Here is a 56,233-nt window from a genome sequence, read left to right as displayed (position 1 = left end):
TCGTCTGCGTCAGCGGTTTCGCCGCGCTCGAGGGGACCGAGCTCGGCGCGGCGCTGCTGGCCATCGCGCAGGACGTCGGGAAGTCCGGTGTGCAGCTGTTGCTCGACAGCCCGCACGAGGTGGCGGACGTGCGGATCGACGACTGCGAGGTGCCCGCGAACCTCGACGAGGTGGCGAAGTCGTTGCCGGGGTTGATGCTCCGGGACGAGCCGGTGCCGGACTTCTTCACCCTGCACGAGATGCCGAACAAGCACGTGTGGCGGCCGCGGCCGGTCAAGCTGCAGTACCGGGTCGCCGTCGGGGTGGACGAGTACGGGCAGCGGGTAGAGATCGACCTGAAGTCGCAGCACCTGCAGGACGGGATGGGGCCGCACGGTGACGTGGTCGCGCCGGAGGAACGGCGCGCGGAAGGCATCCGTGCGCTGGTCCTCGGCCAGATGCTGCGGCACTCACCGGACGAGCTCCAAGTCGTCCTCATCGACTTCCACGGCAACGGCGTCTTCGCAGGCCTGGACGGCGCACCGCACGTGCGGCACGGCATCGTCGACCTGCTGGAAGACCACGAACAACGCACCAGAACGCTGGCGGAGAGTCGTCAGCGGAACATCTGGGACTACCGCGCGTCGGGACTCGCGTTGCCCGAGCTGCTGGTCTGCGTCGACGGCGTGCACGGGCTCTTGGAGGAACGGCCGGAGTTCAGGGAGGTCCTGCAGACCTTGGCGACGGCAGGACGCACCTACGGCCAGCACCTGCTGCTGTCCGACACGACGCCGAGCGAGCACTCGTCGTACCGGCTGGAGCTCACCGAACTGGGCTGGACGCGGCGCATCGGGAGGTCGGTGGAGAAGCTCGTGCTCCCCACCGACCTCAACGACGTCGTGTGGTCGTTGCCGATCGAGATGGCTAGCTCATGAGCGGCGCAACTTCCGTTGTGCGTCATAGAGGTTGCGCGGGGTCACGTCGGTCGTGCCGTAGAGCTCCAGGCGGGAGTTCAGCTCGCCGGTGAAGTCCGGCCTGTCGATCTGGCCGAAGTCGCGGACCTCGGAGATCGCCACCGTGGCGCTGCAGGGTGCGACCTGGTCGATGCGGACGTTGCCGGCGCGCTGGTTGGTGACGGTGACGTTCCAGTGCGCGAAACGGGCGCCGTACAACGGGCCCGCGTTCGCGCTGCCGCCGTGCGCGCCGACGTTGTTGATGGTGATCTCGGTGCGGACGTTGGCGAACGGCAGGCCGCGGTGGGTGTCGAAGACGTCGTGGTCCATGCGGCCGCGGGTCCAGACGTTGCCGCACGACAGGCCTTCGACGTTCAGGCCGTGGTTGCCCGCGCCCGCCTGCGAGGGTTCGGACGGCGCCTCGATCACGAAACCGTCGGTCAGGTTGTCGTGGGACTGCTCGCGCACCGCGTACGCGTGGTGGTGGCCCCGGCCGGACACACGCGTGTTCAGCAGCGAAATTCCCTTGGAGGACACCAGGAGGAAGCCGTTGTCGACGTCCTGGACGTGCACGTCGTCGGCCCAGCAGTCCCACGCGCACTGGAACGCGACACCGTTGTACCCCTTGTCCAGCAGGTGTTTCGGGGTCGGCACCTTGAACATCTCGATCTTGATGCCCTCGACGCCCGCACCCGTGACGACCGGCGCCATCGTGGTCAGGCGGGCCTTCCACTCCGGACGGATCTCCAGCGGCAACGGCTGCGCGAGCTTCACCCTGTTGCCGCGCACCCACTCCACCCGCACCGGCCACAGGAACGGGAAGTACGACAGGAGCTTGTCCTTGTCGTCCCACCTGTACGTGGCGGTACCGGGAACGTCGCCGCACATGTGCCTGGGCAGCGAGTAGTTCGAGTCGTCGAGGCGCAGCAGCACGCGCTGGCCCGCCCGCAGCGAACGTCCGTTCTCGACGTTCACGACGAACGAACCCCTTGCGGCCGCACCGGTCACGGCCGTCAGCGTCGAGCCCTGCTCCAGCTCGTTGCCCGTCCAGCCCTCGAACGGCCACTTGCGCGCCTTGATCGCGTCCACCAGCGGCTGGTAGCGGTCGCGGTGGCAGACCCACACCAGACCGCCGGACCAGCTCCACGCCGAGTTCTCCGAGCCGTAACGGCTGCGGTTGATGCCGACGATCTCCTCCAGCGACCGGGGTGCGTAGAAGGTCGTCTTCGCGCTGCCCGCGCCGCGCAGCACCACGTTGTCGTAGCCGATGCGGATGATGTCGTCGATGCGGTAGCGGCCCGGCGGCACGTACACGGTGCCGCCGCCCAGCCTGCCGACGAACTCGACGGCCCTGTTGATGGCGGCGGAGGCGTCGGCCGAGCCGTCACGCCGGGCGCCGAAGAAGAGGACGTTCGCGAGCACCGGACGGCGGGCGGGCTTCTCGCCCGTGCGGTAGCCGGCGTAGGCGATGTTGGGGATCTGCGGGTGGTTGTACGGGTTGGCAACGAACTCTTGCCACAGCGAGGCGGAGGACTGCGCGGTGGCAGTCCCCGTCATCGCTGGCGTCCCGACCAGTGCAGCCCCTGTAGCCAGCAGGAACAGCCTTCTGTCGATGCTCATTTCGCCGTCTCCAAGGGGTCTTGGCCACGGCGGCGGTGGTCAGATCAAACCAGAGATCAGACGCCCGCGGAACGGGCCGCCTCGGAGATCAGCTCGTCGACCTGGTGCATCATCCGGCGCGCGTCGGTCGGCGTGAACGTGCTCCACGGCGGCTGGCCGTTCGACGCACGGCGTTGCTGCAGGTAGCGACCCTCTTCGGTGTCGAAGAACGCCACCACGCGCTCGGGGCGCCAGCGCTTGCCGTACTTGTCACGGGCGGCGGCGCCGAAGTTCCCGGTGTGCACGAGCCCGGTGAACATCTTCACCAGCGCCTTCGCGTCGTCCTCGCGCAGTCCGATGCCGCGGAACTCGGCCTCCATCGACTTCGGCGAACCGTCGGTCCGCGCGATCGCCTTCTCGATGTCCTCGCTGGGCAGCGTCACCGAGAGACCCGTGCCGGCGGGGTGTGCGGGCAGCACCGACAGCACCGCCGAGGCGAGCCCGGAGCCCGCCCACGGCTGGAACGTCAGCTGGTCGTCCCGCAACGTCGCCAGCGCGCCCCAGTCGCCGTTCGCGACGGCGAGGACGCGCAGGCTGTGCCCGAGCCAGAGGCGGCCGTCCGCCTCCCGCTCGGGCTTCACGAACATGCGCAGGAGCCCGTCCAGTTCGGACGAGAGCGCGCGTGAGTTGCCCAGGCGCCGGTGGTCCAACTGCTGGTAGACGCGGTTCTCGAGCTGCGTGCGCTCGTCGCGCGTCTTACCTGGCGTGGGAACTTTCAGAATGAGCGGCATGGGGCCGACGTTCATGCGTTCCCACAGCACGTCGAACTCCTCGGCGGAGAGAGTGATCGGTTCTCTCTCCGCCGGAGCGCCGAACAGACTCACTCCGACAGGCCACCGATGACCGGTGGCGCGACCATGCGCTCGTCGCCGAACACGTCGTCGGTCTCGACCAGGTAGTCGGCCGCCTTGTGCTCGATGTCCTCTTCGCCTTCGCTCCGCTGGCCGTGCGCGCCGCCACCGGCACCGGCCGCTCCGGCCGCACCGGCCTTGCCCGCGCCGGCTCCAGCGCCCGCGGCACCGCCGCGCATAGCGTCGGGACCGGAGCCCATGCCGGACATGCCACCGGGCATCCCGCCGGGCTTCATCGCGCCGGCCTGCTGGCCGGACGAGCCGAGCGAACCGGACATCGACCCGAACGCCTTGCCTGCTCCAGGTCCGGACCCGAGCTGACCAGCCCGAGTACCGCCGGAACCACCAGGGCCGCCTGCACCCTTGGTGCCGCCGGGGCCACCGGGACCGCCCGTGCCGGGCCGGGTGAACACCGGACCGCCGGGGAGCGGCGTCGGCGTGGGGGTCGGCGTCGGCTGCGGCAGGCTGGTGGGAGGCGGGGTGTAGGTGGGAGGCGGCGTCGTCGTCGGAGGCTGCGTCCACGACGTGTGCGTGGTGTCGGTGGGCGGCGGCGTCCAGCCGGTAGAGACCTGCTGCGACGAGGTCTGCGTCGGCGTGCCGGTCCACGACGGCGTGGTCGTGTTGTGGCCGGTCGGCAGGCCGGCGTCGGACGGCGTGAAGCCGACGCGCGTGTTGCCGGTGCCCGTGTCGCCGGGAGGCGGCGTGTCGATCACGACCTGCGGCGGCGTCGGGAACTCACCGAGCGTCGAGGAGTTCCAGCGGCTGTCCGACTGGTAGTCCTCCATGACCTTGACGGCCTGGGCGGCGGCGTTGTCCGCCGCGGCTTCCTGCCGCTCGTGGTCCTGCTGCTGGCCGATGACGTGCGCCATGCCGAGCGGACCGGTCAGCGCGCCACCGGCGTAGTCGAGGAAGCCGGGCTTCTCGGTCGTGACGGGGACGACCTCGGGCATCTTCTTGCGCGCCTCGGCGATGTACTCGCCCTGCAGGCGCGCGGAGCTCTCCATGGTCGTCGCGCCGGTCTCGGCGAACCCGGCCCACTGGGCCAGCGGCGACAGCGCGCCCTGCGCGGAGTCGGCGGCGTCGGACTCCCAGCCCGCACCCATCTTGGTCAGACCGGTGTGCAGGTCGGCGTCGATCTGGGCGAGCGTCGCGGCGATCTGCTTCCAGCCCTGTTCGACCGGGATGGAGGCGGCGACGCCGGGACCGGAGTTGATCATCTTGTACAGCTCGGGGTGTGCGTACCCCTGGTAGCGGTGGTCAGTCATCGGTCAGTCCCCCTCTCAGCCCTGGTCCCGAAGGCGCGTGCCCCACATGGCGGCGTTGTCGCCCTCGGTCATGCGGTACTGCTCTTCGATCATCCTGAGCTGGTCGATGACGCCGATGAGCTGCTTCTTGTACGCGGCGAGTGCGGCCAGGGCCTTGTCCGACGTCTGGTCGTTGAACGCCTTCGACGTCTCGCTGCTGACCGGGTCGGCGGCCCAGGGCCGGGTGGGCAGGTCGTTGACGGCCTGCGTGATCTTGCTTTCGAACTCGGCCAGGGCCTGCTCGAAGGCCTTCCTCGCCTGGGGAATGGCGGACGGCTCCACCTTCAGCTTGCGCTGCCCGAACTCCGGGGGCGACGAGACGCCTCCACCTCCACCATCCGCGAGAAACACGGCACACCCTCCTCAGTACGGCCCTCAGGGAACGGGCCATGTGTGCATTTGGGACGACTTTAGCTCTGATGCATTACGCGAGTGACCGGTTCCAGGTACAAGGCGAGTAGTTCTACTCGACCCTCACTTGGTCGCCAGCGCGGTGCCGACAGCCCCGGCGAGCGCCTTGGCCTGGGCGCAGGCCGCCTCCGGGGTGTTGCCCTTCTCCCCGAAGACCCCACCCGCGTCCACCAGCAACAACTGGCCGTCGTGGGCGTCGACGTAGATCTCGCAGACCGGGGCACCTCCGGGCGCCTCCCGCTGCGCCAGGTACGCGGGATACCCGGCGACCTGGAGCGGGGTGAGCTTCGACTCACCCGTCGTCTGCTTCAACCTGTCCACGCCGCCGTTGAGAAGCGTGTGAATGCTCGAGACGAACTTGACCGAGGCATAAGTCTGATTGCACCGCTTGCTCCCCTCCCCGTAATCGGGGAGCGGGTTACCCGGTTCGACCTTGCTCAAACCCAGAGCCACCCTCTGTTCGGCGGAGATCAGCGAGCACGGCTCGACGGTCTTCAGATCGACGGCCTTGGGCCTGTTCACCGGGGTCGCGGTACCGGTCGGAGTTCCGGTCGTCGGAGCGGAGCCCGTCTCATCACTCGCGGAGGGCTTGCCCGGCTCGGTCGTTGAGCACCCGGCCAGGACCGCTGCCAGCAAGAACGGGATGGCGAGTCGACGCATGGCGGCCAACGTATCGGATCACCGGGCACGCAGGGTGGCGTACGGCGTGGTCCGCGTCACCCGTTGAGCGCATTGCCGGACACCCCAAGCAAAAGGAAACCTTCTTTACGATACCCCGAAGCGCCGCCGCCCCGATGCGTCGAGGAGCGACATGCTGCGCAACCGACCACTACCGGCCCTGGTCGTGGCGGCGGTGGGTCTGGCTTTGCTCGTGCCAGGCACCTCAGCCAACGCGGGCCCCGTGCCCGGCACGGGAACGGCGCTCACCGTGGCCGCCGCCCCCGGACAGACCTCCACGATCCCCGACTGGCGCATGCAGACCAGCACCACCGCCACGCAGGCCGGCAGCGTGATCTCCGGGACCGGCTACTCGGACGCCGGGTGGCTGACGGTGCCCGCGCGGTCGACGGTGATGGCCGGCCTGATCGCGAACGGCAGGTACGGGGACGTCAACTACTCGGAGAACCTGAAGAAGGCCGACCCCGGCGACTTCAAGGTGCCGTGGTGGTACCGCAAGGTCTTCCAGGCCGACCCGCAGCCGGGCGTGAACACGTTCCTCAAGCTCAACGGCGGCGTGATCTCCCGCGGTGAGGTGTGGCTGAACGGCACGAAGGTCGCCGGCACGGACACCGTCATCGGCGCCTACCCGACGTTCGAGTTCAACGTCACCAGCCTGCTGCGCAAGGGCGACAACGCGCTCGCCATCAAGGCGTCGCCGTCCGATCCCGCCAAGGACCTGGTGATCCACTTCATCGACTGGGCGCAGCTCCCGCCCGACCGCAACCAGGGTCTGTTCCGCGACGTCGACATCGCGCAGAGCGGTGCGGTCTCGGTGCGCGGTCTGCACGTCCTGTCCGACCTGCCGTTGCCGAACCTGAACACCGCCACGGTCACGGTGAAGGCCGACGCGCGCAACAACACCGGCAGCCCGGTCACCACGACCGTCTCCGGCAGCGCGGCGGGCCAGACCTACAGCCAGAACGTCAGCCTGGCCGCGAACGAGACCAAGACCGTCACGTTCACGCTCAACGTCACCGATCCGCAGATCTGGTGGCCGTACCAGATGGGCGCGCAGCCGCTGTACGACGCGACGGCCACGGCGACCGTGAGCGGCGCCAAGTCGGACGAGCAGAGGACGACGTTCGGCATCCGCGAGGTCACCTCGAAGATGATCAGCGGCAACCTGCAGTACCAGATCAACGGCAAGCCGATCCTGATCCGCGGTGGCGGCTGGGCGTCGGACCTCTTCCTGCGCACGAACGTGCAGAAGATCGCCGACGAGATGCTGCTGACGAAGTCCATGGGCCTCAACACGATCCGTCTCGAGGGCAAGCCCGAGAACGACGAGGTCTACGACATGGCCGACCGCATGGGCATCCTGCTGATGACCGGCTGGGAGTGCTGCTCGAAGTGGCAGAACACCGGCGGGTTCACCGCGGAGGACAAGAGGGTCGCCGGTGCGTCCGCCGAGGGCGAGGCCAAGCGGATCCGCAACCACCCCAGCGTGTTCACGTTCCTGATCGGCTCGGACGAGGCCCCGGTGGCCGACGTCGAGAAGATCTACCTGGACGCCCTGAAGCGCGCCGACTGGCAGACGCCGATCGTCACCGCGGCCGCGCGCCGCAGCTCCCCGCAGCTCGGTGACTCGGGCATGAAGATGGACGGCCCGTACTGGTGGGAGCCGCCGGTCTACTGGTACAACAACCAGAAGGGCGGCAGCGCGGGCTTCGCGTCCGAGATCGGCCCCGGCCTCGCCATCCCGGAGATGGACGAGCTGAAGAAGTTCATGGGCCAGGCCGAGATCAACAAGCTGACGGACTACAACGCGACGCAGTACCACCTGTCGCCATCGGCCAACTTCAGCAAGATCGGTTTCTGGGGCACGGCGCTCGACAACCGCTACGGCAAGCCGTCCACCGTCGACGACTTCGTCAAGAAGGCGCAGCTGCAGCAGTACGAGACGAACCGCGCGCAGTTCGAGGCGTTCGGCCGCGACTTCTCCGACACCGGCGCGAACCAGGCGCAGGGCCTCATCTACTGGATGCAGAACGACCCGTGGCCCAAGCTCTTCTGGCACCTCTACAACTACAACCTCGCGACCGCGGGGTCGTACTTCGGCGCCAAGACGGCCAACAAGGCGTTGCACGCGCAGTACTCCTACGACGACAAGTCGCTCGCCGTGGTCAACATGGGCCTGGAGGCCAAGCAGGGCCTGAGCCTGCAGGCGACGGTCTTCAACTCCGACGGCACGCAGAAGGCGAACGAGACGCGCCCGGTTCCGGCCAAGGCCAACGGTTCCGTGCGGGTCGGCACGCTGCCGCAGCCGTCCGGCCTGACGCCCGCGTACTTCGTGCGGCTGCTGCTGAAGGACTCCACGGGCAGGGAGGTCGACCGCAACGTCTACTGGCTGTCCACCAAGGCGGACACGCTGAACTACAACGCCGGCGACTGGTGGTACACGCCGCAGGCCCAGTACACGGACCTGAAGTCGTTGAGTTCGTTGCGGGCCGGTCAGGTGTCGGTGACCTCCACGACCACGCCGGGCACGGGCGGCAGGCAGTCCACGAGCGTGACCGTGAAGAACACCGGTACTTCGGTGGCGTTCTTCATGCGGGCGTCGCTGCGCAAGGGTCAGGGCGGCGCCGAAGTGCTGCCGGTCGACTGGAGCGACAACTACATCACGCTGTTCCCCGGTGAGAGCCAGACGATCCGGGCCGAGTACCGGACGTCCGACCTGGGTGGCGCCCAGCCGGTCGTCCAGCTCTCCGGGCACAACGTGAGCAAGCGCTAGGCGCCGTAGCGGTTCGCGACGACGGCGGGTCGTTCCACGGGACGGCCCGCGTCGAGCGACCACGCCAGCCGCACGTACTGCGCGTGCGTCCAGGCGAGTGGGGTGGCCGAGCCGGTTCCCCGGCCATCCCACACCTGTTCGGGCAGCATGAGCCCGCTGTTGGCCGTCGCGGCGATCTCGCGCAGACGCTTGGCGGCAGTGGCCTTGTCGCCGGCGAGCAGTTCGTACTCACCGCGTTCGCCGCTGAGCAACGGCCAAAGCCTGCCGTAGGTGCGCGTCGGCGTCGGCCAGTTGATGCCCCACGGCCTGCCGTCCGCGGTCTCGCCGTAGCCGTCCTGCGTGAACCGGTGCCAGTAGCCCTGTTCCTTCAACTGCTGGTCGACCACTCGCACGGTGTTGCGGATGGTGGGGTCGTCCGCGCGCTTCACGCCGAGCCGGACGAGTTCGAGGAAGCTCGGGTCGACGACGGCGCGCTGGTCGATGTCCGTGGGGTTGTTGTCGCCGAGGTTGTACTTCGTGCCCTGGTCCGGCTGCCCGTCCTTGGTCAGTCGCAGGTAGTAGGGCTTCGGCGAGTACGGCCCGGTCTTCGTCGCGGTCCAGCCCTCCACCTTGCGCTGCCACTCGTCGGCGGCCTTCAGGTACCGGTCGGCGTTCTCCCCGTTGCGCTGCAGCAGGTCCGCGAAGCACACCAGGCCGGCGACGACCGAGGCGATGGTGGCGGGCGAGTAGCCGTCCTGGTTCTCCCACCGCTCCTGCTCGCTGAACGGCGAGTTCGGGTAGTTCAGCAGGTAGTCCGCCGAGCGGCGCAGTGCGTCCATTGTGGACTTGTCGCCGCGGCTCAGGTGCCAGGCGAGCAGGAGCGGTGCCGCGGTCTGGTCGAGCTGGACCTTGGTCCACACCGGGGTGCCGTCCACCCGTGTGTTCTGCGGCAGGTGGCCGTCCGGCTCCTGCTGTTCGCGCAGCATGAAGTCCAGCGAACGTTCGGCGAACCCGCGGTCGCCGGCGGCGATCATGGCCGTGGACACGTGGTAGAGGTCGCGCGGCCAGACCAGCGCGTACGGACCGAGTTCCGGTGCCAGTTCCCGGTCGAACCCGAAGGCCCACGGGAAGCTCGGCGACGCGATCGACGCGCCGGGGTGGGTCTTGTCCTCGGTCGCCGCCAGCACCATCACCGACATGTCGTAGAGCCGCCGGTCCGCGGACTTCGGGCGCAACAGCGCGTCGAGGTAGGTGTGCCAGCCGCGCGCGTACTCCTTCGCGCTGGCGCGGAATCCCCGGTCCAGCGCGGCCTGGGCGACACCGTCTCCGAAGCCGACCGCGAACGTGCCGTGGGCGCGGCGCACCGGCTCGGTGGGCAGGGTGGTCCTGACCTCACTGGCGCCCTTCATCGGTACGTGCTCGACCGAGAGCCGGACCGGGCGCTGGGCCGTGACCGTCACGTCCGCGAGGACGGCCGCACGCTGCGGGTCCGTGACGTAGGTGATCTCGGCACGCCAGCCGTCACCGCGCAGGTGCTGCCGGAAGGTCAGCGACCTGTCGTCGGCGGGCTCGGTGTGCGCCTGACCGGGCTTTCCGTCGACCAGCAGCCGCGTCTCGCGAGTCGCGGGAGTGCTGAGGTCGGGGAAGAAGATCTCGGACAGCCCCTGGTGGCCGAGGGTGAACCACACCGGGCTGGCAGCGGATCTGGCCGTGCCGAACGCCTGTTTGTCCGCGGGCAGGGGGACCACTTCGGCCGCACGGGCGACCGGGGCTGACATGACCAGCAGGAGGACGACCAGGGCCAATGACTTCATGCCCTGGGGTGTTCCCCGAGCTAGAGATCACCACGCAACAGGCTGTCGATGTTCTCCGGCGGGCCTGGCCGCGCGAAGAACCAGCCCTGGCCCGTGTCACATCCCAGGCGCAGCAACCGGGCGGCCTGAGCAGGCGTCTCCACGCCCTCGGCCGTGACGCCCAGCGAAAGTGCGTGCGCCAGTTGCACCAGCGTCGCGACGATCTGCGCGTCGACCGGGTCTTCCTCGTTCTCGGCCCGCAGCCCCTCCATGAACGAGCCGGCGATCTTCAGCTCGTGCACGGGCAGGTGCTTGAGGTAGGCCAGGTTCGAGTAGCCGGTGCCGAAGTCGTCGATCGCGATGCGCACACCCATGTCGCACAACGCCCGCAACGCTTCCAGCGGCTCGTCGGCGGTGCCCATGATCGCCGACTCGGTGAGCTCCAGCTGCAGGTGGTGCGGTGGCAACGCGCACTCGTCGAGGATCTGCTTGACGTCACGCACCAGCTCGGGGTCGCGGGACTGCCGCACGGCCAGGTTCACCGACACGAACGGCGCCGCGTCACCGAACTCCTCCAGCCAGCGCCGCGCCTCCTCGCAGGCCTTGCGCAGCACCCACCGTCCCAAGGGGACGATCAGGCCGGTCTCCTCGGCCAGCTCGATGAACCGGTCCGGCGCGAGCCGCCCGAACTCCGGGTGCTGCCAGCGCACCAGCGCCTCGACACCGGTGACCGTCGAGTCCTCCAGGCGGACCAGCGGCTGGTACTCGACGTAGAACTCGCCGCGTTCCAAGGCACGCGGCATGGTCGCGGACAGCGTGAACCTGGCGACCTCGCGGGCGTTGCGCTCCGGGTCGTACAACGCCCAGCGCGCCTTGCCGTCCGCCTTCGCCCAGTACAGCGTGATGTCCGCGTCGCGCATCATGTCGGCCGAGGTCGTGCCGGACAGCTGCCGTTCCACGATGCCGATCGACGCCGACACGGACAGCTCGTGGCCCGCGATGCGGATCGGTGCCTCCAGCTCGGTCAGCACCCGGTCCGCGACGTCCACGATGTCCTGCTCGCCGGACGAGCCCTCCACCAGGATCACGAACTCGTCGCCGCCCATGCGCGCGACCAGCTTGCCCTCACCGGACACCGAGTGGTCGAGCCGGCGGCCGACCTCGACCAGCAGCTGGTCGCCCGTGTCGTGGCCCAGCGAGTCGTTGATGACCTTGAAGCCGTCCAGGTCCAGGTAGCAGAGGCCGGCGCGCACGTGCTTGGCCCGGTTGTTGAACACGCGCCCGAGGCGTTCGAGGAACAGCGCGCGGTTCGGCAGCCCGGTGAGCGGATCGTGCAACGCCTGGTAGCGCAACCGGTTCTGCAGCAGGTGCCGGTCGGTGACGTCCTCGATCATCGCGACCTGGTACTGCGGCTCGCCGTGGTCGTCGCGGACCAGCGACAACGTCAGGTGCGTCCACACCTGCTCGCCGTCGGCGCGGTGGAAGCGCTTCTCGGCCCGGTAGTGGTCGCACTCGCCCGCGATGAGCTGGTCGTAGAGCCGCCACACGCTGCCCGCGTCCTCGGGGTGCATGAGGTCGCGCACGTTGTACTGGCGCATCTCCTCGACGCTGAACCCGAGCATGTCCTGCAGGGCCTGGTTGACGTCCAGGATCCGGCCGTCGATGGCGGCGATGCCGATGCCGATCGCGGCCTCGGTGAACATGGCGCGGAACCGGGCCTCCGAGGCCCGCAGCATCGACTCGGCCTGGTCGCGGGCGTCCAGCACGGCCGCCCTGATGGCCTCCTGCTCAGCGAGCGTGCGTTCTCGCAGCGCGCGGGCGTACCCGGCGGCCAGCGCGCCCTGCAGGGCGCTCAGGCGGGACGTCAGCCTGGCGTCGCCGGGGAAGCCGAGCTCGACGAGCAGGTCGTCGCCGAGCAGCTGGACGGTGCGGCCGAGCGTGTCGGTGCCGGTGAAGTGCGCGTCGACCAGACGTGAGCCGATCTCGTGGCCGGGTGCGGTGCGGAACGGGCTCGCGAACAGCGCCTCGACCAGGCGCTCGGTGAGGTCCTGGAGGTGCTGGGCGACCTCGGCCCTGGTCATCGGCACGTAGCTCGATCCGATGACGGCTGTGGCCCAGCCGCGCGCGAACGCCTCGGCACCGGCCAGTACGGCCGGGCTCAAAGGAGAGCGATCCTCGCGCACCCGCTGGTCAACCCGATCGGTCATCTTCTCGGACCTAACGCCACGAACGCGCAGCATACGGCCGGTCGCCGTCCGGAGTCATCTCTAAGCCTTCCGGCCTATCGCGGCGAACCCCGGGAAACTCCTCCCGGACGCCTCCACGTCGGCCGACGACTCGGGACGCCAGGCGGGAACCCGGACGACACCGGGCTCGACCAGCGAGAACCCGCCGAAGAAGCGGCTGATCTCGGTCGGGTCGCGGAACGTCGTCCGCACGACGTCCCGGTTGTAGATCTTGCGGGCCTGCCGGGAGGCTTCCGTCTCCTCGCCCGACTCGTAGCCGGGATGCGAGAGCGCGAGGAAACTGCCGGGCGGCAGGCGGTCGCGATAGCCGCCGATGATGCCCCACGGGTCTTCTTCGTCCGACACGAAGTGCAACAGCGCGATCATCAGCACGGCGATCGGCTCGTCGAAGTCGAACTGCTTGTCCACCTCGTCCGAGGCCAGCACGCCCGCCCAGTCGCGGACGTCGGCCTGCAGCACGCTGACGTGGTCGTTGCCGCCCAGCAACGACCGGCTGTGCGCGACGGCGACCGGGTCGAGGTCCACGTAGACGACCCTGGCCCCGGGGTCGGCGGCCTGCGCGATCTCGTGCACGTTGCCGACGGTCGGGATGCCGGAGCCGAGGTCGAGGAACTGCCGGACGCCGCGGCCGAGCAGGTAGCGGACGGCCCTGCGCAGGAACGCGCGGTGGTTCAGGACCACCCCGCGCAACTCGGGCATGGTCTCCAAGGTCTTCTGGGCGACGGCCCTGTCCACGGCGAAGTTGTGCGCACCGCCGAGCCAGTAGTCGTACACCCGCGCGACGCTGGGCCGCTCCAGGTCGATGTCCCCCGGCGCCCAGTTCGGCCGCTCCACTCGCTCACCCCACCCGCGTTCGGACCGTTCCGACCCATCATGCCCCCGGTCCTTGGCAGAATGCCGACCTCGTGAGGAAAAGTTTGCTGCTGTCGACCGTGCTCGCGTCCATCGGCGTGTTCCTGCTGGTCGGCGGCGCGTTGCTGCTCGTGGACCCCGGCGCGCCCAAGCACGAGGCGATCAAGACCGGCGGTCTCGCGGGCGGTGCGATCATCGCCCTCTACGCGTTGTGGCTGAACGACCGGCGCCGCAAGGTCGAGGAGGCGCGCCAGGAGCTCGAGAGCCAGCGCATCGACCACGACAGGTCCCGCGTGGCCGACGAGCGGTTCGCGCGCGCCGTCGAACTGCTGGGCCACGAGACCGCACAGGTGCGGGTGGGCGCGATGCACGCGCTGGCGGGCCTCGCGAAGTCCAGGACCGAGTACACCCAGACCGTGCTCGACATCCTCTGCGCGTACCTGCGCCAGCCGTACAAGCGGTCGCCGGACGACGAGGACGCCAGTGAGATCGAACTCGAGGTCCGGCTCACCTCGCAGCGGCTCGTCGAGGACCTGCTGCCGCGTCTGGAGGAGAAGGACGCGGCCCGCTACGACCTCAACCTCACCAAGGCCCACCTCGAGTACATGGACCTGTCGTACCGGCAGGTCGGCGACCTGATCATGCGGGTCGCGCGTCTCAACGAGTCCAACGCCTTCCACCACATGGTCGTCCACGGCGACATGTACCTCACCGACGCCGAGGTGTCCGGCCGGTTGTACATGCACCACAACGACTTCCGCCGCAAGGCGTGGTTCAGCAGGGTCAAGGCGCGCGGGCTCGCGGTCTTCACGGAGACGAAGTTCGGCGGGGAGACCAAGTTCTCCGACTCGGAGTGGACCGACGTGAAGGCGGACGGCTGCGCGTTCGCGGCGAAGGCCGATCTTCCCGAAGCGTGGAGGAACTGACGTGAAGTGGCTTTTCGCAGTCATCTCGGCCGCCGTGGTCACCGCGGCGACGGCGGTCCTCCTCTGGGTGGTCAAGGCACCCGCGGTCGAGATCGTGAAGACCGCCGGTGTCGCGGGCGGTGCGGTCGTCGCGCTATACGCGTTGTGGCTCAACGACCGCAAGCACTCCCTGGAGAGCGAGAAGGTCGCCGACGAACGGTTCGCGCGCTCGGTCGAGATGCTCGGCAACGAGGCCGACCAGGTGCGGGTGGGTGCGATGCACTCGCTGGTGTGGCTGGCGGACTCCACGCCGCGCTACACGCAGACCGTCCTCGACGTCCTGTGCGCGTACCTGCGCCGGCCGTTCTCCCACTCGTCGTGGGACCTGAACGGCGCTGATCCGGACACGACCTTTCCCGAGGAACTCACGCGGGAAGAGCAGCGGGAGCAGCAGGTCCGGCGCACCGCGCAACGGCTGATCCGCGACGTGCTTTCGTGGGGCGACAAGAAGAAGCTGTACTACGACCTCGACCTGACCGGCGCCGCCCTGGAGTACTTCCAGCTGGACGGCAGGCGGGTCAACAGGTTCATCGCGCGCCGGGCGCAGTTCTACGGCATCACCACGTTGCCACGCATGGACATCCGCAAGCCCACCCTCTTCTCCGGGGCCACCTTCCACGGGCGGCTGACCATCACGGAGACGAAGTTCGGCGGCGGCCTCGCGTTCACCGAGGCCACGTTCAAGGGCGAAGTCGACTTCCGCGCCACGACGGTCGGCACGTTCCTCGCTCTCACCGACCCGCCGCCGCCGAAGCAGACGGGCAAGTTGGAGGTGCTGCCCGGCACGGCGATGCGGACCACGCACGAAGGCTGGGCGCTATCCGGCAACCCGCAGCCGGCCCGCCCGCGCCTCGAAGACCATGTCCAGCAACTCCCGGGCGGCCGCGCCGACGGTGTGTCCGGTGACGACGACCGTTTCCGCGAGGGGGACGTCCACGTCGCCGCGAAGCCCGAGGAAGCGGACGAGGTCCGACTTCCCCGCGAAGGACTGGGGAACGAGCGCAACCCCGAGACCGAACCCGACGAAGTCAAGAAGTGAGTGCACGTCGTTGACCTCGACGGCGACGTGCCGCTCGACCCCGGCGGCGGCCAGCGCGCGGTCGACCTCGTCGCGTGTGCCCCAGTCGGCGTTGAAGTCGACGAACGACTGGCCGGCCAGCTCGGCGAGTTCGACGGAGTCCCTGGTGGCGAAGGGACTGTCCGGTGCGCAGGCCAGCACGAGCGGCTCACTGGACAAGGTGGACACCCGCAGGTCGTCCGCCATCCTGTGCTGACGGGTGACGAACGCGAGGTCGAGACGGCCCGCGCGCACCTCCTCGACCAGTTCGGCGTTGCCGGACTGGCGCATCCTGATCTCCACACCGGGGTGCAGCTCGTGGAACCGCGCCAGCACCGCGGGCAGGTGCACCACGTGCAGGCACTGCAGGCTGCCGACGGACAACGTGCCGCGCAGCAGCCCCTGGACGGCGGCGACCGCGTCCCTGGCCGACTCGACGCTGCTCAACGCCCGGCGCGCCTCGGGCAGCAGCGCCCGTCCGGCCTGGGTCAGCTCGACCTGGCGGGTGGTGCGCAGGAACAACGGCGCGCCCAGCTCGACCTCCAGTGCGCGGATCGACGCCGAGAGACCCGACTGGGCGATGCGCAGCCGGTGCGCGGCTCGGGTGAAATGGCACTCCTCGGCGACCGCGAGGAAGTGTTCGAGCTGCCTGAGTTCCACGATTCATCACCCGCAGTGCTCAATGAGATCAGTTCTCTGCGTTGGACAGCTTAATCGTCAGGGTCCAGAGTGGAGTGCATGCAGAAGCGTCGTATCGGAGAAGTGGAAGTCAGCGCCATCGGCCTGGGCGGCATGCCCATCTCCGTGCAGGGGAGGCCGGAGCGCGCGCAGGCGATCGAGACCATCCACGCCGCACTGGACGCGGGCGTGACGTTCATCGACACCGCCGACGCCTACTCGCTCGACGACACCGACTTCGGGCACAACGAGTCGCTCATCGCCGAAGGGCTGCGCGGCCGTTCCGAAGAGGTGTTCGTGGCGACCAAGGGCGGGCACACGCGCGTGCCGGGCGGCGGCTGGGAACTCGACGGACGGCCCGAGTACCTGCGCAAAGCCGTCGACGGGTCGTTGCGACGACTCGGCGTGGACCAGATCTTCCTCTACCAGTTCCACCGGCCGGACCCGAAGACGCCGATCGCGGAGTCGGTCGGCGTGCTGAAGGAACTGCTGGACAACGGCAAGATCCGCTACGCCGGCGTCTCGAACTTCAACCCGGACGAGATCGTGCTCGCCAACGACATCCTCGGCGGACGACTCGCGGCCGTGCAGAACCAGTTCTCGCCGGTGTTCCGGTCGAGCGAGCCCGAGCTGGAGCTGTGCGCGAAGCTCGGCATCGCGTTCCTGCCGTGGAGCCCGTTCGGCGGGATCGGCAAGGCGGGCGCGCTCAGCGGGCCGTTCAAGGAGGTCGGTGACGCCCACGGCGTGAGCGCCCACCAGGTCTGCCTCGCGTGGATGCTCGCGAAGTCCGAAGTGGTAGTCCCCATTCCGGGTGCTTCTCGACCGGCGAGCATCCAGGATTCGGCCTCCGCCACCCACCTGGAGTTGTCCGCCGAGGAGTTGTCCCGCCTGGACGGGTGACCTCGGTAGCCAATTGCGACAAATGGTCGCACGATCTAGTCCATGCGGACCTTGATCAGCATCGTGGCGATCGTCGCCGGCATGACGCTGGCACCCGCGTCCGCGGCGCCCTTGCCCGAGGGCTCCGCGGACCACACCGCGGGTTCCCAGATCCTCAAACACGAAGGCACGGGCGACCTCCGCTCGGCCTCGGAGTCGCCGCCCACCGAGGGCAAGGTGCCCGGCATGGACGTGAGCAGCCACCAGGGCGACGTCGACTGGAAGTCCTCCTGGGACAAAGGCGCCCGGTTCGCCTACGTCAAAGCGACCGAGGGCGTCCACTACCGGAACCCGAAGTTCACCCAGCAGTACAACGGTTCCCTGAACATCGGCATGATCCGCGGGGCGTACCACTTCGCACTGCCCGACCGCGCCAACGGCGTGCAGCAGGCGAACTTCTTCGTGGAGAACGGCGGCGGCTGGTCACCCGACGGCAAGACGCTGCCGCCCGCGCTCGACATGGAGTACAACCCGTACGGCGACACTTGCTACAACATGAACCAGACCGCCATGACGGCGTGGGTCAAGGAGTTCAGCGACACGGTCTACGCGCGCACCAAGCGTCATCCGGCGATCTACACGTCCACGAGCTGGTGGAACAAGTGCGTCGGCGGCTCGGTGAAGTTCGGCGACAACAACCCGCTGTGGATCGCGCACTACAGCTCGAAGCTCGGCCCGCTGCCGGTCGGGTTCGACTTCCACACGATCTGGCAGTGGCAGGCGGCCGGGCACTTCCCCGGTGACCAGAACCTGTTCAACGGCAGGTTCGAGCAGTTGCAGCGGATCGCGTCGAGCTGAGAAGGGCCCCGTCTGGGACGGGGCCCTTCGTGCTCAGTCGAACAGCGCCGGGAGGGTTCCCTCCCAGGCTTCACGGAGCTCGTCCAGAGGCAGTTCGCCGAGGCCCTGGACCTCCAGGGCGTTCGACTCCGGGTCGACGACGCCGACCTTGCGCCACGGCAGGCGGCGCGCGGTGCACATGTCGACGAAGCGCTGCTCCTCGGTGCGCGGCACGGCGACCAGCACGCGACCGGCGGACTCGCTGAACAGCGCGGTGAACAGGTCGCCCTCGGGGAAGACCCGTGCGCCCACCTCGCCGATCAGGCACGTCTCGACCAGGGCCTGCGCCAGGCCGCCCTCGGAGAGGTCGTGCGCGGCGGAGATCATGCCGTCGCGCGAGCCCGCGACGAGGATCTCGCCGAGCAGCTTCTCCCGCTCGAGGTCGGCCTTCGGGGGCAGTCCGCCCAGGTGGCCGTGGACGTGGTGCGCCCACTCCGACCCGCCGAACTCGTCGTGCGTCTCGCCGAGCAGCAGCAGCGTCTCGCCGGCCTCGGCGCCGATCCCGGTCGGGATTCGGCGCCGCACGTCGTCGATGACGCCCAGCACGCCCACGACCGGCGTCGGCAGGATCGCCGTGGAGCCGGTCTGGTTGTAGAAGCTGACGTTGCCGCCGGTCACCGGGATGCCGAGTTCGGCGCAGCCGTCCGCGAGACCCTTCACGGCCTGCTCGAACTGCCACATGACCGCCGGGTCCTCCGGCGAGCCGAAGTTGAGGCAGTTGGTGACGGCGACCGGGGTGGCACCCGTGGCCGCGACGTTGCGGTAGGCCTCGGCCAGCGCCAGCTTCGCGCCCTCGTACGGGTCGAGCTTCGTGTAGCGGCCGTTGCAGTCCGTGGAGAGGGCCACGCCGCGGCCCGTCTCCTCGTCGATCCGGATCATGCCGCTGTCGCTCGGCTGCGCGAGGACGGTGCCGCCGCGGACGTAGCGGTCGTACTGCTGTGTGACCCACTTCTTGGAGGCCAGGTTGGGGCTGGCCGCCATGGTCTTGACCAACGCGAGCAGCTCGTCCTTCGCCGGCCTCGGGAGGCTGTCCGGCGTGTTGGCCTGCAGTTCGTCCTGGTCGGCGGGTCGCTCGATCGGCCGGTGGTAGACCGGGCCCTCGTGCGCGACCGTGCGCGGAGGCACGTCCACGACGACCTCGTCGTGGTAGGTGATGACCAGGCGGTCGCCTTCCGTCACCTCACCGATCTCGGTGGCGATGACGTCCCACTTCGCGCAGACCTCCAGGAACGCCTCGACGTTGGCCGGCTCGACCACCGCGCACATGCGTTCCTGGGACTCGCTGGAGAGGATCTCGGCCGGTGTCATGCCGGTGGCGCGCAACGGCACCCGGTCGAGCCGGACGTGCATGCCGCCGTCGCCCGCGGACGCCAGCTCGGACGTCGCGCAGGACAGGCCCGCACCGCCCAGGTCCTGGATGCCGGCGACGATGCCCTTCTCGAAGAGCTCGAGCGAGCACTCGATCAGCACCTTCTCCGTGAACGGGTCGCCGACCTGCACACTCGGCAGCTTCTTGCGCTTGCCGGCGGTGTCGTCGAACGTCTCACTGGCGAGCACCGAAACGCCACCGATGCCGTCGAGGCCGGTGCGCGCGCCGTAGAGGATGACCTTGTTGCCGGTACCGCTCGCGTGCGCGAGATGCAGGTCCTCGACCCGCATCGCACCCACGCACAGGGCGTTGACCAGCGGGTTGCCCTGGTAGGACTCGTCGAACACGACCTCGCCGCCGATGTTCGGCAGGCCTAGGCAGTTCCCGTAGCCGCCGACGCCCGCGACGATGCCGGGCAGGACGCGCTTCGTGTCCTCGGCGTCGGGCCTGCCGAACCGCAGCGGGTCCATGACGGCGAGCGGCCGCGCGCCCATCGCGAGGATGTCGCGCACGATGCCGCCGACACCCGTCGCGGCACCCTGGTAGGGCTCGACGTACGACGGGTGGTTGTGGCTCTCGACCTTGAACGTGACGGCCCAGCCGTCACCGACGTCGACGACGCCGGCGTTCTCGCCGATGCCCGCGAGCATCTTGCTGCGCATCTCGTCGGTCGTGGTGTCGCCGAAGTACTTCAGGTGCACCTTGGACGACTTGTAGGAGCAGTGCTCGCTCCACATGACCGAGTACATGGCCAGCTCGGCGTCGGTCGGGCGGCGCTTCAGGATCTCCTTGATGCGCGCGTACTCGTCGTCCTTGAGGCCCAGTTCCCGGTAGGGCTGCTCCTGGTCGGGCGTCGCCTCGGCGTTCTTGACGGTGTCGATCATGCCTTCACCACCGTGTCGAGCAGGGACAGGAACATGCCCAGTCCGTCGTCCGTGGGGCCGGTGAGCGCGTCGATGGCGTGCTCGGGGTGCGGCATGAGGCCGACGACGTTGCCCCTGGCGTTCGTGATGCCCGCGATGTTGTTGCGGCTGCCGTTGGGGTTGTCGCCGACGTACCGGAAGACGACCCTGCCGTTGTCTTCCAACTCTTTGAGAGTGTCTTCATCGGCCTGGTAGCCGCCCTCGCCCGACTTCAACGGCACGAGGATCTCGGCGCCCTTGTCGTAGCGGGTGGTCCAGGCCGTGGTGTTGTTCTCGACTGCGAGCCACTGGTCGCGGCACACGAAGTGCAGCTTGTGGTTGCGGGTGAGCGCGCCGGGCAGCAGATGCGCCTCGGCGAGGATCTGGAAACCGTTGCAGATCCCGAGAACCGGCATCCCCTTGTCCGCGGCCTCGATCACTTCCTGCATGACGGGCGCGAACCGCGCGATGGCACCGCACCGCAGATAGTCGCCGTACGAGAACCCGCCGGGCACGATGACCGCGTCAACGCCCTTGAGGTCGTGATCCCCGTGCCACAACGGCACAGCCTCGCCGTCCGCATATCTGACGGCCCGCTGCGCGTCGACGTCGTCGAGGGTGCCGGGGAAGGTGATGACACCGACCCTCATGCCTCGACCCTGCGCACGGTCCAGTCCTCGATCACGGGGTTGGCGAGGAAGGTCTCGGCGATCTTGGCGAGCGTGGCGTCGTCGACGTCGTCGGCGACCTCCAGCTCGAAGTGCTTGCCCTGACGGACGGCGGTGACGCCGTCGAAGCCGAGACGGGGCAGCGCGTTCGCCACCGCCTGGCCTTGGGGGTCGAGAATTTCGGGCTTCGGCATGACGTCGACGACGACTCGGGCCACGACAGACTGCTCCTGGGTTTGGAGGGGCTGGCGGTACCTCGAGAGCCTATCTGACCTGTGTGTTCATCCTCCCGACACGTGTTCGGGGGCACATCGGCGGCGGTCCACCTTCGGGTGAACGAGCTTGCCTCGGCGAGTGGGTTTGGTACAGTTGAGTTCGCCGAGGCCCCGTAGGCCGAGGAAGTGAGCACGGTGCCCGTCCGGACGGTCGGCCGCCGTGCTTTGCGCTATCTGGACCAATTGTCCACGACAGTCTCCTTCGCGACGAGCGAACGCACCCGCCGCGCCCAGTCACCTCCCGCACCGTGACACCAGGCCACCACGTCAGGGATCCAGAGCAACTCGTCGTGCCAACTCTCGAGGTGCTCGTAGGTGATCTTCGAGTGGCTTGGCCGCTTGCCCAGCGTCGTGCGGATCGTCTGCGCGTCGTGGAGATTGCGCTCCTCTCGGCTGTCGAGCACCAGCCTCCTCGTGTCCAGGTCGACGAGATCGTCGATGAGCGCGATGAGGCACTCCTGGCGCGCGATCTCCTCCCCGGCAGAGCAGTTGCCGGTGTAGATGTGAACGGTGGCACCGATCGACACCAGCCTGGACACGATCAGCTTGCGTCGATCGGTCTTCTCCTTCTTGAAGTGAAGCTTTCGCTGACCGGGGAACAGCAACCGGCGCAGCGCTTTCCGCGTACGCGCCAAGTCGCCGGGGTCCACGAGAACAGCAGCCAGCAGGTACGTGTTGTTTCGTCGCGACTCGTCGACGAAGGCATGCAGACTCACGGAACGTCCATCGGCAGAACCCGAACATCAGTTCACCAACTCCAACTGATCGGGTCCGAACGATCAGGTATTGGACCTATTCCAACAAGCTATTTCGCCGAAAGCGAGACCGGTGGCACCGCGGCCCGATCGGACGGATGCTGGAGATCATGAAGATCCTCGTGCTCGGCGGAACCGTGTTCCTCAGCAAGGCCATCACGGCAGAGGCGGTCCGGCGGGGCCACGAAGTGGTGTGCGCGGCCCGCGGCGCCTCGGGTGGTGTGCCGGACGGCGCGCGTCTGATCCCGGTCGACAGGAACAAACCCGGTGCGTTCGACGCGCTGGCCGGCGAGCGGTTCGACTCGGTGATCGACGTGTCGAAGTACTCGGTGAACTGGGTTCGGGACGCGCTGGAGGCGTTCGGGTCTACGACGCCGCACTGGACCTTCGTGTCCAGCATCTCCGTCTACGCGGACCACTCGACGGGCAGTGACGAGCTGTTGCCGCCGCTGGAGGACGACCCGGCCGAGGAGTTCACGGCCGAGCGGTACGGCAGCGTCAAGGTGGCCAGCGAGATCGCGGTGCGCGAGGCCGTGGCGAGCCGGGAGTTCATCGTCAGGGCCGGGCTCATCACCGGGCCCGACGACCCCAGCGACAGGTTCGGGTACTGGCCCGCGCGGATGGCTCAGGGCGGACGGGTGGTCGTGCCGGACAGCCCTGACCTGGGGTTCCAGCACATCGACGCGCGGGACCTGGCGCAGTGGATCGTGTTCGCGGCTGAGGAGCGGGTCACCGGCACGTACGACTCGACCGGGCCGGTCATGCCGTTCCAGATGGCCATCGGTGAGATCGCCGGCGCGACCGCGCAGCCGGGAACGCAGCTCGTGCCGGTGAAGGAGAGCGTGCTCAAGGAGCTCGGGGTCAACCCGTGGGCCGGGCCCCGGTCGCTGCCGCTGTGGCTGCCGCAGGAGTGGGCCAAGATGGTCGGCCGCGACGTCGGCAACGCGCTGGCGAACGGGCTGCGGGTCAGGCCGCTGGCCGAGACCGCGCTCGACTCGCTGGAGTACGAGCGCGGCCTCGGGCTGGACCGGCCCCGCAAGGCCGGACTCACTCAGCAGGAAGAGCAGGAAATCCTCACAGCAGTGAGTTGATCTGCGCGGCGACCAGGTCGATGCGCACGCCCTGGTTCGGGCAGCCGCCGAAGTGGTGGAGCCCGATCACCTTGTGCGTGCGCCTCGACAGCACCGGTGAGCCGGACGAGCCGCCTTCGGTGTCGCACATGTAGCTGATGTCGGACTGCGACGAGCTGCCGTTCACGCGCACCGCGCGCACGACGCAGTAGCCGCCGCCGTTGTTGTTGTCGCGCAACGACAACTTCTTCAGCTTCCCGGCCGGGTGGCCGACGATGTACATCTCCTCACCCACGGCCGGAACGCGCGCGTCCAGTTCGAGGTAACCGAACGAGCTGATGGCCGCGAAGTTGTTCACGGTGAAGAGGGTGTAGTCCAGAGCCGCGCTGTACTTCAGGACCTGGGCCGCCAGCACCTTCGTGACGGTGGCGGTAGCGGAGCCGCCGCAGGTCGGGCACTGGTAGTTGAACCACACCTCGATGCCACTGGTGCTGGTGAAGCAGTGTTCGTTGGTGAGCATGCGGTTGTTGGGGCCGACCCGCCACGCCGTGCACAGCGAACTGCCGTTGCGCAGCAGCTTCGCCACGGACGCGGTCTTGCCCCACTCGGTCGGGTTGCTGGACTGGTAGCAGACCGCGTCCTTGTAGTCGTTCGTGCCGCAGATGCTCTGCACGGACGGCTGCGAGGACATCTCGGCCTCGGTGTAGCCACGCGTGAGCTTGTCGACCCGGACGCGCGACAGCGGGTTCGTCACCGACACGACGGCCCTGTCGCCCGTGATCGACATGGCCCAGAAGCCCGACGCGTCGGGCGTGGCGGTCAGCGAGGCCTTCAGGTCTCTCGTGTACGTGTACTTCTCGGTGCCGTCAGGGCTCGACACCGTGAGCACGTCACCGGGCAGGATCCGCAGGTCCGTGAAATGCAGCTTCACGTACCCGGACCCCGGTCGTTCGATGACCGTCGAACGATTCGCGCCACCCACGCGGACTGAGACCGATTCCTCAGTTCCGATCTGCTGCGTCTGCGGCGACGAAGCCTCGGCAGGTGTAGAGGTGGTGGTAGCAGGGACGATGGACGTCATCGGCAGGGCAAGCGCCAGTGCCGTGAGGAGTTGCAGGGTTTTCCTCATGCCATTTGATACTTCCGACGTCACCTGACCGTGTCAGCCCGCCGAACGTCGGTTAATGGAGGATTCCGTGCAACTTGTCCATTTCGGTCATGCCTGCGTGCTGCTGGACACGGGGTCGACGCGAATCCTGATCGATCCCGGCACGTTCTCCGCGGGGTTCGAGGGCCTGGAGGACCTGGACGCGGTGCTGGTCACGCACCAGCACTTCGACCACGTCGACGCCGAGAGGCTGCCCGCGCTGCTCAAGGCCAACCCGCGGGCGCAGCTCGTCGTCGACGAGGGCACGGCGCCCAGCGTCGAGAACGCGACCGTCGCCCGGCCGGGTGACACGTTCAAGATCGGCGACACGACCGTCCGGGTCGTCGGCGGGCAGCACGCGGTGATCCACGAGGACATCCCGATCGTGCCGAACGCCGGCTACGTGGTCGGCGACGGCGCGTTCTACCACCCCGGCGACTCGCTGTTCGTGCCGGACGAGGACGTCGACGTGCTCGGCCTGCCCGCGGGCGCGCCGTGGATGCGCACCGGCGAGGCCGTCGACTTCATGCGTGCCGTGAAGCCGCGTGTCGCCGTGCCGATCCACGAGAAGACGCTCGCGAGCCCGCAGATGGCCCACCGGCTCTTCGAGATGCTCAAGCCGGAGGGCACCGAGGTCAGGCCGCTGACGCCAGGCGAGGAGACGGCAGTCTGACGTACGTGGTCGGCGCGGCGTCGTGGGCGAGTGCGATGTCCACGGCGTCGAGCACGGCCTGTCGCGCACCAGGACGGTGCAGGTCACGGGCGTCGACGGTGATCCGGGTCAGCCCGCCGCGGCGCGCGGACCTGGCCGCCGCGTAGACCAGCGCCAACGACCGCAGCTCACCGAAGCTGGTGCGTTCGGTCAACGCGTGCAGGCGGCCGAGGGTCGCCAGTCCGCTGCCGACCTCGCGCACGGCGTGCGCGTCGGCGCAGCGGTGGAACCGGTGCTTGGCCAGCGCGATGAGCGTGCCGGGCGACGCCACGCAACGCCGTGGCGCGAACGTGTCGGCGCTGAGCCCGATGGCGTCCATCTGCAGACGCGCGCCCATCAACAACAACCCGGCTTCATAGGCAGGTAGCCGCCGTTGGCCGAGGCCGTGCAGCACGACGGCGTCGCCGAGCGAGGTGCGGTGCCGCACCCATTCCTGTGCCCTGCCGAGCTCGCGAGGTGCTACGAGCAGCGACAACGGCACCTGCCGCGGATCAAGGGCCGCGGCGAGACCAGCGCATCGGTCGAGTGTCTGCGGACCGATGCCGGACAGGGAGACCACGAGCTGTGAGTGCACGGTATGAGTGCGCCACGCCGTGGTGACATCCGCGTGAAAGCGGAGCTAACTCACGCAAGCCAGTCAGCGAAGGACCGGCCGGTGAGCCGTTCGTACGCCTCGACGTACCGCTGACGGGTCGCGTCGATGACCTCGGCGGGCAGCGCAGGCGGCGGAACGTCCGACTTCCGGTCCCAGCCGGACGCGGAGGACGTCAGCCAGTCGCGCACGAACTGCTTGTCGAACGACGGCTGCACGCGGCCGGGCTCGTAGCCCTCGGCCGGCCAGTAGCGCGAGGAGTCCGGCGTGAACACCTCGTCCGCGAGGATCAGCTCGCCCGAGGCGTCCAGCCCGAACTCGAACTTCGTGTCCGCCAGGATCAGGCCACGCGTCAACGCGTACGCGCGCGCCTCGCTGTACAGCTCGATCGTGCGGTCGCGCAGCTTCGACGCCAGCTCGACACCGTGCTTCTCGGCGATGACGTCGAACGACACGTTCTCGTCGTGCGCACCGATCTCGGCCTTCGACGCGGGCGTGAAGATCGGCGGCTCCAGTTCGGACGCCTCGACCAGCCCGGCCGGCAGCTCGATACCGCACACCGCACCGGTCGCCGTGTAGTCGGCCATGCCGGAGCCCGTCAGGTACCCGCGCGCCACGCACTCGACGTCGACCATCTGCAGCTTGCGCACCAGCAACGCGCGGCCGCGGACCTCGGCGGGGATGCGCGGGTCGTCGAACGCGACCAGGTGGTTCGGGGTGAGCCGCTCGAACCAGAACACGCTCATCGCGGTGAGCACGCGCCCCTTGTCGGGGATCTCCGAGCTCAGGATGTGGTCGTACGCCGAGATGCGGTCGGACGCGACGAACAGCAGCAGCTCGTCGTCCACGTCGTACAGATCGCGAACCTTGCCGCGGGCGACGTGCTGGTAGTCAGCGAGCGTAGGCACGCCGGTGAGCCTACGTGGTCTTGTCCTGAAACCGACGTACACCCCGCCACCACTACAGATCAAGGGAAAAGAAGCTTAAGGTGCACCCGTGCTCCCTAGAAAGGCCCTGTGGATCCCGGCTTTGGCAAGCTTGGGACTGCTCATCGTGCTGGGCGTGGCCGGGTGGAGCTTCGACTCCAGCCCCATTTCGTCTCCTGCCTCAGGAGGTTCGCTCAACGCGAGCACGCCCCAGTCGGTGACCATCGTGCCGACTCCGGACGTCGCCGACATCACGGTGAAGGGGTCGTCCTCCGACGCGACGACCACGACCACCACGACGAGGACGACGCAACCGAAGCCGCCACCGGTCCAGCAGCCTCCGCCCGCCGCACAGCAGCCGACGACCACCGAGCCCCCGCAGCAGGGACTCCTGGTCAACGAGGGCGCGCGATGCGATCCCGAAGGCGCGAACGGCATCGGTCTGATCGGCGAGAAGCTGGTGTGCCGCAAGGATCCTCAGCGCGGCGACAGGCTGCGCTGGCAGAAGGCCTAGTCCCGCCACTCCAGCACGTCGAGCTCGTCCCCCACGTTGATCACGCCGGTGCGCACGACCTGCGCCTTCATCCCGAACGTGACGCCGCCGTCGGGGTCACGGCGGTAGGTCGCGAGCGAACGGATCGGCTCGGGGCCGTTCTTCACGCCGGTCTCCTGGTCGACCATCGGTACCGCACAACGCACGCAGTCCTTGGCGTAGGCCAGTTCCACGTCACCGATCGCCGCCCGCCGCACCCGGTCCTCCGTGTGCGGCTCCGGCCAGCCGGACACCACCACGTTGGGGCGGAAGCGGTTCATCGGCACGGGATCACCGCCGCGCTCCAGGATGCGTTCGTTCAACCCGTCCAATGAGGACAGCGAGAGCACCAGCAACGCGTTGCCATCGGCATATCCGATGACTCCGGTGGTCTCACCCGTCGTCTCCCGGTGGATGTCCGGCGGCGTCCGCACGAGGCGCACGGACCTGCCGAGCGCATCGGAGAAGTACGCGGCGGCCGCGTCACCCTGGTCGATCCCGGTGCCGTGCCAGACGTGCACGACCACCGGAACCCGCGGCCCGTCGACGACGACCGGGAAGGATTCGCCGCCGATCGACAGCGCCGAGTCCACGAGGGACGGACGCAGCGCGGCCATCTCCGGGACCTTGCGCTGCGACAGGAACAAGCCGTCGTCGTCGACCAGCATCATCATCCGGTCGTCGCGCAACCCCGTCGGCTCCACGGCCGAGAACGCGACGGAGTACCCGCCGCATCCCTTGACGGGGTAGACGACCAGGTCGGACACGATCACAGGATCGGCTCCGGCTCGTAGACCGGGTACTTGTCGACGACCGCGGCGACCTGCTCCACGATGGACGCGACCTGCGCCGACGCCACCCCGGTGAACGACAGGCGGTCGGCCAGCAGCGCGTCCAGGGCGGCGCGGTCGAGCGGCAGGCGGGAGTCGGCGGCGAGCCGGTCCAGCAGGTCGTTCTGCGCCAGGCCCTGCTCGCGCATCGCCAGCGCGACGGCCACCGCGTTCTCCTTGATGGCCTCGTGCGCGGTCTCGCGGCCGACACCGGCGCGCACGGCCGCCATCAGCACCTTCGTGGTGCCGAGGAACGGCAGGTAGCGGTCCAGCTCACGGGCGACGACGGCCGGGTAGGCGCCGAACTCGTCGAGCACCGTCAGGAACGTCTCCAGCAACCCGTCGAACGCGAAGAACGCGTCCGGCAGTGCAACCCGGCGGACCACTGAGCACGACACGTCGCCCTCGTTCCACTGGTCGCCCGCGAGCTCGCCGACCATCGACAGGTAGCCGCGCAGGATCACCGCGAAGCCGTTCACGCGCTCGCACGAGCGGGTGTTCATCTTGTGCGGCATGGCGCTGGACCCGACCTGGCCGGGCTTGAAGCCCTCGGTGACCAGCTCGTGGCCCGCCATGAGCCTGATCGTCTTCGCCACCGACGACGGAGCCGCGGCGAGCTGCACGAGCGTCGAGACGACGTCGAAGTCCAGCGAGCGCGGGTAGACCTGGCCGACGCTCGTGAGGACGCGCTCGAAGCCGAGGTGGCCCGCGACGGTCTGCTCCAGCTCCTGCAGCTTCTCGGGGGTGCCGAGCAGGTCGAGCATGTCCTGGGCCGTGCCGACCGGGCCCTTGATGCCGCGCAACGGGTAGCGCGCGATCAGTTCGTCGAGCCTGCTGAACGCCACCAGCAACTCGTCCGCGCCCGTCGCGAAGCGCTTGCCCAGCGTCGTGGCCTGCGCGGCCACGTTGTGCGAACGGCCCGCCATGACGAGGTCGGAGTGCTCGGCCGCGAGGCGTGCGAGCCGGCCGAGGACGGCGGCGACCTTGGAGCGGATCAGCTCCAGCGACCGCAGCACCTGCAGCTGCTCGACGTTCTCGGTCAGGTCGCGCGAGGTCATTCCCTTGTGGACCTGCTCGTGGCCCGCGAGCGCGTTGAACTCCTCGATGCGCGCCTTCACGTCGTGCCGGGTGACCCGCTCGCGCGCCGCGATCGACTCCAGGTCGACCTGCTCCAGCACGCGCTCGTAGTCCGCGACCGCCGTGGCCGGGACGTCGATGCCCGCGGCGGCCTGGGCCCGCAGGACCGCGAGCCACAGCTGGCGCTCCAGCACGATCTTGTGCTCGGCCGACCAGAGCGTCGCGAGCGACGTGGAGGCGTACCGACCTGCGAGGACGTTGGCGATGCGGGGCTTCGTCACGCCCTCAGATTAGTGCACACGGGACTCACTCCCATTTGATGCCGGGCTCCGTGAGCAGCTCTGTGAGCACCCCCACGCGCACCGGGACGGTCTCGCGCTGCCCGTTGCCGTTCGAGGGGTTGTACGCGTAGGCGGTGATCTCCACGACGAGCCCGCTCTCGAACTCGCGCGCGACAGCGGCCTGCTGGACCTGGGGGGAGTCCCAGAGCTGCTCGACCGTGTGAACGACCGACCCGTCCTCCCGCTTGACCTCCTGGCACGTCGTCGCGCCGCCGCAGAAGCCGTTCTTGGAGAACGACTTCTTGGAGACCCTCACCTGCAACGCGGTCGGTCCGATGCCGTCGGTCAGGTACAGGTAGCCCGCGTAGTCCGTCTCGTCCTGCTTCCACTCCGGCGCCTTCGTCTGGTACGGCGGGTAGGCGGGGTTCCGGCCGGGGGAGAACGACGCGTAGAGCTCCTTGAAGTTCGTCATCCGGACGCCGAGCGACTCCACGAGCTTGTCGCCGATGCGCTGGGCCCTCTTCTCGGCGGACTCGCTCGGTGGCGCGGACGTGTTCGTCCTGGTGTCGGCGCCGAGCTGGGTGTCCCTGTCGCGGGGCAGCAGGCCGGGCAGCGAGAACGACGCCACGGCGATCACCGCCGTAGCCACGCCCACAGCGACCAGCGCTCGCCGGCGACTTTTTTTCTGCTCGACCCGCTTGATCAGGGTGTCGGGGTCGAAGTCGAGCGGCGGCTCGTCCCAGACGGCCAGCAGCATTCCCTCGCGGATCTCCTGCTCACTCACGACGCGACCCTCCCCGAACTGCTGTCGAGCTTCTCCACGATGGTGCGCAGCGTCGCGAGACCACGCGCCGTCTGGCTCTTGACCGTTCCCTCGGTGCACCCCATGGCCACTGCCACTTCGGCCACCGAAAGGTCTTCGAAATAACGCAGCACGAGCGCCGCCCGTTGACGCGGCGGCACCTGCAGCAGAGCGGTGTGCACCAGCTCACGTGCCCACAGCTTGGCGCTGGTCGTGTCCGGGTCCACGGTGGCGTCCGCGGCGTCGGGCAGTTCCCCGTCGCGCTGCTCGGCTCTGCGCCACGGCCTGCGCTTCTCGTCCAGCCAAGTGCGTAACAGGACCTTGCGGGCGTAGGCGATCAGGTTGTCCAGGTCCTTGATGCGCTTCCACGCCAGGTACATCTTCATGAGGCTCGACTGCATCAGGTCTTCCGCTGTGTGCCAGTCGCCACAGAAGAGATACGCAGTACGTCGCAAAGACGCGGCATTGGCTGCCGCGAACTCGCGAAAGCCCTGTTCGTCGGCCTTGCGCATGCGTTCCCCTCTCGCGTCCTCAACCAGGGGAACGCATCGGAGGAACGCGGGGTTGCATCACGCGTGACGCGAAAGAGCCGAACGGAGCATCCTGGCCGCCACCCCGCGCGGATCCGACTTGAGCTCGATGAACGAGTTGACCACGGAACCGTCGACCAGCGCGATCAGCTCCTCGACCCGGTCGCTGTCGATGTCACGGCCTGAGCGGGCGAACACGTCGGCGATCAGCCCGCGCAGTTCGGTGGACAGCGCGCGCATCAACGGCCGCAGGTAGGGGCGGCGGCCGGTCGCGACGAGGCGTTCGTAGCGCAGCAGGACGGCCTCGATGTCGGTCGCGTCCTCGCCGACGAGCAGGTCGAGCATGAACTCGACGAGCACGTCGTCGGTCATCTGCTCCGGGAGCGACGAGAGCCGGTGCCGGAAGCTCGAGAGCTCGCTGCGGCCGTGGAACTCGACGGCCGCGGTGATCAGCTCGTCCAGCGAGTCGAAGTAGTACGTGGTCGACGCGAGCGGCAGACCTGCGCGTTCGGCGACCGCGCGGTGCCTGACCGCGTCGAACCCGCCCTCCGCGAACAGGCCGGACGCGGCCTCCACGAGCGCCTGCCGCCTGCGCTCACCCTTGGGAGTTGCTGCCGTCATAGTCGAGCCAGGGTACTGGGCGAACGATCAGAACTTGGGGGCCAGTGCGTCCGCGAACCGCTTGGCCTGCTCTTTCAGCTCGCCGTCGCCCTGGGTGAACACGTAGAGGTCCTGCCCCTTGGCGGTCTTCAGCTTCTCCGCACCGGCGGGCGCCTCGAACGACTGCGGCGTGACGATCGCGGTGACGGTCAGCTCGCCGATCTTGAACGCGGCCGAGCGGGAGTCGGGTGAACAGCTCAGCGACGGCGGCACCGCGACGTCCGGTGGAACCGAAAGCTCGACGGCGAGGGCGTCGGCGAGCTCTCGGTCCACACCTGCACAGCCCTGCACTGCGCTTTCACCGGTCGTGAGACCGGTGCTTCCCGGCGTCTGCGCGTCCCCCTGCGTGGACTTGCTTTCACCGGCGAAGTTCGTGGGCGGTTGCGCCTGTAGTGGAGTCATCGGGGATTCTGCCGCGTTGTCCTGCTTCTGCCCAGAACCCGCGTTGTTCGAATTGCTCGTGTCCTGGCCTACCCAGCCGTTGGCGGCGAAAACCCCGCCGAAGCCGAGCACGACGACCAGGGTGGTGCCGGCCGCGATCGAGTTGCGCCGCTTCAGCGTGGCTCGGCGCGAGGCCTGCCGCACGTCGCCCGCGTCGAAGGACGCCGGTGGTGCGTCGTGCGCCGCGTCGCGGAACAGGTCCGCGAGCTTCTGCTCGTCCATCTACGTCCTCCTCTCGCTGGTCACGACGCCGGTCGCAGGTCGTCGATGGCGTCACCCAGAGCTTCCCGCAGTGCGGCGAGCCCTCGGGCGGTCTGACTCTTCACAGTTCCTTCCGAGCACTTCAGCGCCTCGGCCGTGGCCGTGACGTCGAGGCCCTCGAGGAACCTCAGCACGAGCACCGCCCGTTGCCTGGGCGGAACTCTGCGCAGACCCTTCATCAACGCTTCGCGCGTCGCGACGGTTTCACCGATCTCGTTGTCCGTCGTCGGCGGCTCCGGCATCTCGTCGGTGAACTTCTCGCGCCGCCACGGACGGCGTGACTCGTCGATCACCGCACGCACGACGGTACGTCGGACGTAGGCGTCGAGGGCTTGCTTGTCCCGGATCTTCCGCCACCTCCTGTGCACCGCCACGAAGGCCGTCTGCGCGAAGTCGTCAGCGCGGTGCCAGTCGCCGCACAGCAGGTATGCCGTTCGGCGCACAGCCTCACGGCGAGCCACGAAGTACTCCGCGAACTCCTGCTCGTCGCGCTGATCCACGCGGACTGCTCTCCGCTCGTTCCTCGAGTTGCACTGACTGGACGGAAACTGAGGCACCAACGGTTGCACGAACCACCGGCGAGAGCTACATCACCCCCTCGGTCGTTCACCTGATGTGATGTGATCGAGGCTGTGACCCCCATTGACCTGCGCTCGGACACCGTCACCCAGCCCGATGAGGCCATGCGCCGCGCCATGGCGGCGGCCGAGGTCGGCGACGACGTGCTGGACCACGACCCGACCATGGCCGCCCTGGAGGAACGGGTCGCCGGGTTGCTCGGTGTCGAGGCAGCGCTCTGGGTTCCCTCCGGCTCCATGGGCAACCTCATCGCGCTGTTCGTGCACCTGCAGCGCGGTGACCGGTTCATGGCCCCGCTGGGCGCACACGTGCTGGACGCCGAGCTCGGCACCGCCGCGTGGCTGGCCGGCGGGATGCCGCACGCGCTGCCGGTCGTGACGCCAGAGGCCGTGATCGCCGCCGGCGGTGGTGAGTCCCCTTATTACGGGCTGCGCACCACGCTGTTGTGCCTGGAGAACACGCACAACGCTTCGGGCGGCACGGTGACCTCCGCCGGCGAGCACGCCGCACTGGTCGCCGCCGCCCGCTCGATCGGGCTGGCCGTGCACCTCGACGGCGCGCGGCTGTGGAACGCGTCCGTCGCTCTCGGGGTGCCGCTGACGTCGCTGACGGCCGGGGTCGACACCGTTCAGGTGTGCCTGTCGAAGGGACTGGGCGCGCCGGTCGGATCGGTCGTGGCCGGCTCCGCGTCGTTCGTCGTGGAGGCCCGGCGCGTCCGGAAGATGCTGGGCGGCGGAGTGCGGCAGGGCGGTGTGCTCGCGGCCGCGGGTCTAGTGGCTCTCGACCGGATCGACCGCCTGGCGGCCGATCATTCCAATGCCAATGGATTGGCTTCCGGGTTGAGGGCGCTGGGCTGGGAGGTGGAGGAGCCCTCCACGAACATCGTGCTGGCGTCGGTGCCCGACCTGGAGAAGACACTGTTGTCCTTGCGCGACGTCGGGGTCTTCGCCAGCCCCATGTCGGGCAAGGTCCGGTTCGTGACGCACGGCGACGTGGACTCGTCCGACATCGCCGAGGTGCTGCGCCGGCTGCGAGAGGAAATCTGAGATGCGCTGGATCGTGTTCGACTTCGGCGAGGTGATCAGCCAGCGGAACCCGGCTCGGCCCGCCATGGCGGCGAAGCTCGGGGTGACGCTGGAGGTCTTCGAGACCGCGTACTGGGACCGCGACGCCTACGACCGCGGCGGATCGGACTCCGACTACTGGGGGCGGATCGCCTCCTCGCTCGGAGTGGGCCTCGACGACGCTCTGATCCGCGAACTGACCGCCATGGACAACGCGGGCTGGCTCGACGACCCGGTGCTGGAGACCGTCGCGCTGATCGAGGACCTGGCAGCACTCGGTGTGCCGCTCGCGTTGCTGTCGAACGCGCCGTCGACGCTGGGGCGGCTGGCCGAGAAGGTGTCGTGGGCCAAGCACTTCCGGCACCTGGTCTTCTCGGGTGACATCGGCTGCGCGAAGCCGGACGCGGCGATCTGGGAGCACACGTCGTCCGTGCTCGGTTCGTCGGACGTGATCTTCTTCGACGACCGTCAGTCCAATGTGGATGGCGCACTGGCCGCGGGCTGGGACGCGCGGCTGTGGACGTCAGCCTCCGCTGCGCGCGTTGAGCTCCTTGCGGAGTTCGGCGATCTCCGACCGTAGGTTCCGGAGTTCCTGCGCGGTCTCGAGCTCAGCTTCCTCGACGCCGCGCAGTTTCTCCACCAGCCAGCTGGCGATCGTGCCGGTGATGACACCGAGCAACGCGATGCCGCCGACCATCAGCAACCCGGCGACGAGCCGCCCCTCACCCGTGACGGGGTAGCGGTCGCCGTACCCGACCGTCGACATGGTGGTCAGCGTCCACCACAGCGCGTCACCGAACGTGGTGATGCTGGCGTTCTCCGCGTGCCTTTCCGCGTCCAGCACCGCGAGGCTCGCACAAAACACGACGATCACCGTCACGCCCGCGACGTAAATGCTGACGCGTTGCCTGATCTTGTGCTGGAACTTCTTGTTCAGCAGCGTGATGACCGTGATCAACCGCAGCACCCTGAGCTGCCGCACCATCGGCAGAACCACTGCCAGAAGATCGAATATGTGCGTTTTCAGGAACTTCGCCTTGTTCTGCGCCAGCGTCATCCTGGTGACGAAATCGGCCGCGAACACGCCCCAGACCAGCCACAACACGATCTCCAGGACGAAGTGCATCGCCCCGTGATCATCGAGAACCTGCCACGCGTAGGCGGCGAGGAACACCACGGCGAGTGCCGTCAACGGCCACTCGACCTTTCGCTCCCACCGCTCGAGGCGGGCCTCGTTGGCTAACAACACCGCCTCATGGTGAGTGGTCCGTTCGCATTAATCCAGTGTTCAGCGCTTGGATTTGATCGCACCGTAAGCCGCGGTGCCTGCGAGGAGTAGTCCCCCAATCACAGCGAGCCAGAAAAGGCCTTTCACCACGGCTCCGACGACGGCCAGCACGATCCAGATCGCCACCAGCCACCCGATGATCGCCCACATAGGACCTCCCGTTCCTCTCCCCGTGAACGTCCGGCCACCCGGATTTGTTGCTCTCGGGTCTCCAGGATCTCCTGGCTCAGAGCCAGGCCTTCAGCCGCCGCAGGGCCTCCTCGACGTCCTGCGTGGCGCCCGCGAACGACATCCGCACGAAGTGGTGCCCGTCCACGGGGTCGAAGTCGATCCCGGGCACGATCGCGACCCCGGTCTCTTCGAGCAGCTTCTTGCAGAACCCCATCGAGTCGTCCGTCAGGTGCCGGACGTCCGCGTACACGTAGAACGCCCCGTCTGCCGGCGCGAGCTTGTCGATGCCGAGGTCGGTGAGCCCCTCGAGCAGCAGGTCGCGGTTCACCTTGTACCGCTCGAGGTGCTCGGCCGTCTCCGCGTACGCGTCCTCGTGGAAGGCCTCGACCGCCGCGTACTGCGCCAACGCGGGAGGACAAAGCGTGAAGTTGCCCGTCAGGCAGTCCACGGCCCTCCGCAACCGCTCCGGCAGCAACATCCACCCGAGCCGCCACCCGGTCATCGCGAACGCCTTGGAGAACGAGTTGACGACGATCGCGTCCCGCGACGTCTCCCAGGCGCACTTCAGCGGCTCGCCGTAGCTGATCCCGTGGTAGATCTCGTCGCTGATCAGCTGAACCCCGTTGGCCGCGCACCACGCCGCGATCGGCTCGACGTCGGCCACGGTCCCGGTCGGGTTGGCGGGGCTGGCCACGATCACGCCCTTGAGCCCGGGATCGAGCATTTCGACCGTGGGCTGGAACCGCGTCTCCGGCCCGCACGGCAACTCGACGACCTCGCACCCCAGCGCCTTGAGGATGTTGCGGTAGGCCGGATACCCGGGCCGCGCCAGCGCCACCCGGTCACCCGCGTCGAAGGCCGCCAGGAACGCCAGCGTGAACGCCCCCGACGACCCGGTCGTCACCACCACGTCGTCCGCCGACACGTCGAGGTCGTACTGCCGCTTGTAGTGCCCGGCGATGGCCTCGCGCAGCTCCGGAATGCCGAGCTGCTCGGTGTAGCCCAGCGCGTGCTCGTCCAGGGCCCGCGCGGCCGCCTCCCGCACCGGCCGAGGCGCGGGGCTCGACGGCTGGCCGGCGGCCAGGGAGATCACGTCGCCGTGCGTCCGCTGCCTCCGCGCGGCGGCGGACAGCACGTCCATGACGTGGAAGGGCGGGACGTCGGCGCGGGCAGCCACGGTCAGCATGCCGTCAGGCTAACCGCCCGCCACCCCGCCTCACCTCTGCCCGTTTCGCACCTCGCGCCTGTCAGGTTCGCGCTCGACGCCCCAGCGCCCCACTGCCAGGTTCGCGCTCGATGCCCCCAGTGCCCACGGTCAGCTTTCTCAACGTCGGCTCTCGACGTCTCGCGGCGCAGCACCTTCGGTCGCAACCCCCGCGCTTCCGCAATATGCGGGCGCAGATAACAGTGTTTCAGGACATTCGCTACCCGTGTGGGTGTGGACAACTCGAATCCGGCGCATCTCCGTCACGAGATACCTGACGAAGAAGTGCCGGATTCCGGACAAAGCTCACCCGATCGAGTGGGCTAATACCCTTGGTAACCGCCGCCCTGGGACATCGCCTTCAGGCCTGGGTGGCCTTCGAAGCCGCCATAGCGCGAGAACGTGTAGCGGACGCCGGCGACGATGTTGTCGACCGGGTTCCAGATGTCGTCGTGGCCGGGCAGCTTGTGCGCGTTGAACGTCGAGTCGATGCACTGCATGAGGCCCTTGGAGGGCGTTCCCGCCTGGGCGTTGGAATCCCAGAGGTTGATCGCGTGCGGGTTGCCGCTCGACTCCTTCTCGATGATCTTCCAGATCTCGTCGATGTTCTCCTCGGTGACCGGAATCCCGGCAGCCTGGAGGATCTTGATGGCCTCGCGGATCCACTCCTCGACGTTGCCGGGAGGCGGGCTGCCGGAGGGCGGGCCGCCGCTGGAGCCGAGGCCGCCCGTGCCGCCGCCCTCACCTCCGCCGCCGCCACCGCCGCCTCCACCGGAAGCACCGCCGCCTCCGCCTCCGCCACCGTTGTTCGGCGGAGTGGCGGGCGCGGGCGGCGTGTCCGTTGTGGACGAAGCTTTGGTCGACTCGTCCGGCGGTGGGGTCGGGGCCCATTCGACGGGCCTGCCGGGGGCCGGGGTGAAGGACTGGGTGTTCGGGTCCTCGAGTGAGGAGAACTTCGGGGTCAGCGCGCCAGGGCGGGACTTCAGGGTGCCGGCGGCGGCGTTCACCGCACTTTCCGCTTGGGAGACAACGGGTCGGGCGTCGCTGGTGGCCTCGGCGCAGTAGCCGCGGATCACGCTGTCGACGTCCTCCTGCGGCTGGTTGTGGAGTTGTTGGCGCGTGTGGCGGGCGCGGCTCAGCAGGTTCTCGCAGATGCGGCTCATCGAGGTCTTCGCGGTTTCCAGCGCGTTCGCGGCCGCCTCCAGGTCGGTCGCGGCGTTGGTGAGCGCTTCGGCCATCGAGGTGCCGCACTTCGTGACGTTGGCCATGTAGGCGACGAAACCGTCGGCGGACTTGCCTTCCCAGGCGCCGTCGAGCTGCGTGACCGACCGCTGCAGGACGTTCGTCTGGTCGCCGCACTTGCCCGCGGCCTGCTTCCAGCGGTTCGCGATGTCGCGCACGGCCTGGGGTTGTGCGGTCTCGACCTTGTCCGCGAGCGCGGCCAGTTCCGCGCCGCCGGGCAGTGCCGCGACCTCGTCCATCGCGCTCATGTCAGACCGCCCTCAAGGAGTTCCTGTTGGCGTCCTCGACGTCCGCGACGCTGGTCTGGATCGTGTCCAGCGCACCCTCGGCCTTGCGCAGCACCTTTTCGGCCGCCTCGAACTCCTGAGTGCCCGCCTGGTCCATTGCGGACACCGCGGCGGAGATGGCGCCGGACGAACCGAGTTTTCCGAAGATGTCCGGATTGCCGTACTGGCCGGAAAAGCCGTCACCGATCGCACCGAATTGTCCGGCTTGACTGCTCACGGTTGTTCGGCACTGTTCCATGGCTTCAGTGTTGAACTTCGTCGCAGCCATGCGCGCCCTACCCCCTCAACGTCCGCTCACCGACTTTAGAACGAATTGCGTCAGGCGGTGCGCCGATTCGCTCTTTCGAGACGACGATGCCCGCCCGTCGAGTTCGACGGGCGGGCACGTTCGAGGGTTCCGTGATCAGACTTCTTGCAGGAGCTCCCAGATCGCCCCGGCGAGCCGATGGTTGTCGACCGGCGTGATGGTGCACCACTGGCGACCGTCGCTGCTCGGCTTGAGCTGACGGAGATAGCGCCCGTTGTGCGTGTCGTGGAAGGAAACGACACGATCCGCACGCCGTCCGTTGCGCTGCACACCGAACTGCCCGCGCGTGGAGATGCCGTCGAGCATGCCGGCGAGCTCCTGCGCGTCACCGAGCCGCATGCCCCGCCGCTCCAGCGAGGTGATCATCGCCTGAGCGTCGAGCCCGACGTTCTTGGCGGCGGCCACCAGTTCGTCATAAGGCATGCTGGTCGACCGCCCGAACCCGGCGGGCATCTCGCCGGCGACCGACACCGCGGCCTCGGCGAGCGCCGTGCCGCGCGCCTCGATCAACCACATCTCGTCACGATCCTGCACCGCCAGGATCGCCTCGTCCCCGATCGCCGCCGCAAGGCCGCTGATCTGCCGGTCGGCCCAGATCCAGAGGTCGATCGACACCTGGTGGTTCGCCAGCAACGCGAACCCGTCGGCGAGCTCGGGCACGACCCGCCCGTTGCGGGCGAGACCGCGCGCCTCCAGCGACTCCCAGGCCCGCTTCACCACCTCGGACTTCTCGGTGTGGGTGATGGAAGGAATCCGCGTCTCGAGCGCGACGTGCGCGGCCGGGAGGCGTTGCGCCTCCCAGACCACGGCGAACTCCACTGTGGACAGAACCACAGAACCTGGTGAGCTCAAGGGATCTACTTGTCCTTCGGGTCTTCGCCGATGACGGACTGAACCACCATCCGGTCATCACCGAACATCTCGTCGGAGTCGACACCGTACTTGCGCACGTGCTCGCCGTCCTCCTCGCCTTCGGCCCTGGCCCCGCTGGCGGCGGGCGACATGAGCGAACCGGCACCCTTGCCGGCCACACCACCCTTACCGGCGGCCGCAGCACCTCCGCGATTGGCGTCAGGCCCGACACCGCTGGCACCACCGGGCGTCATGGCGCCACCCGGTCCCTTGCCGGCCGCACCGGTACCGCCGGCACCACCAGCACCTGCACCACCGCCACCGGCCTTGGTGCCACCGATCGTGCTGGGCGCACCCTTGGGCCCGGTGGGCGCGATGGGCGTCTTGGGAGCCTGGCTGGGACCACGTCCGCCACCGACGACCTGTGCCCCACGCGCGGCGGTCGTGCCACCCGCGATACCGGCAGCCGCGGCCGCCGCGGCGGCGACGCCGATCGGCGGAACACCGATCGGCTTGGGCAGGCCGGGGCCCGCGGCGAGCGGGTTGGGCGTGCCGGTGCCGGGCATGACGCCGGTGGCGTTGCCGGGCGTGCTCGGGATGGGGCCTACCGGGACGCCGGGCGAGCCCGGGCTGCCGGGCGAGCCGGTGAAGCCGGGGCCGCCGCCGTTGATGCCGGGAGGGCCGCCTGTGGGCATGCCGACCTGGGGGCCTACGGGCGTGGCGACGGCACCGCTGGCCACGACGATGTCCGGCGGCGGGTTGGGAGTGCGGAAGGAATCCATCGCGCTCTGGCTGTTCGAGGTGTAGCCGTTGAGACTGTCGATGGCCTGCTGGCGCGCCGCGTTGGTCGCCTCTACCTCGGCGGCGTGGTCGGTCTCGATGCCGAAGAAGCCGCCGACCTTGTCCCCCAGGTTCTGCTCCGTGTCGCCGCGAAGCGTCTGGGACTCAGGCGAGCTGTTGCGAGCAGTCGTGGTGCTTTCACTCTGGCGCGCGACAGCATCCGAGTTGCCCTGGGTCGTTTCGCCGGCGTCGCCGATGCCCTCCGCCGAGACCTTGGTCGTCTGCTGGCCCTTCTCGCCGGCCGCGCCGCCCCAGTCGATCCCGAGGACCTTCAGCTGGTTGCGCAGCTCGGTGTCCACGTCCTGAAGACTGCCTGCCAGGTCGCGAAGGACATCGGAAGCCGACGCGAACTTGCGGGCGAGATCACCGTTGTTGAGCTTCTGGACCTCATCCGCGAGCTGCTGGTTGGACCAGCCGTCGAAGTTGAAGTCCGCGATTCGCTCGTTACCCGACATGCCTCCCCCTCACTTCAAAGTCTTGAGAGTCTGGACTGCGAGCGTGGCCGCCTTCTTCGCGTTGCCGCACAGCTGATCCTGAGACTCGCCCTTCTGGGTGGTCGGCGAGTAGTTCACATACAGCGCCTGACCGTCAGAAACGTCCACCGCAACGGCGCAGTTGACGCCTTCGGTGCCGGTTAGAATGATTTCAGCGGCGCCGAATCCCGCGACGTCCAGGAGCTTCGACGTGGTGTTCCCACCGCCATCGAGCCAGGCCCGGATATCCCTGTTGGTCAGGCCGACGACCGTGTAGGCGTACTTGACGCCATTTTCGTAGAAGCAACCGGGCTGCTTTCCCAAATCCGATACTTCGATCTGGTCCGGCACGGCCTCGGCGACTTTGATCTCCGTCATCTGCGATGCCGTGAGCAGCTTGCACGGATCGACGCCGTTGACCTTCAAATCCGCAGGGCGCTTAGGCACTTCCGCGTTGGGCTTCGAGGATTCCGACGTGGGAGACCCACCGGACGTCGGCCCAGGCGTCCCGCCCACACCGCCGGTCGTACAAGCCGCAGCCGCAACGAGAACGGACGCCGCGGCCATGACCTTGAGGATCGACTTGCTCACGTCACCGGTCCGAACGTCGTGGTGATCTCTTCCTCGGAGAAACCGTACTGCTTCGCCGATTCCCTGAGCTGCCCGGACAACTTGTCCAGGCTTTCGACGTACAGCCTGATGCGACCGACATAAGAGTCATCGCCCATCGTCAGACGGCGATTCCACGCGCCTGCGATGTTCGAGCTGACAATGCCCGAGTCACTGCTGTTGACATCGACGTCGAGGTGAGACTCGGCCTTCCTGAGCGCCCTCGCCAACACCGCGGCCTGGTCCTGAATGATCACGCCGGCCTTGAGGACGTTGCCCTCGTTGACGTGGAAGCTCTGACTGGACGGACCCGACGTCAGGCCGTCCAGGGCGGCCGATGCCGAGTGCAGTGCGTTGACCGCGGCCCCGATCGCGCCACCGGCGACCCCCGCGACGGCGCCGAGAACGGCGTCCGCCCCCACGTTCTCCTGTGCCACGACGTCCTACCCCCGTACGGTTGGTAACGGTTCGGTCCCGCTTCGCAGGCTACCAACGCCCGCGTAAGACGTACCTGTAGTTGGACGAAGACCACCCCTCGTCGGTTCCAGATCACGCTCAGTGTCGTTCCTGGTGGCGCATCGCGCCGATTCCGGTACTTTCCGCGACTTGGTAGAGGACGAGCGCGATCGACCGCCTGGGGGCACACGTGAACGGTCCGGGTCATCCACACCCAGCACATCAGCCTTTTCCGCCACGACAGCCGTACCCGTTCCAGCAGTACCCCCAACCGCCGATCCAGCAGCCGCCGAAGAGGAAGCGCGTTGGATTGATCATCACGGCCGTCCTCGCGGCAGTGGTGCTGGTCGGTGGTGCGGTCACGGCGGCGGTGTTCATCAAAAACGACGACGCTCCGGCCGTTGCCGGAGATCCTGGACCCGCTGACGGCGACATCCTCGAACAGCGGACTTCACCAGAAGGCGTCAGGTACGGCGACCTGGCTGTGATCGACGCCTGCACTCTCATGCCGGTGACGCTGCTCGAAGAGACGGGCTTCGGTGACGTCGCGCACGGGCTGCACAGCCAGACCTTCGTGCCGAAGTCGGTGCGGGCGACGGCCGAAGACGCGAGCGACGGGATCTCGTCCTGCCGGTACGACGTGGTGAAGCCGGGGCGTACCGAGTTCCTCAACGTGACCGTGCAACAGGCACCGTTCAACGATCCGCTGCCCGCCCAGGTGATCGGCAACGCGGTCGCGAAGACCATCGGTGGGCTCAGGGCCTTCGTCGATCCGAAGAAGGACCCCGGTGACTACTTCACGCGTGTCTACAGCGTCGACGGCAGGACCGCGGTGCTCGTTCACGCGTCGAATCTCGGGGACAACAAGGGCTTCGACCACGAGACCGCGCACGCCGCGCTGGTGGAGAAGATCGCGCTCAACCTCGCCGCGGCTCCGAAGGAGCAGACCAGGTTCGCCTACACCGGTCGTTACGAGGACGTGCCGGCTGCCTGTGACGTCCTGACCGACGCGTTCTTCGAGCAGGTCTCCCAGGCCAAGGACTCCGGTGTGGTGCAGGCCGAGTTCTGGGCGAACGAGATGCGCAAGGAGTTCCCCCAGAGCAAGACTGAGACGCAGTACGCGTTCGTGACGAGCCAGATGTGCCAGCGTTCGTCACCGGAGTGGCTCATGCGGGAGCGCGGAGTCAGCCTGAAGATGGAACTGTCGATCCATCGTGACGCCGCGATGGTGGCGATCAACGAACCCGACTGCGCCCAGGACTCCGCCGCACGGCAGGCCCTCGGCAAAGCCACTCCGTCACAGGAGAAGGTCGGGGACGCCGACGCCTGCGTCTTCCCGATCGGCGACTCGCTGGTCTACTCCTTCACCGCAGGTCGCACGCAGGTGCGACTCACTCCCTACGGGCCGTGGGCGTCGAAGGCGCCCGAGGAGTTCATCGGCAAGTTCACGCCGGTCGCGCAGAAGGCGGCCGACGAGGTGCGGAAGGCGATCGGATAGGGCACAGCAAGTCGGGTGGGAACGCGGCGAGCCCAATAGCGTTGGGCACGTGCTGGAGCGACTCAACGAGGCCATGGCCCGCATCGAGGACGACCTCGAAGGTGAGGTCGACGTCAAGGTGCTCGCGCGGATCGCGGGTACCAGTGAGTACCACCTGCGCCGGATGTTCAGTGCGCTGGCGGGGATTCCGCTCAGCGAGTACGTCCGGCGCCGGCGGCTCACCAAAGCGGCGAACGAAGTCCTGAGTGGACAGAAGTCGTTGCTCGACATCGCCGTCAAGTGGGGCTACGGGTCCAATGAGGCCTTTGCGCGGGCCTTCAAGGCCATGCACAAGATCGGGCCCCAGGAGGCTCGGGCCAGCAAGAAGGCGTTGCAGTCGCAGCAGATTCTCACGTTCAGGCTGGTTGTGGAGGGGAGTACGAGCATGGAGTACCGGGTTGTCGAGAAGGACGCGTTCCGGGTCGTCGGGCGGGGGACGCGGGTGCCGTTGGTGCACCTGGGGATGAACCCCGCGATCGTCGAGTTCGTGAAGGGCATCGGGATGCCGGCGCTCGACAGGATGAAGGCGCTCAGTGACGGGGAACCCGCTGGGATGCTGGCGCTCACCTTCAACCAGGAAGGGGTCGAGGAGGGTGCCATGCTCGACTACTTCCAGGGGGTGGTGACGAGCCAGGAGGCGCCGGAGGACATGGAAACCCTTGAGGTGCCTGAGAACACGTGGGCGGTGTTCACGGCTACTGGGCCGTATCCCGAGACGATCCAGTACATGTGGCGGGACGTGTACACGCAGTGGTTCCCGTCCAACAGCTACGAGAGCGTCGAGGGGCCGTCGATGTTGCGCACGCAGATCGACGGTGACCAGGCCACTGCCGAGTTGTGGATTCCCGTCACCAGCTGAGGACGAGGCGTTCCATCTCGTCTCGTAGTTCCAGGACGGCCAGCCAGGCGGCGGGGATCACGTTCACGCCGTCGCGGGCGCCGAGGATGTTGCCGCAGATCGAGCCCGTCGAGTCGCTGTCGCCCGAGTGGTTCACGGCGAGCCGGACGGCGTTGGCGAAGTCCGTGCCGACCAGGGCGGCGTGCAGGCCGATGGCCAGGGCCTCTTCGCCCACCCAGCCGCCGCCGAGTTCGGACTCGATCTCTTCCGGGGTCAGCGGGCCCAGGCCCATCACCTTGTCCAGCAACGAGGTCTGTTCCTCGTGGCCTTCCCAGCGGACCAGTTCGGCGCGTGCCACGGCCACCGCCGAGACCAGGTCCGATCCTGCCAGGAGGGCTTGGACGATCACCGCCAACGCGCCTGCGGACAGGTAGCCGCTCGGGTGGTGGTGGGTCATGCGGGCGGTGTCCGCGGCCAGTGTGAAGACCTCGCGCACGTCGGATGACCAGACTGCGACGGGGGCGGCGCGCATCACGCCGCCGCAGCCCTTCGAGTTGTTCTTCTCGTTGTGCTTCAGCGCGGTGATGCAGGTGTGGCCCGGCGCCCGCCGTGAGTGCAGGCGCCGGTCCGCCATCAGCCAGCCGTCGGAGGCGACCGGTGGGCCGCCCTGCGTGTGCAGCCAGCGCCCGTAGGCGGCCCGCACGGTCAGGCGCGGGTCCACGCCGTGCTGGCGGGCCAGCAGGAGGCCTTCGAGGGTGAAGAGCACCATCTGGGTGTCGTCGGTGATCTCCAGCGACGGCAGGTCGACGACACCCGACGGGCCGTGGAGGTGGCGGATCGTGTCGATCGACGAGAACTCGACCGGCGCGCCCAGGCCATCTCCCACGGCCCCGCCGAGCACACACCCGAGGAGGGTCACGGCAAGGTGATCTTCCCGTCGATGGCCTTCGACGCGATGTCCGAACGGTGGTGCGAGCCGGTGAGGTGGATGTCCGCGATGCGCTTGTAGGCGCGGTCGCGGGCCTTCGACAGCGACTTGCCGGTGCCCACGACGGACAGCACGCGGCCGCCCGCGGAGACCACGGCGCCGTCCTCACGGCGGCGGGTGCCGGCGTGCAGGACGCCGTCGGCCTCGGAGCCGGTGATCACGTCGCCGGTGCGCGGGAGGTTCGGGTAGCCCTCTGCCGCGAGCACGACCGTCACGGCGTAGCCGTTCTCCCACTCCAGAGCGGGCAGCGAGGCCAGCGAACCTTCGGCCGCCGCCAGGAACAGGGCCGAGATCGGCGACTTCAGCAGTGCGAGCACCGACTGCGTCTCCGGGTCGCCGAAGCGGCAGTTGAACTCGATCACCTGCACGCCGGACGACGTCAGCGCCAGGCCCGCGTACAGCAGCCCGACGAACGGCGTCTCGCGAGCGCGCAGCTCGTCGACCACGGGCTGCACGCACCGCGACACGATCTCGGCCACCAGGCCCTCCGGCGCCCACGGCAGCGGGGCGTAGGCGCCCATGCCGCCGGTGTTCGGGCCGGCGTCGCCGTCGCCCACGCGCTTGAAGTCCTGCGCGGGGATCAGCGGCACCACGGTCTCGCCGTCGGTGACGCAGAACAGCGACACCTCCGGACCGTCCAGGAACGACTCCAGCAGCACCGGGTGGCCGCCGTCGAGCAACGTCATCGCGTGCGCACGGGCCGCGGCCAGGTCGGAGGTGACGACGACGCCCTTGCCGGCGGCGAGACCGTCGTCCTTCACGACCCACGTCGGCCCGAAACGCCCGAGAGCGGCGTCCAGGCGGGCCGGGTTGTCCACGACCTCGCTGTGCGCGGTCGGCACCCCCGCGGCGTTCATGACGTCCTTGGCGAACGCCTTCGAGCCCTCGATCCGGGCGGCGGCCTTCGAAGGGCCGAAGCACGGGATGCCGAGGGCACGGACCGCGTCAGCGGCCCCGACCACCAGAGGTTGTTCGGGGCCGATGACGACGAGATCGGCCTTCCACTCCTTCGCGAGGCCGGCGACGGCCGAGGCATCGGCGACGTCGACGCCGTAGATCTCGGCGTGCCCGCCTATGCCTGCGTTGCCCGGCGCGCACGCCAAAGCAGTCAGCTGCGGGTCGCGCGACAACGCGAGGACAAGGGCATGCTCACGGGCTCCAGACCCGATGACCAGGACGCGCACGAGGCCTGAGAGTAGTTCAGCCCAGTGCCTGCTTCGCCCCAGGGTGCAGCGGAACGGGGTCGGAGGCCGCCGCCTTGTCCCGGGCGATGTCCTTCACGGCCGGGTGGACCTTCTCCAGGTCAGCCTTCTTGTCGAAGATCAGCTTGGTGACGGCGCACGCGTTGTTGGCCGCGAAGTCCTCGCGGACGAGCAGCAGGTTGGGCACCACGATCGTGGAAACCTCGGCCACCCCGTAGGTCGCCGCCGGGATCGGCGCGGTGTCGTACACCGGGCTGATCTTCTTCATCTCCGGCAGCAGCGGGGTGATGTCCACGAACTTCACCTTGTCCTTGAGGGACGTCGTGATGTCCGTGATCTGCGGCGTCGGCAGGCCTCCCGACCAGATCAGGCCGTCGATGCTGCCGTCCTTCATGCCGTCCGCGGTCTTGGTCAGGTCGAGCCGCTGGGCCTGGACGTCCGAGTCGATGTTGAGACCCGCCGACTTCAGCAGGCGGCCCGCGATCACCTCGGTGCCGGACTTCGGCGAACCGGTCGAGATCCGCTTGCCCTTCATGTCCGCGATCGAGTTGATCCCGGCGTCCGCCCGGACGAGCACCTGCGTGTAGTTCGGGTAGATCCGCGTCAGCGCCGCGATCTTCTCCTTCTTGCCGTTGAACGCCCCGGCGCCGTTGACGGCGTCCGCCGCGGTGTCGGCCAGCGAGAACGCGATGTCGTAGGTGCCGGCGACGAGCTGCTGGATGTTCTGCACCGACGCACCGGTCTCGGCGGACGACGCCTTCAGCTTCGAGTTGTCGGAGATCAGCTTCGCCAGACCGCCGCCGACCACGAAGTACACGCCACCGGAGTTGCCGGTCGCGATCGTGATCCGGCCGTCGGACGCCTCGCAGGACGCACCGCCGCCCGAAGCGTCCGGCGTGGTGGGTGTGCGTTTGCCGCCACACCCGGAAACCACGAGCGCCAAAGCGATCGCACCGATCGCGTACTTACGCAGCATCACGAACCCTCCCACGGGTCACCAGGTGTACCGCCACGGCCACCACGAGGAATCCGGCCCCGATGGCGATCGTCAACGGCTGCAGGTAGAGCAGGAACAACGCGGCCGGCACGCACAGGGCCCGTTCGGGCCAGCGCGCGGGCCCGAACAACCAGCCGCCCGTCAGCACGGCGAGCGCGGCCACCCCGAGCGCGGACGCTCCGAACGCCCACACCGAGTCCAGCAACGGGCCGCGCAGCAGCAGGGCGGCGCCGGCGTCGGTCAGCACGAACGCCAGCGGCACGAGGAACGCGGGCAGCGTGTACTTCCACGTCTGCCACATCGTCTTCATCACGTCGCCGCCGGTCAGCGCCGCCGCCGCGACGGCGGCAAGGGCGGTCGGCGGTGTCACTTCGGACAGCACCGCGTAGTAGAAGATGAACATCGCGGTCTCGGCCGGCTCGACACCGAGCGTGATCAACGCAGGCCCGATGACGACCCACGAGATGATGAACGACGCCGTCACCGGCACGGCCAGGCCGAGCACCGACACCGCCACGGCCGCGAGCACCGCCGTCAGCATCAGCACCACGACAGGTTCCGAACTGACAAGAGACGCGAGGTCCACCAACGACCCCGCAAGCGCTTGCCCCAGCCCGGTCTTGGTGATCGTCGAGGTCACGACACCGGCCGCCGCGCACACCGCGATCACCGGGAACGCCGAGCGCACCCCGACCGACAGCGCGTCCGCGATCAACCGCAACCAGCCTTGCCGGTGGTTGATCAACGCGAACAGCGCGGCCACGCCCGTCGCGTACACGACGGCCTTGTAGACCGGGATGTCCATCGCGAGGAACACGATGATGATCCCGAGCGACAGGAAGTGGTACCAGCCGAGCTTGAGCACGTCCCAGAACCGAGGCGCGTCCACGTCGACCGGCCGCGCCCCGAACCGCCGCGCGTCCGCCTCGACGGCCAGCGCGATGCCCAGGTAGTAGAGCAGCGTCGGGATGATCGCCCAGACCAGCACCTCCAGGTACGAGACCTCCAGGTACTCGGCGATGATGAACGCCGCCGCGCCCAGCGTGGGCGGCGACAGGATCGCGCCGATGCCGGACGCCGCGAGCAGCCCGCCGGCGTTCTCCTTGGGGTATCCGGCCTTCTGCAGCATCGGCCACGTCACGGCACCCAGCGACACCGTGGTCGCCGTGCCGGAGCCGGACACGGTGCCCAGCAGGAAGCCCGCGGTCGCCGCCGTACGTCCCGGCGCGGTCCGCGACTTGCGGAACGCGGCGAAGCTGACGTCCACGAAGAACTTGCCCGCGCCGGAAGCGTTCAGCACGGCGCCGTAGATGGTGAACAGCACGATGTAGGTCGCCGCGACGTCCAGCGGCGTGCCGTAGAACCCGCTGGCGTCGTTGAAGAAGCCGTTGATGATCTGCGGGAAGTCGACGCCGGAGTGCGAGATCGACCACGCCGGCGGCAGGAACCCGCCGTAGTAGGCGTAGGCGATGAACGCGAGGCACACCACTGGAAGCACCCAGCCGGTCGTGCGCCGGCAGGCCTCCAGGATCAGCACCAGCAGCACCGAGCCCGCGATGACGTCGAGCGTCGAGAGCTGGCCCTGCCTGTTGAGGAACTCGTCGTAGCCCCCGACCAGCGGGTAGGCGGCGACCACGAACGCCAGCGCGGCCAGCACCCAGTCCCACCAGGGCGGCGTGTGCCCGCGTCCGTACGCGAGGAACACCAGCGGCAGCGTCACCGCCAGGAACATGATCAGGTAGTACTGGCTTCCCTTGGCGAACGGGAAGAAGACCTGCTTGAGCACCAGGAGGGCGATCAGCAGGCCGGCGATCCACAGCGCCCGCTCCCACCTGGGTGAGAGCGAACGCGACGGCATCTCCTCGTCGTGCTCCGCGACGATGCGGGCGAGGTCCGGGTTGGCCACGGACCGACCGTACTGTGGGGGCGATCACAGCAGCAGAGGATCATTCCAAAGGAACTGCAAAGACTGGAGCAGCGCTCCCCCGTGCGATCGGGCCATCACTTCCCCCGTTCCGCAGAATGAGCGGCATGTACGGGCCTGAGCTTCTGCTGCTGCTCCTCGGGGCGTTGATCGTCACGGCCGTCGCACGCCGGTTGAACTGGTCGGCGCCGCTGGTCCTCGTGGCCGTCGGCCTGATCGTCTCGTTCATCCCGGGCGTGCCGGAGTTCGAGCTCGATCCGCACCTGATTCTGCTGGTGGTGCTGCCGCCGCTGCTCTACAGCGCGGCGCTGGACAGCTCGTACCTCAACATCCGCGCGAACCTGCGGCCGATCGGGTTCCTCGCGGTGGGGCTCGTCCTGTTCACGACGTTCGTGGTGGGCGTGACGGCGAAGCTGGTCTTCCCGGACCTGCCGTTCGCCGCCGCGCTCGTGCTGGGCGCGGTCGTGGCGCCGCCGGACGCCGTGGCGGCCGTCGCGATCGGGCGCAAGCTCGGGTTGCAGCGCCGCGCGATGACGTTGCTGGTGGGCGAGAGCCTGATCAACGACGCGACGGCGCTGACGGCGTTCAAGGTCGCGGTGGCCGCCGCGGCGGGCGCGGCGATGCACCCGCTCGACGGGGTGTGGATGTTCGTGAAGGTGACGATCGGCGGCATCGCGATCGGCCTGATCGTCGGCGTCGTGGTCCGCTTCCTGCGCAAACGGCTCTGCGAGGGCGTGCTGGAGAGCGCGCTCGGCCTGCTCGTGCCGTTCGGTGCCTACCTGCTCGCGGAAGAGGGCTTCCACGTCTCCGGCGTGCTCGCGGTCGTCGTCGCCGGCCTGTACATCGGGCACAACGCCCCACGTGGCAGCTACACGACCCGCCTGCAGGACGGCGCGGTGTGGCGTTCGGTGGACGCGCTGATGGAGTCGTTCGTGTTCGCGCTCATCGGGCTGCAGGTGTCGTCGATCATCAGCGACGTCGAGCTCGGTCCGCGCCTGCTGCTCGGCGCGGGCGCGGTGCTGCTGGCCGCGATCCTCGCCCGGTTCGTGTGGATGTACCCGGCCTCCTACCTGCCGGTGTACCTCAACAAACGCATCAGGGAACGCGAGGGCGTGCCGCACCTGGGCCAGGTGACGGTGATCTCGTGGGCCGGCATGCGAGGTGTGGTGACGCTGGCCGCGGCGGCCGCGATCCCGCAGGACGTCCCGGGCCGCGACATCATCCTGTTCTGCGCGTTCGTCGTCACGGTCGCGACGCTGCTGCTGCAGGGCACGACGTTGCCGTGGCTGATCAACAAGATCGGCTTCGAGGGCGACGACGCCCGCAAGGACGCGCTGGCCGAGGCGCAGGTGCAGCACCGGGCCGCGCAGGCCGCGGTCACCAGGCTCGACCAGGAGACCGAGGACGTCCCCGACCACGTCCGCGACCAGCTCCGATCGCTCGCCGAGCACCGGGGCAACGCCGCGTGGGAACGGCTCGGGCGGCAGGAGGAGGAGAGCCCGGCGGCCGCGTACCGCAGGCTGCGGCGGGTGATGCTGAGCGCCGAACGTGACGAGTTCGTCAAGGCCAGGGACAAGGGCGAGATCGACGACGAGGTGCTGTTCCGCGTGCTGCGTGAGCTGGACTTGGAAGAAGCCGCACTGTCCCGTGAGTAACCGTTCACCTGCTTTTCGTGTTGCGATGCTTGAGTGCGCTCTCAACACCAACGGGAGGTCGAACGATGCATCGGAGAGGTCTAGCCGCCGTAGTCCTCGTGTTCGCGGGTGCGGTGGTGGCGTCGCTGCCCTCCGCGTCGGCACACGACGACAAGGGTCCGATCGTCATCGGGCACCGGGGCGCTTCGGCGTACCGGCCCGAGCACACGCTCGCGGCGTACGAGCTCGCCGCGCGCATGGGTGCCGACTTCATCGAGCCGGACCTGGTGCCGACCAAGGACGGCAAGCTGGTCGCCCGGCACGAGAACGAGATCGGCGGCACGACCGACGTCTCGGCCAAGCCGCAGTTCGCCGACCGCAAGAAGACCAAGACCATCGACGGCGTCGCGGTCACCGGCTGGTTCACCGAGGACTTCACGCTCGCTGAACTGAAGACGTTGCGCGCCAAGGAACGCATCCCGGCGATCCGCCCGCGCAACACGCTCTACGACGGCCGCTTCGAGGTGCCGACGCTGCAGGAGGTCATCGACCTCTCGAAGCGGCTGTCCCGCGAACTGCGCCGCGAGATCGGCATCTACCCCGAGACCAAGCACCCGACGTACTTCAAGTCGATCGGTCTCGCGCTGGAGCCGAAGCTCGTCGACGTCCTCAACCGCAACGGTCTGAACCGCAGCAGTGCCAAGGTCTACGTGCAGTCGTTCGAGGTCGCGAACCTCAAGGAGCTCAACAGGTCGCTGCGCGTGCCGATCGTGCAGCTGGTCAACGGTTCCGGCGCGCCGTACGACTTCGTCGTGGCCGGTGACAAGCGCACCTACGCCGACCTGGTCACCCCGGCGGGCCTGCGCGAGGTCCGCACCTACGCGGACGGCGTCGGCCTCACCAAGGACATCATCATCCCGCGTGACGCCAACGGTTTCCTGAAGGCGCCGACGACCGTCGTCAAGGACGCCCACAGGGTCGGCCTGGTCGTGCACTCGTGGACGTTCCGCAACGAGAACTCGTTCCTGCCGGCGGACTTCCGGTCCTCGACCGACCCGGCCGCGTACGGCCGGGCCTTCGAGGAGTACGACCTGTTCTTCGAGCAGGGCATCGACGGCGTGTTCGCGGACAACCCCGACACGGCCGTCGAGGCCAAGGTCAAGCGCTAGCCAGTGCGAGCGTGCGGTCCCCGTCGAGCAACCCCCGTTGCTCCAGCAGGGGCCGCACGCCCTCGCCGAACCAGTAGGCCTCTTCCAGGTGCGGATAACCGGACAGCACGAACTCGTCGATCCCGATGGAGTGGTACTCCTCGATGAGGTCCGCGACCTCGGAGTGCGACCCCACCAGCGCCGTTCCCGCGCCACCACGCACGAGTCCGACGCCGGCCCACAGGTTCGGGTAGATCTCCAGACCGCGCACCCCACGGCTGAGGTCACCGCCGTGCAGTGCCAGCATCCGTTGCTGGCCAACGGACTCCGACGCACCGAGCTGCTGCTGCGCCTGCGCGACCGCGGCCGGGTCCAGCGCGTCGAGCAGCTTCGCGGCCGAGGCCCACGCCTCCGCCGACGTGTCCCGGCTGATCGTGTGCAGCCGGATGCCGAACCGGATCGGGCGATCGGTCAGCGCCCGCACCCGCGCGATCTTCGCCGCCACGTCCTCCGGCGGCTCGCCCCAGGTCAGGTAGACGTCGGCGCGGGCGGCCGCCACCGGCAGGGCGGCGTCGGACGAACCGCCGAAGTAGATCGGCGGCACCGGGTCCGGCGCGGCCAGCACCGTCGCGTCCTGCACCTGGTAGTGCTCGCCCTGGAACGTGTACGGCTTGCCGGTCCAGATCCCGCGCACGACCTGGAGGAACTCGTCGGTGCGCGCGTACCGCTGGTCCTTGTCGAGCCAGTCGCCGAACCGCTGCTGCTCCACCGAATCGCCGCCGGTGACCACGTTGAGCAGCAACCGGCCGCGCGAGATCCGCTGGTACGTCGAGGCCATCTGCGCGGCCAGCGTCGGCGACAGCACGCCGGGGCGGAACGCGACCAGGAACTTCAGCTTCGTGGTCTGCGCGATCAACGCGGACGTGGTCAGCCAGGCGTCCTCGCACCACGTGCCGGTCGGCGTCAGCACGCCGGTGAAGCCGACCTGCTCGGCGGTGCGCGCGATCTGCGCCAGGTAGTCGATGTCCGGCTCACGGCGTGCCCCGGCAGCGGGCGCGCGGTTGGCGTGGAAGTGCTCCACGACCGTGCGGCCGTCACCGGACGTCGGCAGGAACCAGTGCAGCGTGATGCTCATGCCAGATCTCCCTGGAACCTCGTGTCGACGAACTTCGCGAAGTCGACCTTGCCCGGCAGCGTCTTGTCCTCGGTGAACGCATCCGCGAGCTCCTGCTCCGACCTGATCACCGTGTCATCCAGCTTCACCACCGCGTCGCCGTTGCGGTTCACCGCGGCCAGGGCGACGTCGTACTTCAGGCCCGTCTCCGCCGCCCACGCCTTCGCCCACTCCTCGCGGTGCGTGTCGGCCCACTTCTGGGCCTTGTAGTAGCGGATCAGGTACTCCTTCAGCGCCGGGTTCTTCCCCTTGTCCTCCAAGGCCTTCTTGCCGGCGACCTGGAAACCGTAGCCGTTCGACCTGCCCTCACCGGTGGTCAGCACGCGCGCCTTGGCCTCCTGCTGCGCCTGTGCGGTGTAGGGGTCCCAGACCGCCCAGGCGTCGACCCTGCCCTGGGTGAACGCGCCGTACGCGTCGGCGGGCTGCAGGAAGTTCAGCGTGACGTCCTTGGTCGTGAGACCGGCCGAGCGCAGCGTCAGCAGGATCTGGCCGTGCGCCGAACTTCCCTTGGCCACAGCGATGTTCTTGCCCCTCAGCTCGGCGACGCTGCGCAGCGGCGAGTTCTCCGGCACGAGGATCGCGTCGGCCTCGACCTGGCCCTTGGAAACGCCGACCGCGGCGATCTTGGCGTTCGCGGCGGCGGCGAAGATCGGCGGCGTGTTGCCGACCGCGCCGACGTCGATCGCACCCGCGGAGGCCGCCTCGAGCAGGGGCGGGCCGGAGGTGAACGTCGACCACTCGATCTTGTACGGGAAGTCGTCCAGCAGACCGGCCGCGGTCAGCACCGACTTGGCGCCGCCCTTCTGGTCGCCGACCTTGAGGACGACGTCGGCGGCGGGAGTGTCCGCGGACTGCGTGCCCGCCGAGCACCCGGTGGTGAGGAGGATCGCGGCCAGCAGGCCGAGCAGGCTTCTGTCACGCAGCTTCTTCAACGTCCACTCCCAGGTCAGCGAGTACGCGGGTGCGTTGCTCCACAACGGATGCCCGGCGGCGCGGGCGGGGCAGGTCGACGTGGTGGGTCGCGACGACGCGGCCCTCGTCGAGCACGAGGATCCGGTCGGCCAGCAGCAGCGCCTCGTCGACGTCGTGCGTCACGAGCAGCACGGCGGGCTTGTGCCTGGTCCACAGGTCTTCCACCAGGTGGTGCATGGCGAGCCTGGTCAGCGCGTCCAGCGCGCCGAACGGTTCGTCGAGCAGCAGCACGTCCGGTTCGCGCACCAACGCCCGCGCGAGCGAGACCCGTTGCGCCTCACCGCCGGACAACGTCAGCGGCCAGGCGTCGGCGTGATCGGTCAGCCGCACTTCTTCCAGCGCCTTCAGGGCGACCGCGCGGCCGTCCGGCTTGTGCAGGCCCAGCGAGATGTTGCGCCAGACCTTGCGCCACGGCAGCAGCCGCGGCTGCTGGAACGCGATCGACACCGTGCCGGGGACTTCCGCCTCGCCTCCGACCTCGCGGTCGAGGCCCGCGAGGATGCGCAGCAACGTCGACTTGCCGCACCCGCTGCGGCCGAGCAGTGCCACGAACTCGCCGGGCTCGACCTCCAGGTCGATGCCGTCCAGCACCGTTCGCGCGCCGAAAGCCTTGTGCAGACCGCGAACGCTCACGGCCGGCTTCACCGGGCTCGCCATCGCAGGATCCTCCTTTCCAGCAACCGCACCAGGGCGTCCGTCGTCAGGCCGAGCAGCGCGTAGACCACGAGGCCGACGACCACGACGTCGGTGCGGAGGAACTCACGGGCGTTGTTGATCAGGAAGCCGAGGCCTGCGTCGGCGTTGACCTGCTCGGCGACGATCAGCGACAGCCAGGCGGTGCCGAACGCGATCCGCAGCCCCACCAGGGTCTGCGGCACGGCGGACGGCAGCACGACGTGCACGATCCGTTCGAGCCGGTTGTAGCCGAGCACGCGAGCGGCCTCGAGCAGACCCGGATCGGTCTGCCGGATTCCCGCGTGCAGGTTGAGGTAGAGCGGGAACGCCACCCCGGCCGCGACCAGCGCGAGCTTGGGTTCCTCGCCGATGCCGAACCAGAGGATGAACAACGGGATCAGGCCGAGGTGCGGCAGCGTCCGCAACATCTGCACGGGCGGGTCCAGCAATGTCTCGCCCCAGCGGGAAAGGCCGGACGCGAGCCCCAGAACGACTCCGGCGAAACCGCCTATCAGGAATCCGAAGAACACGCGCGTGATGGACACCGCGAACGCCTCGCCCAATTGGCCGTCCGCGATCAGCTCACCGGCGGATTCGGCGACCGTGAGCGGAGAAGCGAGTTTGTCGGGCGACAGCACACCCGTTGAGCTGGCCAGTTGCCACAGCAGAACCAGCGCGACAGGGCTGATCCACCGCAGCGGCAGTCTGAACTTCCGCATCTGCACGGGCGTCGCGGTTTTCGGCCGCGCGGCCACTCCTGCCATGGACAAGGTCATGGGCGGAAGTACAGGCGAGCCCACGAAACGAGTCAACGACGCCCAGATCGTGAAAACGCGTCGTACATCGAGATGTTCCCCGCACGGACATATTTCCTGCCAACGGCTTAGTGACAGCCGGGCTCGCGGCGATCACGATTCACGCCATGGATCCGGAAGGCGACAGACCGGGGGTGCCTTTCGGCACCGCGCTCAGGTTCGCGTCGCTGACTCTGTTGGCGGTCGCGGCCACGTTGCTGATCTTCGACGGGTACGCGCACGCGTGGACGACGGCCACCCCGTTCGACGACGCCCGGTGCCAGGTGCGGTCAGGCTTCTACCTCACCCAGGACGCCGGTGAGTCCACACAGGACAGCTATCGGGAGTGCATGGCGGCGTTCCTCGGCAACCGGCTGTGGTGGCTCGCCGCCGGCCCGGCACTGCTCCTGGTGGTGGCGCTGCTGTTCCACGCGGTCCAGCGGGCTTGGACGCGCTACCGGCGCAACCCGGCTGCTGTTCCGGAGGGACCGGCCGAGCCGCCCGCCGGGCTCGCGCTCGACTCCGCCACACGGGCGGTGTTCCGCGCCTTCGTCGTCGCGGTGCTGGTGCCGTTCGCGATCGTCGTCCTGGGAACCGCCGCAGGGCGGCCTCAGAACGACCAGGACGTGGCCGTGGGGACGTGGATGTACGGCGGCGGGCGGGACCGGGTGACGGCCGTCGTACGGGCCAGCGAGCAGGTGTTCACGGGCGTGCGTGCCGCGGACCCGGCGGCGATCGCGGCCGGGTGCGAGGCGCTCGGGCCGGTGTTGCGCGAACCGTTCCCGGCACCCCCGGACCCGAAGATCGCCACGAGCTGGGCAGAGGCGTTGCGGGCGCTGGAGAACGGCACGCGGTCGTGCCTCGTCGTGTTCCGGGACAACGGTCCCGACGACGGGTCGATGACGAGCGAGTTCCTGAAGGGCCTCGACCAGCTGGAGGTCACGCGGACCGAGCTGGCCGAGGCCCAGGAGCGAGCTGTCAGCTGAGCACGTCGTGGCGCACGATCGTCTGGTCGCGGCCCGGGCCGACACCGATCGCCGAGACACGGGCACCGATGATGCTCTCCAGGTACTCGACGTACGCCTTCGCGTTCGCCGGCAGCTCGTCGAACGAGCGGCAGTGCGAGATGTCCTCGAACCAGCCCGGCAGCTCCTCGTAGACCGGGACGGCGTGGTGCACGTCGGTCTGCGACAT

Annotated in this window: 56 protein-coding genes and 1 pseudogene (2 of these 57 only partly in view); 16 read left to right on the top strand and 41 right to left on the bottom strand. The window is 68.6% G+C overall.

Translation table 11 applies throughout. From position 1 onward, the window contains the following. A protein-coding gene (locus DFR72_RS17800) for a hypothetical protein (RefSeq protein WP_090066118.1) crosses the window boundary here: on the top strand, positions 1-914 show its 3' portion. 787 nt of this gene lie to the left of the window's left edge; 914 of the gene's 1,701 nt are visible here — the last part of the coding sequence; its start codon lies beyond the left edge, outside the window; it ends in the stop codon at positions 912-914. Here the strand turns inward: DFR72_RS17800 and DFR72_RS17795 are convergent. The 5 genes from DFR72_RS17795 to DFR72_RS17775 all read right to left on the bottom strand — a co-directional run bounded on the left by DFR72_RS17795 (position 909) and on the right by DFR72_RS17775 (position 5,817). Then, positions 909-2,489 carry a glycosyl hydrolase family 28-related protein gene (locus tag DFR72_RS17795; protein WP_211335454.1) on the bottom strand — a complete coding sequence of 527 codons (1,581 nt, stop codon included), beginning with the start codon at positions 2,487-2,489 and terminating at the stop codon, positions 909-911. The two genes, DFR72_RS17800 and DFR72_RS17795, sit on opposite strands and share 6 nt — an antisense overlap. A 119-nt stretch (positions 2,490-2,608) precedes the next feature. After that, positions 2,609-3,415, bottom strand: a complete 807-nt coding sequence (locus DFR72_RS17790; protein WP_090066120.1) for an ESX secretion-associated protein EspG — start codon at positions 3,413-3,415, stop codon at positions 2,609-2,611. Further along, on the bottom strand, positions 3,412-4,707 hold the full coding sequence (locus tag DFR72_RS17785; RefSeq protein ID WP_114773708.1) for a PPE domain-containing protein: 1,296 nt from the start codon (positions 4,705-4,707) through the stop codon (positions 3,412-3,414). The genes DFR72_RS17790 and DFR72_RS17785 overlap by 4 nt, the downstream gene beginning before the upstream one ends. Positions 4,708-4,722: 15 nt before the next feature. Next, positions 4,723-5,097 carry a hypothetical protein gene (locus tag DFR72_RS17780; RefSeq protein WP_090066124.1) on the bottom strand — a complete coding sequence of 125 codons (375 nt, stop codon included), beginning with the start codon at positions 5,095-5,097 and terminating at the stop codon, positions 4,723-4,725. A gap of 123 nt (positions 5,098-5,220) precedes the next feature. After that, positions 5,221-5,817, bottom strand: a complete 597-nt coding sequence (locus tag DFR72_RS17775) for a DUF3558 domain-containing protein (protein WP_090066125.1) — start codon at positions 5,815-5,817, stop codon at positions 5,221-5,223. A gap of 151 nt (positions 5,818-5,968) precedes the next feature. On the opposite strand from DFR72_RS17775, the gene DFR72_RS17770 reads away from it, so the two are divergent. After that, positions 5,969-8,608 (top strand): glycoside hydrolase family 2 protein, encoded by a 2,640-nt coding sequence (locus DFR72_RS17770; protein ID WP_090066126.1) that lies wholly within the window; start codon positions 5,969-5,971, stop codon positions 8,606-8,608. Here the strand turns inward: DFR72_RS17770 and DFR72_RS17765 are convergent. From DFR72_RS17765 to DFR72_RS17755, 3 genes are read right to left on the bottom strand one after another with little or no spacing between them, the layout of a single operon-like run. Beyond that, positions 8,605-10,401 carry a glycoside hydrolase family 15 protein gene (locus tag DFR72_RS17765; protein WP_090066127.1) on the bottom strand — a complete coding sequence of 599 codons (1,797 nt, stop codon included), beginning with the start codon at positions 10,399-10,401 and terminating at the stop codon, positions 8,605-8,607. The two genes, DFR72_RS17770 and DFR72_RS17765, sit on opposite strands and share 4 nt — an antisense overlap. 20 nt (positions 10,402-10,421) lie before the next feature. Continuing rightward, the gene (locus DFR72_RS17760) at positions 10,422-12,587 is read right to left on the bottom strand and encodes a putative bifunctional diguanylate cyclase/phosphodiesterase (RefSeq protein ID WP_177224554.1); all 2,166 of its coding nucleotides are present in this window, start codon (positions 12,585-12,587) and stop codon (positions 10,422-10,424) included. A 60-nt stretch (positions 12,588-12,647) separates the two neighbouring features. Next, complete coding sequence (locus tag DFR72_RS17755) at positions 12,648-13,460, bottom strand: SAM-dependent methyltransferase (RefSeq protein ID WP_090066128.1); 813 nt, start codon at positions 13,458-13,460, stop codon at positions 12,648-12,650. Positions 13,461-13,531: 71 nt separating this feature from the next. Here DFR72_RS17755 and DFR72_RS17750 point away from each other — a divergent pair, with 71 nt between their 5' ends. Then, on the top strand, positions 13,532-14,404 hold the full coding sequence (locus DFR72_RS17750) for a pentapeptide repeat-containing protein (RefSeq protein ID WP_090066129.1): 873 nt from the start codon (positions 13,532-13,534) through the stop codon (positions 14,402-14,404). Positions 14,405-14,621: 217 nt separating this feature from the next. Then, positions 14,622-15,143, top strand: a pseudogene (locus DFR72_RS47720) (pentapeptide repeat-containing protein); the annotation flags it as partial. 117 nt (positions 15,144-15,260) lie between these two features. Here the strand turns inward: DFR72_RS47720 and DFR72_RS17740 are convergent. Continuing rightward, a complete protein-coding gene (locus DFR72_RS17740; RefSeq protein ID WP_090066130.1) occupies positions 15,261-16,160 on the bottom strand; it encodes a LysR family transcriptional regulator in 900 nt (299 codons plus the stop codon). A gap of 78 nt (positions 16,161-16,238) precedes the next feature. On the opposite strand from DFR72_RS17740, the gene DFR72_RS17735 reads away from it, so the two are divergent. Further along, positions 16,239-17,078: an aldo/keto reductase gene (locus DFR72_RS17735; RefSeq protein ID WP_090066131.1), complete on the top strand. Its 840-nt coding sequence runs from the start codon at positions 16,239-16,241 to the stop codon at positions 17,076-17,078. Between the two features lie 42 nt (positions 17,079-17,120). Further along, positions 17,121-17,915: a lysozyme gene (locus tag DFR72_RS17730; protein WP_090066132.1), complete on the top strand. Its 795-nt coding sequence runs from the start codon at positions 17,121-17,123 to the stop codon at positions 17,913-17,915. Between the two features lie 33 nt (positions 17,916-17,948). On the opposite strand, the gene purL is transcribed toward DFR72_RS17730, so the two are convergent. From purL to DFR72_RS17710, 4 genes are all read right to left on the bottom strand, one after another. Next, positions 17,949-20,207 carry a phosphoribosylformylglycinamidine synthase subunit PurL gene (purL, locus tag DFR72_RS17725; protein WP_090066133.1) on the bottom strand — a complete coding sequence of 753 codons (2,259 nt, stop codon included), beginning with the start codon at positions 20,205-20,207 and terminating at the stop codon, positions 17,949-17,951. Then, positions 20,204-20,875: a phosphoribosylformylglycinamidine synthase subunit PurQ gene (purQ, locus tag DFR72_RS17720; RefSeq protein ID WP_090066134.1), complete on the bottom strand. Its 672-nt coding sequence runs from the start codon at positions 20,873-20,875 to the stop codon at positions 20,204-20,206. Before purQ ends, purL begins: the two co-directional genes overlap by 4 nt. Beyond that, complete coding sequence (gene purS / locus DFR72_RS17715; protein ID WP_030477798.1) at positions 20,872-21,111, bottom strand: phosphoribosylformylglycinamidine synthase subunit PurS; 240 nt, start codon at positions 21,109-21,111, stop codon at positions 20,872-20,874. Before purS ends, purQ begins: the two co-directional genes overlap by 4 nt. A 227-nt stretch (positions 21,112-21,338) precedes the next feature. Then, positions 21,339-21,884, bottom strand: a complete 546-nt coding sequence (locus DFR72_RS17710; RefSeq protein WP_090066135.1) for a hypothetical protein — start codon at positions 21,882-21,884, stop codon at positions 21,339-21,341. A gap of 149 nt (positions 21,885-22,033) precedes the next feature. On the opposite strand from DFR72_RS17710, the gene DFR72_RS17705 reads away from it, so the two are divergent. Then, positions 22,034-23,014 (top strand): NAD-dependent epimerase/dehydratase family protein, encoded by a 981-nt coding sequence (locus DFR72_RS17705; protein ID WP_090066339.1) that lies wholly within the window; start codon positions 22,034-22,036, stop codon positions 23,012-23,014. On the opposite strand, the gene DFR72_RS17700 is transcribed toward DFR72_RS17705, so the two are convergent. Further along, positions 22,998-23,924, bottom strand: a complete 927-nt coding sequence (locus tag DFR72_RS17700; RefSeq protein ID WP_170176303.1) for a trypsin-like serine peptidase — start codon at positions 23,922-23,924, stop codon at positions 22,998-23,000. The genes DFR72_RS17705 and DFR72_RS17700 overlap by 17 nt on opposite strands. Before the next feature lie 265 nt (positions 23,925-24,189). Between DFR72_RS17700 and DFR72_RS17695 the strand changes: the two genes are divergently transcribed. After that, complete coding sequence (locus DFR72_RS17695) at positions 24,190-24,813, top strand: MBL fold metallo-hydrolase (protein WP_090066340.1); 624 nt, start codon at positions 24,190-24,192, stop codon at positions 24,811-24,813. On the opposite strand, the gene DFR72_RS17690 is transcribed toward DFR72_RS17695, so the two are convergent. After that, positions 24,776-25,426: a polysaccharide deacetylase family protein gene (locus DFR72_RS17690; protein ID WP_090066137.1), complete on the bottom strand. Its 651-nt coding sequence runs from the start codon at positions 25,424-25,426 to the stop codon at positions 24,776-24,778. The genes DFR72_RS17695 and DFR72_RS17690 overlap by 38 nt on opposite strands. A gap of 50 nt (positions 25,427-25,476) precedes the next feature. Then, positions 25,477-26,352 carry a phosphoribosylaminoimidazolesuccinocarboxamide synthase gene (locus DFR72_RS17685; protein ID WP_090066138.1) on the bottom strand — a complete coding sequence of 292 codons (876 nt, stop codon included), beginning with the start codon at positions 26,350-26,352 and terminating at the stop codon, positions 25,477-25,479. An 88-nt stretch (positions 26,353-26,440) separates the two neighbouring features. On the opposite strand from DFR72_RS17685, the gene DFR72_RS17680 reads away from it, so the two are divergent. Then, positions 26,441-26,884, top strand: a complete 444-nt coding sequence (locus DFR72_RS17680; RefSeq protein WP_143086721.1) for a hypothetical protein — start codon at positions 26,441-26,443, stop codon at positions 26,882-26,884. Here DFR72_RS17680 and DFR72_RS17675 read toward each other — a convergent pair. From DFR72_RS17675 to DFR72_RS17645, 7 genes are read right to left on the bottom strand one after another with little or no spacing between them, the layout of a single operon-like run. Beyond that, positions 26,881-27,669: an MOSC domain-containing protein gene (locus DFR72_RS17675; RefSeq protein ID WP_090066341.1), complete on the bottom strand. Its 789-nt coding sequence runs from the start codon at positions 27,667-27,669 to the stop codon at positions 26,881-26,883. The genes DFR72_RS17680 and DFR72_RS17675 overlap by 4 nt on opposite strands. A gap of 2 nt (positions 27,670-27,671) precedes the next feature. Then, positions 27,672-29,090: an adenylosuccinate lyase gene (gene purB, locus DFR72_RS17670; protein ID WP_030477789.1), complete on the bottom strand. Its 1,419-nt coding sequence runs from the start codon at positions 29,088-29,090 to the stop codon at positions 27,672-27,674. Positions 29,091-29,115: 25 nt separating this feature from the next. Further along, positions 29,116-29,874 carry a hypothetical protein gene (locus tag DFR72_RS17665; protein WP_090066140.1) on the bottom strand — a complete coding sequence of 253 codons (759 nt, stop codon included), beginning with the start codon at positions 29,872-29,874 and terminating at the stop codon, positions 29,116-29,118. Beyond that, positions 29,871-30,404 (bottom strand): SigE family RNA polymerase sigma factor, encoded by a 534-nt coding sequence (locus DFR72_RS17660; RefSeq protein ID WP_090066141.1) that lies wholly within the window; start codon positions 30,402-30,404, stop codon positions 29,871-29,873. The genes DFR72_RS17665 and DFR72_RS17660 overlap by 4 nt, the downstream gene beginning before the upstream one ends. A 57-nt stretch (positions 30,405-30,461) precedes the next feature. Further along, positions 30,462-31,043, bottom strand: coding sequence for a TetR/AcrR family transcriptional regulator (locus DFR72_RS17655; protein WP_090066142.1), 582 nt, complete (start codon positions 31,041-31,043; stop codon positions 30,462-30,464). A gap of 27 nt (positions 31,044-31,070) precedes the next feature. Next, positions 31,071-31,745, bottom strand: a complete 675-nt coding sequence (locus DFR72_RS17650; protein ID WP_090066143.1) for a hypothetical protein — start codon at positions 31,743-31,745, stop codon at positions 31,071-31,073. Positions 31,746-31,765: 20 nt separating this feature from the next. Beyond that, positions 31,766-32,284 (bottom strand): SigE family RNA polymerase sigma factor, encoded by a 519-nt coding sequence (locus tag DFR72_RS17645; RefSeq protein ID WP_090066144.1) that lies wholly within the window; start codon positions 32,282-32,284, stop codon positions 31,766-31,768. A 183-nt stretch (positions 32,285-32,467) separates the two neighbouring features. On the opposite strand from DFR72_RS17645, the gene DFR72_RS17640 reads away from it, so the two are divergent. Both DFR72_RS17640 and DFR72_RS17635 read left to right on the top strand, forming a co-directional pair. Further along, positions 32,468-33,409: a threonine aldolase family protein gene (locus DFR72_RS17640; protein ID WP_425459898.1), complete on the top strand. Its 942-nt coding sequence runs from the start codon at positions 32,468-32,470 to the stop codon at positions 33,407-33,409. 1 nt (position 33,410) lies between these two features. Beyond that, positions 33,411-34,007, top strand: a complete 597-nt coding sequence (locus DFR72_RS17635; protein WP_090066145.1) for an HAD-IA family hydrolase — start codon at positions 33,411-33,413, stop codon at positions 34,005-34,007. Here DFR72_RS17635 and DFR72_RS17630 read toward each other — a convergent pair. The 9 genes from DFR72_RS17630 to DFR72_RS17595 form a co-directional block, all read right to left on the bottom strand. Continuing rightward, positions 33,951-34,676: a potassium channel family protein gene (locus DFR72_RS17630; protein WP_090066146.1), complete on the bottom strand. Its 726-nt coding sequence runs from the start codon at positions 34,674-34,676 to the stop codon at positions 33,951-33,953. The genes DFR72_RS17635 and DFR72_RS17630 overlap by 57 nt on opposite strands. Before the next feature lie 39 nt (positions 34,677-34,715). Then, positions 34,716-34,865, bottom strand: a complete 150-nt coding sequence (locus DFR72_RS45575) for a hypothetical protein (RefSeq protein ID WP_166049133.1) — start codon at positions 34,863-34,865, stop codon at positions 34,716-34,718. Between the two features lie 76 nt (positions 34,866-34,941). After that, positions 34,942-36,072 (bottom strand): pyridoxal phosphate-dependent aminotransferase, encoded by a 1,131-nt coding sequence (locus DFR72_RS17625; protein ID WP_090066147.1) that lies wholly within the window; start codon positions 36,070-36,072, stop codon positions 34,942-34,944. Between the two features lie 341 nt (positions 36,073-36,413). After that, positions 36,414-37,580: a transglycosylase SLT domain-containing protein gene (locus tag DFR72_RS17620; RefSeq protein ID WP_090066148.1), complete on the bottom strand. Its 1,167-nt coding sequence runs from the start codon at positions 37,578-37,580 to the stop codon at positions 36,414-36,416. A 1-nt stretch (position 37,581) separates the two neighbouring features. Then, on the bottom strand, positions 37,582-37,887 hold the full coding sequence (locus DFR72_RS17615; protein ID WP_114773705.1) for a hypothetical protein: 306 nt from the start codon (positions 37,885-37,887) through the stop codon (positions 37,582-37,584). A gap of 135 nt (positions 37,888-38,022) precedes the next feature. Continuing rightward, positions 38,023-38,778, bottom strand: coding sequence for an ESX secretion-associated protein EspG (locus DFR72_RS17610; protein ID WP_090066150.1), 756 nt, complete (start codon positions 38,776-38,778; stop codon positions 38,023-38,025). Between the two features lie 5 nt (positions 38,779-38,783). Then, on the bottom strand, positions 38,784-40,073 hold the full coding sequence (locus DFR72_RS47515; protein WP_090066151.1) for a hypothetical protein: 1,290 nt from the start codon (positions 40,071-40,073) through the stop codon (positions 38,784-38,786). 9 nt (positions 40,074-40,082) lie between these two features. Next, a complete protein-coding gene (locus DFR72_RS17600; protein ID WP_090066152.1) occupies positions 40,083-40,682 on the bottom strand; it encodes a DUF3558 domain-containing protein in 600 nt (199 codons plus the stop codon). Further along, complete coding sequence (locus DFR72_RS17595) at positions 40,679-41,137, bottom strand: hypothetical protein (protein ID WP_090066153.1); 459 nt, start codon at positions 41,135-41,137, stop codon at positions 40,679-40,681. Before DFR72_RS17595 ends, DFR72_RS17600 begins: the two co-directional genes overlap by 4 nt. A gap of 329 nt (positions 41,138-41,466) precedes the next feature. Between DFR72_RS17595 and DFR72_RS17590 the strand changes: the two genes are divergently transcribed. Together DFR72_RS17590 and DFR72_RS17585 are read left to right on the top strand one after the other, a co-directional pair. Then, positions 41,467-42,654 (top strand): hypothetical protein, encoded by a 1,188-nt coding sequence (locus DFR72_RS17590; protein WP_090066154.1) that lies wholly within the window; start codon positions 41,467-41,469, stop codon positions 42,652-42,654. A 49-nt stretch (positions 42,655-42,703) separates the two neighbouring features. Beyond that, positions 42,704-43,552 (top strand): AraC family transcriptional regulator, encoded by an 849-nt coding sequence (locus DFR72_RS17585; protein WP_090066155.1) that lies wholly within the window; start codon positions 42,704-42,706, stop codon positions 43,550-43,552. Here DFR72_RS17585 and DFR72_RS17580 read toward each other — a convergent pair. From DFR72_RS17580 to DFR72_RS17565, 4 genes are read right to left on the bottom strand one after another with little or no spacing between them, the layout of a single operon-like run. Next, entirely contained in the window at positions 43,542-44,450 is a 909-nt protein-coding gene (locus DFR72_RS17580; RefSeq protein WP_090066156.1) for an ADP-ribosylglycohydrolase family protein, read from the bottom strand. The two genes, DFR72_RS17585 and DFR72_RS17580, sit on opposite strands and share 11 nt — an antisense overlap. Continuing rightward, positions 44,447-45,703 (bottom strand): phosphoribosylamine--glycine ligase, encoded by a 1,257-nt coding sequence (gene purD, locus DFR72_RS17575; RefSeq protein WP_090066157.1) that lies wholly within the window; start codon positions 45,701-45,703, stop codon positions 44,447-44,449. The genes DFR72_RS17580 and purD overlap by 4 nt, the downstream gene beginning before the upstream one ends. 16 nt (positions 45,704-45,719) lie before the next feature. Next, entirely contained in the window at positions 45,720-46,697 is a 978-nt protein-coding gene (locus tag DFR72_RS17570) for a TAXI family TRAP transporter solute-binding subunit (RefSeq protein ID WP_090066343.1), read from the bottom strand. Beyond that, positions 46,687-48,576: a TRAP transporter permease gene (locus tag DFR72_RS17565; protein WP_090066344.1), complete on the bottom strand. Its 1,890-nt coding sequence runs from the start codon at positions 48,574-48,576 to the stop codon at positions 46,687-46,689. Before DFR72_RS17565 ends, DFR72_RS17570 begins: the two co-directional genes overlap by 11 nt. 173 nt (positions 48,577-48,749) lie before the next feature. On the opposite strand from DFR72_RS17565, the gene DFR72_RS17560 reads away from it, so the two are divergent. Together DFR72_RS17560 and DFR72_RS17555 are read left to right on the top strand one after the other, a co-directional pair. After that, positions 48,750-50,297, top strand: a complete 1,548-nt coding sequence (locus tag DFR72_RS17560; protein WP_090066158.1) for a Na+/H+ antiporter — start codon at positions 48,750-48,752, stop codon at positions 50,295-50,297. A gap of 65 nt (positions 50,298-50,362) precedes the next feature. After that, positions 50,363-51,445: a glycerophosphodiester phosphodiesterase gene (locus DFR72_RS17555; RefSeq protein ID WP_090066159.1), complete on the top strand. Its 1,083-nt coding sequence runs from the start codon at positions 50,363-50,365 to the stop codon at positions 51,443-51,445. Here the strand turns inward: DFR72_RS17555 and DFR72_RS17550 are convergent. The 4 genes from DFR72_RS17550 to DFR72_RS17535 are packed head-to-tail and all read right to left on the bottom strand — an operon-like array spanning position 51,435 to position 55,021. Next, positions 51,435-52,559, bottom strand: a complete 1,125-nt coding sequence (locus DFR72_RS17550) for an LLM class flavin-dependent oxidoreductase (RefSeq protein ID WP_090066160.1) — start codon at positions 52,557-52,559, stop codon at positions 51,435-51,437. The two genes, DFR72_RS17555 and DFR72_RS17550, sit on opposite strands and share 11 nt — an antisense overlap. After that, entirely contained in the window at positions 52,556-53,530 is a 975-nt protein-coding gene (locus DFR72_RS17545; protein WP_425459893.1) for an ABC transporter substrate-binding protein, read from the bottom strand. Before DFR72_RS17545 ends, DFR72_RS17550 begins: the two co-directional genes overlap by 4 nt. After that, a complete protein-coding gene (locus DFR72_RS17540) occupies positions 53,514-54,227 on the bottom strand; it encodes an ABC transporter ATP-binding protein (RefSeq protein ID WP_090066161.1) in 714 nt (237 codons plus the stop codon). The genes DFR72_RS17545 and DFR72_RS17540 overlap by 17 nt, the downstream gene beginning before the upstream one ends. Beyond that, positions 54,212-55,021: an ABC transporter permease gene (locus DFR72_RS17535; protein ID WP_090066162.1), complete on the bottom strand. Its 810-nt coding sequence runs from the start codon at positions 55,019-55,021 to the stop codon at positions 54,212-54,214. Before DFR72_RS17535 ends, DFR72_RS17540 begins: the two co-directional genes overlap by 16 nt. Positions 55,022-55,167: 146 nt before the next feature. Between DFR72_RS17535 and DFR72_RS17530 the strand changes: the two genes are divergently transcribed. Continuing rightward, positions 55,168-56,025, top strand: coding sequence for a hypothetical protein (locus tag DFR72_RS17530; protein ID WP_114773704.1), 858 nt, complete (start codon positions 55,168-55,170; stop codon positions 56,023-56,025). Here DFR72_RS17530 and DFR72_RS17525 read toward each other — a convergent pair. After that, positions 56,018-56,233: the 3' end of an adenylosuccinate synthase gene (locus DFR72_RS17525; protein WP_090066164.1), read on the bottom strand. It continues 1,074 nt past the right edge of the window; only the last 216 of its 1,290 coding nucleotides appear in the window; its start codon lies off the right edge, out of view — the gene reads right to left on this strand; it ends in the stop codon at positions 56,018-56,020. The genes DFR72_RS17530 and DFR72_RS17525 overlap by 8 nt on opposite strands.

Source organism: Lentzea flaviverrucosa (genome assembly GCF_003350445.1).
Lineage (GTDB): Bacteria > Actinomycetota > Actinomycetes > Mycobacteriales > Pseudonocardiaceae > Lentzea > Lentzea californiensis.
This window is presented reverse-complemented; position numbering and strand designations above follow the sequence as displayed.

Bases quoted from the DNA above. Each gene is read 5' to 3' on its own strand.
- DFR72_RS17795 (WP_211335454.1), bottom strand. From the start codon at position 2,489: ATGACGGGGACTGCCACCGCGCAGTCCTCCGCCTCGCTGTGGCAAGAG.
- DFR72_RS17785 (WP_114773708.1), bottom strand. From the start codon at position 4,707: ATGACTGACCACCGCTACCAGGGGTACGCACACCCCGAGCTGTACAAG.
- DFR72_RS17775 (WP_090066125.1), bottom strand. From the start codon at position 5,817: ATGCGTCGACTCGCCATCCCGTTCTTGCTGGCAGCGGTCCTGGCCGGG.
- DFR72_RS17770 (WP_090066126.1), top strand. From the start codon at position 5,969: ATGCTGCGCAACCGACCACTACCGGCCCTGGTCGTGGCGGCGGTGGGT.
- DFR72_RS17765 (WP_090066127.1), bottom strand. From the start codon at position 10,401: ATGAAGTCATTGGCCCTGGTCGTCCTCCTGCTGGTCATGTCAGCCCCG.
- DFR72_RS17760 (WP_177224554.1), bottom strand. From the start codon at position 12,587: ATGACCGATCGGGTTGACCAGCGGGTGCGCGAGGATCGCTCTCCTTTG.
- DFR72_RS17735 (WP_090066131.1), top strand. From the start codon at position 16,239: ATGCAGAAGCGTCGTATCGGAGAAGTGGAAGTCAGCGCCATCGGCCTG.
- DFR72_RS17730 (WP_090066132.1), top strand. From the start codon at position 17,121: ATGCGGACCTTGATCAGCATCGTGGCGATCGTCGCCGGCATGACGCTG.
- purL (WP_090066133.1), bottom strand. From the start codon at position 20,207: ATGATCGACACCGTCAAGAACGCCGAGGCGACGCCCGACCAGGAGCAG.
- purQ (WP_090066134.1), bottom strand. From the start codon at position 20,875: ATGAGGGTCGGTGTCATCACCTTCCCCGGCACCCTCGACGACGTCGAC.
- DFR72_RS17705 (WP_090066339.1), top strand. From the start codon at position 22,034: ATGAAGATCCTCGTGCTCGGCGGAACCGTGTTCCTCAGCAAGGCCATC.
- DFR72_RS17660 (WP_090066141.1), bottom strand. From the start codon at position 30,404: ATGCGCAAGGCCGACGAACAGGGCTTTCGCGAGTTCGCGGCAGCCAAT.
- DFR72_RS17655 (WP_090066142.1), bottom strand. From the start codon at position 31,043: ATGACGGCAGCAACTCCCAAGGGTGAGCGCAGGCGGCAGGCGCTCGTG.
- DFR72_RS17650 (WP_090066143.1), bottom strand. From the start codon at position 31,745: ATGGACGAGCAGAAGCTCGCGGACCTGTTCCGCGACGCGGCGCACGAC.
- DFR72_RS17640 (WP_425459898.1), top strand. From the start codon at position 32,468: ATGCGCCGCGCCATGGCGGCGGCCGAGGTCGGCGACGACGTGCTGGAC.
- DFR72_RS17635 (WP_090066145.1), top strand. From the start codon at position 33,411: ATGCGCTGGATCGTGTTCGACTTCGGCGAGGTGATCAGCCAGCGGAAC.
- DFR72_RS45575 (WP_166049133.1), bottom strand. From the start codon at position 34,865: ATGTGGGCGATCATCGGGTGGCTGGTGGCGATCTGGATCGTGCTGGCC.
- DFR72_RS17625 (WP_090066147.1), bottom strand. From the start codon at position 36,072: ATGCTGACCGTGGCTGCCCGCGCCGACGTCCCGCCCTTCCACGTCATG.
- DFR72_RS17620 (WP_090066148.1), bottom strand. From the start codon at position 37,580: ATGAGCGCGATGGACGAGGTCGCGGCACTGCCCGGCGGCGCGGAACTG.
- DFR72_RS17615 (WP_114773705.1), bottom strand. From the start codon at position 37,887: ATGGCTGCGACGAAGTTCAACACTGAAGCCATGGAACAGTGCCGAACA.
- DFR72_RS47515 (WP_090066151.1), bottom strand. From the start codon at position 40,073: ATGTCGGGTAACGAGCGAATCGCGGACTTCAACTTCGACGGCTGGTCC.
- DFR72_RS17570 (WP_090066343.1), bottom strand. From the start codon at position 46,697: ATGCTGCGTAAGTACGCGATCGGTGCGATCGCTTTGGCGCTCGTGGTT.
- DFR72_RS17565 (WP_090066344.1), bottom strand. From the start codon at position 48,576: ATGCCGTCGCGTTCGCTCTCACCCAGGTGGGAGCGGGCGCTGTGGATC.
- DFR72_RS17560 (WP_090066158.1), top strand. From the start codon at position 48,750: ATGTACGGGCCTGAGCTTCTGCTGCTGCTCCTCGGGGCGTTGATCGTC.
- DFR72_RS17555 (WP_090066159.1), top strand. From the start codon at position 50,363: ATGCATCGGAGAGGTCTAGCCGCCGTAGTCCTCGTGTTCGCGGGTGCG.
- DFR72_RS17550 (WP_090066160.1), bottom strand. From the start codon at position 52,559: ATGAGCATCACGCTGCACTGGTTCCTGCCGACGTCCGGTGACGGCCGC.
- DFR72_RS17540 (WP_090066161.1), bottom strand. From the start codon at position 54,227: ATGGCGAGCCCGGTGAAGCCGGCCGTGAGCGTTCGCGGTCTGCACAAG.
- DFR72_RS17535 (WP_090066162.1), bottom strand. From the start codon at position 55,021: ATGACCTTGTCCATGGCAGGAGTGGCCGCGCGGCCGAAAACCGCGACG.
- DFR72_RS17530 (WP_114773704.1), top strand. From the start codon at position 55,168: ATGGATCCGGAAGGCGACAGACCGGGGGTGCCTTTCGGCACCGCGCTC.